This is a genomic window from Rhodococcus sp. SBT000017, from assembly GCF_003688915.1.
In the GTDB taxonomy this organism is placed as follows: domain Bacteria; phylum Actinomycetota; class Actinomycetes; order Mycobacteriales; family Mycobacteriaceae; genus Rhodococcoides.
Genome location: NZ_REFU01000001.1, coordinates 115,343 through 173,013, shown reverse-complemented (window position 1 = coordinate 173,013; position 57,671 = coordinate 115,343). Strand labels below are relative to the sequence as shown.

Sequence of the window (57,671 nt, the reverse complement as noted above, 5' to 3'; positions counted from 1 at the left end):
TCGGGCTCGCCGAAGAAGGTGTCGCCACCGTCGGCTTCGAGGTTGACCAGCGCGCGCAGAATGACGCCTGCGGTGGCCGAGGAGACGCCGCCGATGCCTTTCAGGTCGGCCTTGCCCTCGTCACTGGTGAGATGCATGATCACCGACCGCAGGTCCTTGAGATCGAGCAGGGCGAGACCTTGAGAATCAGCCCAGTGGAAGATCAAGCCGAGGGTCGATTCCTGAGTGTTGTTCAGCCCCAGCACCTTGCTGAGCAGAATCGGCCCGAAGGCGGTGATGGTGGCGCGGACCGGTACCCCGATTCCGTCGGTGCCGAGCGAGAGAAACTCCACCGGATGGCCGGCGGGTACCCAGTCCGCAATACCGGTGTCGGCTGCTCGGCTGCGGATCTTCTCGTTGTCTGCTCCAGGCTTCGACAGGCCCGACAAGTCGCCTTTGACGTCGGCCATGACCACGGGAACGCCTGCGGCGCAGAGCTGTTCGGCAATGCCCTGTAGCGTCTTCGTCTTTCCGGTTCCGGTGGCCCCGGCCACGAGACCGTGTCTGTTCAACGTGGCCAACGGAATTCGGATACGGGCGGACGGATCGGTGACGCCGTCCAGCACCACGGTTCCCAATTCCAAAGCGGCGCCCTCCGACGCGTATCCGGCGGCGATCTCGGCGGCTTTGCCGGTCGATGCCTGCGGCTGCCCCTGTTCCGCAGCCAGCGCCTCGGCTTCGGCGGCGTCGGCGGCGGCCAGGGCAACGGCGGCGACCCGTGCCGCTTCGACGGCAGCGGCTTTGGCAGCCTTCGCCTTCTCTGCCGGGCTGAGAGTGGGTGCCGGCTGCGTCGGGTCGACTGTCATGTCCGCGTCCTCCATGAACGTGTGCTGATGCTGAACTGGCTCGATCTCCACCGCAAACCCTAGTGGCATCGCAGCTCGCACTAGTGTGGTGCGAGTGCAGGACAAACTCGTGTGGATCGATTGTGAAATGACCGGCTTGGACCTGAGCAAGGACAAGCTGATCGAAATTGCGGCGCTGGTGACCGACAGTGAGCTCAACATCCTCGGGGAGGGTGTCGACATCGTCATCCACGCCGACGACGACGCGTTGGCGAACATGCCTGCCGTCGTCACCGACATGCACGCCAAATCGGGCTTGACCGACGAGGTACGTGCGTCGACGGTGACGCTGGAGGAAGCCGAGCAGCGCGTGCTGGCGTACATCAAGGAGCATGTCCCGGTGGCCGGGACCGTTCCACTCGCGGGAAACTCGATCGGGACCGATCGCGGATTCATCTCTCGCGACATGACCGCGCTCGACACCTACCTCCACTACCGAATGATCGACGTCAGCTCGATCAAGGAACTTTCCCGACGGTGGTACCCACGGATCTACTACGGGCAGCCGGCCAAGGGCCTTGCGCACCGCGCCCTGGCGGACATCAAGGAGTCGATCAAAGAGTTGCAGTACTACCGCCGGACGGCCTTCGTGGCTTCGCCGGGGCCCTCTACCAGCGACATCGCAGCAGTTGTTGCCGAACTCGACACGCAATCGGGGGCGGATTAGCAACCTCGGATTCAACCCGCTAGTATTGTCGACGCTGCTGATGCAGAGCCACAAAAGGTTCTGCGGACGCGTGCAATGGTGGGCGTAGTTCAGCTGGTAGAGCACCAGGTTGTGATCCTGGATGTCGCGGGTTCGAGTCCCGTCGCTCACCCCATACGAAGAAGGCCGGTCTCCTCGCGAGACCGGCCTTTTTTGTGCGTCCATTTCACCCGTCACGGAGCGGCCGGAGGTACTGACACACCTGCCTTGACCTCGAATTACGTTGTTGTAATTCAACTTTCAGGTTTCCTGTGGGGTTAATGTGACGTACGGTTACCAATGGCACTTTTGGGGAAGAAAAGTACCAATGTGATTCATGTGTTTTTTGCTACGTGAGTTCAGCGTGCCCCGAAGCGTCACCGAACATGTTCTTACGTCCTGCGCGCACCCATCCGACGGTGCGCGGAAGACGCAGACGAGGAGGCTTTTCGTGGGTCGCAGAATGCACAGAGTCATAGCGGGTTCGATCTTGTCGGCAGCACTGTGCATCGGCACAACCGGCTTGCTCAGCCCGGCGGTGGCCACCGCTCAACCCACGATCGATCTCCCCCAGATCCCGATACCGCAGCCCGACGCGCAGCAACGGGCCGCTATTCTCGCCGCCGTTCTGGACGCCACCGGCGTCCTCATCAACCAGGTCGCAGCCATCGTCCTCGACAGCGACGTGCTCACGGCACCCGACGCAGCCGACGTACCGTCCACCGCGGACCTGCCCGAGATCGAACTACCGATCGCGCCTCCGACCGTGGGTCTGGGCGGGGCAGTGCTCCCCATCGACGCAGGCAAGTACCGCATCAGCTCGGGCTACGGCGGACGCAACAACCCCACCGGCAACGGATCGCAGTTCCACCAAGGCGTCGACTTCGCTGCGGACAGCGGTACCCCCATCCACGCGGTGACCGGCGGAACCGTCGTTCAGGCCGGAGACGCAGGCGACGGCTACGGCAAGCTCGTCCGGGTCAAGAGTGGCAACACCGAGACCTACTACGGCCACCAGTCCAGCATCGCCGTCGCAGTCGGCGACGAAGTGGCACCGGGCGACGTCCTGGGCGCAGTCGGCAACACCGGAAATTCGACCGGACCGCACCTGCACTTCGAGGTACGCAACAACGGTTCGAGTATCGAACCGGTGGCGTACCTGAAGACCCTGGGCATCGATCCCTCGCTGTACCAGACTCGCGACCGAAGCTAGATCGGCCGAACCGAGTCCGCTCAGACCGTCGTGGCGTTCCCGGCTTTCCACTCGTCCCACGGGACGTTCCAGTCACCGAGGCCGTCGGTACCCGACAGCGTTCCACCGACGGTGTTCTTCACGACGACGATGTCGCCGCGCTTGGTGTTGTCGTAGACCCACTTCGCGTTGGTAGGACTCAGGTTCAGGCACCCGTGCGAGGCATTGGAATAGCCCTGCTGTCCCACCGACCACGGTGCGGAGTGGAAGAAGATGCCGCTGTAGGACATCCGCGTGGCCCAGTCGACCGGAGTGCGGTATCCGCTCGACGAATTCACCGGCACACCGTAGGTCGAGGAATCCATCACCAGATGCTCGAAGCGGTCGCCGATGATGTAGACGCCGTTGTCGGTGGGGGTGCTGTCCTTGCCCATGGACGTCGGCATGGTGATCACGTCCTGGCCGTTGACGTTGAACGTCACCTGCTTGGTGTTGTCGTCGGCGGTGGCGATGACGGCGTCACCGATTGTGAACGACGTCGTGGCGTTCTCCTGGCCGAAGATGTCGTCACCGAGATCGCGCCCGTACACGTTCACCGCCACATCCACCTCGGTCCCCGGTGCCCAGTAGTTCTGCGGACGCCAGCGAACCTCGGAGTTGTTGACCCAGTAGAACGCGCCCTCGACGGCAGGCGTCGTGGTGACGGTGATGGCGTTCTGCGCGGCAACCTTGTCGGTGATCGGTTCGTCGAACTGAACCGCGACCGGCTGACCGATTCCGACGACTGCGCCGGGGTTCGGCAGAACGTAGGGCTTGGTGAAGTTGCCGGGTTGGCTGGTGGTGAAGCTCGATACCGTGCTCGACGCTCCCCCGAGTCCGTATGCGTCGGCCTGGACGCGGTACTCGCGGTCGTAGCCGAGCGGTTCGGTGTTGGTCCACGACAATCCGTCGGGCGAAATCGCTCCCGAGACCGGCTCGCCCTCCGGGTTGAGCATCGTCACCGAGGACAACTTGCCGTCGGCGACCGAGACGGTCACCGGGTCGGCCGGCGAGAATCCGACGGCACCGTCGAGGACGCTCGAGGTCAGCTTCGGCTTCATCAGCTCGGTCATCGGATTGGAATCGATCGGCACCGACGGTTCGGAGATGTCCGATGCAGGACTACATCCCGACAGGACTGCCACCGAAGCAACCACTCCCACCGCGGCGAGTACGAATCCGCGATACACCCTCATGAACCACACCACTTCCCACTTCGAGCCCGACTCGGACGATTGTGCCAGCGGAAAATCGGACACTCCACTCGACAGCCCGTTCGATGAGTAACGTTCGAGTACCAATCGCATACCGGGAAGTTCGTGTTACCTCTCGTCCGCTTTCCACGAGCTGCCGGGCGGGACATCACCGCCCCTTGCGCAGCACGGTGAGGACAACGTCATATCCGGCTAACTGACGTGTAATGACGGCGCACCCTGGGCCGGGCACTGTGGAATCCATGGTCACCACGGTGAAGACACTCTGCGCGTACTGCGGCGTGGGATGCGGCATGGTGCTCGAGATCGGCGGCCCGCCCACGTCCTCCGATGCCGCTCCGACCAGGCCTGTCGTCACCAAATCGGTCGGCGACAAGTCTCACCCGGCCAACTTCGGCCGGCTGTGCACCAAGGGAACCACCACCGCGGACATGCTCGCCGGTCCCGGACGGCTCGAGAAGGCCCAGATTCGGCACCGCCGCGGCGAGCACCCGGAGAGCACGGACACCTCGGCGGCGATCAACGACACCGCCCGGCGACTGCGAACCATCATCGACGAACACGGCCCCGATGCGCTCGCGCTGTACGTGTCGGGCCAGATGTCGATCGAGGCTCAGTACCTGTCGAACAAATTGGCCAAGGGGTTCATCGGCACCAACCAGATCGAATCCAACTCCCGACTCTGCATGGCGAGCGCAGGAACCGGATACAAGCAATCACTGGGAGCCGACGGCCCACCCGGGTCCTATGAGGACTTCGACCACGCCGACGTGTTCTTCGTCATCGGCTCCAACATGGCCGACTGTCACCCCATTCTGTTCCTGCGGATGATGGACCGCGTCAAGGCAGGCGCGAAGCTGATCGTCGTCGACCCGCGGCGCACCGCCACCGCGGACAAGGCCCACCTACATCTGAAACTCGAGCCGGGTTCGGACCTGGCGCTGCTCAACGGTCTGCTGGCGCTCATCGTGGAAAACGGCGACATCGACCCGGAGTTCATCGCGGAGTTCACCGACGGGTGGGACGCGATGCCGGAATTCCTCGACGACTACACCCCGGAGAAGGTCTGCGCCGCAACCGGTCTCGCCGAGCAAGACCTGCGAGCCGCTGCCGCGATGATCGGCGGCGCAGAGAACTGGATGAGCTGCTGGACGATGGGCCTGAACCAGTCGACGCACGGAACCTGGAACACCAACGCGCTGTGCAACCTCCATCTGGCGACCGGTGCCATCTGCAAGACCGGCAGCGGCCCGTTCTCCCTGACCGGTCAACCGAACGCCATGGGCGGACGGGAAATGGGGTACATGGGCCCCGGGCTGCCGGGACAGCGAGCAGTGGTCAACGAGGCCGACCGCGAATTCGTCGAGGATCGATGGGGCGTTCCGCGCGGAACGCTGCGCACCGACGTCGGCGGTGGAACCATCGAGATGTTCTCCAAGCTCGCTGCCGGTGAGATCAAGGCCTGCTGGATCATCTGCACCAATCCGGTTGCCTCGGTGGCCAACAGAACGACGGTGATCGACGGTCTCGAGCGCGCCGAGTTGGTGATCACTCAGGATGCGTTCGCAGATACCGAAACCAACGACTACGCCGATGTGATGCTGCCCGCCGCGTTGTGGACGGAGGCGCACGGAGTGATGGTCAATTCCGAACGCAACCTCACGCTGTTCCAACCGGCGCTCGAGGCACCGGGCGGTGCGCTGCCGGACTGGAAGATCATCGCCGACATGGCGTGCGCGCTGGGGTATGCCGACGGCTTCACCTATGCGAGCGCCGAGGAGGTGTTCGAGGAGATCAAACAGTTCTGGAATCCGAACACCGGCTACGACATTCGCGGAGTCACCTACGAACGCCTGCGCGAGAGTCCCATCCAGTGGCCGTGTCCGCCCGAGGTGACAACCACCCGGCACCCGATCCGCTACCTCAACGACGGAGTCAGTCAACGACAACGGGTGTCCGAGGACGGTTCGATCCCCGCACTGTCCTTCCCCACCCCGAGCGGTCGGGCCCAGTTCTTCGCCAGGCCCAGCATGGTGCCTGCGGAGATGCCCGACGACGACTACCCGTTTCTGCTCAACACCGGACGCCTGCCACACCAGTGGCACACCATGACCAAGACCGGCAAGGTCGCCAAACTGAACAAACTCGATTCCGGCCCGTTCGTCGAGGTGCACCCACTCGACGCCGACCGGCTCGGTGTGATCGACGGCGACAGCGTCGAGGTCGCGTCCCGCCGAGGCCGAGCCGTCCTCCCTGCTGTCGTCAGCGATCGAGTGCTTCCGGGAAGCTGCTTCGCGCCCTTCCACTGGAACGACGAATTCGGTGAGTATCTCGCCATCAATGCCGTCACCAACGACGCCATCGATCCGTATTCTCAACAACCCGAATTCAAGGCGTGTGCGGTCACACTCACCAGAGTTGCTGCAGCTCAATCACTCTCACCCGAGAGCGGCGAGCATTCCGAAGACCCGGTCGATGCACTCGCCACGATCGTCGGCCGGCCTGCGCGTCCTTCGGAACCACTGACCACCATCGAGCAGCGTTACATCGCAGGCCTTCTCGAAGGTCTGGGCAGTGAGGCCGGCCGCAGCGCCGCCGGAACGCCCACACTGCCGTCGCAGACTCCCCTGTCCCCCGAAACCCACGCATGGCTCGACGGCGTTCTCGCGGGCCTGTTCTCGCGTAGACCCGACACCGACGGTGCGACCTCCGGCGTACCGGCCGATACCGCTGATCCGGGCCGACGCCCGGTGCTGCTGCTGTGGGCCTCGCAGACCGGCACCGCCGAGGACTACGCCCAGTCCTGCCTGGCCCACCTGCAGGGAGCCGGCCTGACGATCGCCGAACACTCGATGGATACGTTCACCGTCGATCGTGTGCCCACCGAGGCCGATGTGCTGATAGTCAGCAGTACCACCGGTGACGGCGAAGCGCCCGACAACGGTGCGACGTTCTGGGACAGCCTCGTAGCCGAGTCCGCGCCGAAGCTTTCGGGAATCCGTTATGCCGTACTCGCTTTCGGCGACTCGAGCTATGCGGACTTCTGCGGCCACGGACGCAGGATCGACGAGCGTCTCACCGAGTTGGGTGCCGGGCGACTGCTGGAGCGGGTCGACTGCGAGCCCGACTACGAGAGCGAGGCGGCAGCGTGGCTCGATGCGGTGGCCGATCTGCTTCGGCGCGATGACGACACCGCCGCCGACGAAACACGGGTGGAGTCCGCGCGCACCGTTCCGCAGACCCGAGCGGAGCCGGAGCGATACAGCAAGAAGTCACCGCTGGTGACGACCCTCGTACGCAATCGGGTACTGACCGCTCGCGGGTCCGTCAAGGACGTCCGCCAGTTCGGGTTCCATCTGCCCGACGGGACCCTCGAGTACGAGGTCGGCGACGCGCTCGGAGTGTGGCCGCGCAACAGCGATGGCTACGTCGACGAATGGCTCGCCGCCACCGGCCTGGACAGCGATGCGGCCGTCGATCTCGCTGGATTCGGCTCGATGCCGCTGCGCACGGCGCTGAGCCGGCACCTCGAAATCGCCCGTGCAACACCGGATCTACTGAAGTTCGTCCACCGACGAACCGCTGACGACGACCTGGAGGCGATGCTGCATCCCGACAACAAGCATGCGCTGTCCGACTGGATGTGGGGTCGTCAGTCGATCGATGTGCTTGCTGCCCATCCGGTTCGGGCCTCGGTGGACGACTGGCTGGGAGTTCTCAAACCGTTGCAGCCGCGGCTGTACTCGATTTCGTCGAGTCCGAAGGAGAATCCCAACGAGGTACAGGTGACCGTCTCGGCGGTGCGGTACAACGTGCACGGCGTTCCGCGGCGCGGTGTGTGCTCGACCTACCTGGCCGACCATGCGTCGAACCACGATGTGGGGATATTCGTGCAGAAAACCTCGCACTTCAAGCCGCCGGACGATCCCACCACCCCGATGATCATGGTGGGCCCGGGTACCGGTGTGGCCCCGTTCCGCGCCTTCCTGCACGAGCGTCGCGCACTCGGGCACACCGGCCACAACTGGCTGTTCTTCGGTGAACAGCACGCCGACACGGACTTCTACTATCGCGACGAACTGACGGCGATGCTGAGCGACGGTTCGCTGAACCGCCTGGACGTCGCCTTCTCGCGCGATCAGAAGGACAAGGTCTACGTCCAGGATCGGATGCGTGAGCACGGGGCCGAACTGTGGAACTGGATTCACCGCGGTGCCCACTTCTACGTGTGCGGCGATGCGTCCAGGATGGCCAAGGACGTCGACGCCGCACTGAAGGGCGTGGTGGCACAACACGGCAAGCTCGCCCCGAGCAGCGCCGAGGCCTACGTCAAAGCCCTTGCCGCAGAGAAGCGCTACGTACGCGACGTCTACTGAGTCGGTGGAACCGTGCGGGTCAGGAACTCGACCTGGTCTGCCACCACCTGCTCGAACGCCTCACCCAGGTAGATCTCGAAATGACCGGCGTCGTAGGTCTTGATCTCTCCGTGCGGTGCCGTCCGTGCGTAGCGCAGAGTGGCCTTCGCCGGGGCGACCGAGTCCGTCTCGCAGACGACGAACAGGATGGGGCAGCGAACGTCCTTTGCCCGACGCCCGGGCCGGTGCCGCACGATATGCAGCGCGACTCTGGCTGCGACTCGGTTGTGGAACGTCTCGTCGGCGTCCGGCGCGAGCGCCAGGTAACCGTCGTAGCTGTCGGGCGAGGTCATCAGTGCGGTCGTTCCAGGTCGTCCGGCCGTGTTCACCATCAGCGGCGGTCGACCGACCACCGATCCGGCCAGATCACCCAGCGCCCGGCCGGACAGCTTCAGCGATGTCCAGGTGTTCGACGCGAGTCCCGAGGCGATCCCATCGGTGAACGGGCACTGCGAAATCACTGCAGCGACCTGCTGATCTCGGGCGGCGGCGACGATGACGTGACCGCCGCCGAACGACGAGCCCCACAACACGATTCGGGAGTTGTCCACGTCCGCACGCGAGCGGGCATGGGCGATGGCCGAGGCCCAGTCCTGCAGCTGCGATCCGATGTCGAGCAGCTGCCGTGGCTCGCCGCCGCTCGCCCCGAAGTAGCGATAGTCGAACACCAGGCAGGCGTACCCGGCGGCGCGGAAGCGCTCCGCATAGGCGTCGAGCCGCATTTCCCGAGTTCCGCCGAGACCATGCCCCATGACGATCACCGGAGCGGGGCCGCTACCGGCCGGAAGATAGAGCCACGCCACGCAGGCGTCTCCGTGAGAATCGAACGTGACATCGATGCGATCTGGGATCGAGCCCCCGGCTGCGAGTTCATGCGCAGACAATAGCTCACCAGGCCGGGAGCGCCGGCCCTATCGGTCGATCAACGGCCGGAGTGCTCGGCGGCGTAGGCGTCGACGCGTCCGTAGGCGATCTTGGGCGTCCAGTCGCGCCGCACCAAACCGAAGTTCTGCTCGGTGTCGGCGGTGTCGGCACCGGCGTCGCGCAGGCTGTACACGTAGGCCGGTCCGAGCCAGTCGTTGCCGAGGACAGCATCGAGGACTATCCCGATGCTGTCCGATTGCACCTGCTCGCTGACACTGTTGGGGGCTGTCCCGGTGGGCGCTCCGAACTCGGTGATCCAGATCTGTTTGCCACGGTCGCCGCCGGCGATCATGGTGTCCCGCATCGACCACATCTTCATGGCGGTGTTCCACGACGCCGTGTCCGGGTCGTTGGGTAGGTACGGCCACGTGTACGGGTGAACGTTGAAGGCGTCGAAGTACTTGTTGGCTCCTTGCGCGTACATCTTCGACAGGAAGGTCGTACCGGCGATGTTGCCGTCCTTGTCCTCGGCTGGTGCCATCCCGCCGGCGAGCACGGTGGAATCGGGTTGCACTTGCTTGATCACGGTGTAGGTCGCCCGAAGCAGCGCCGAGTACGCCGCCACATCGGGAACGGGCTTGAAGAACGTCACGATGTTCGGCTCGTTCCACACTTCCCAGATCTTGATTCGGCTCTGGTACCGCTGAACCACGGTCTTGGCGAACGCAGCGAAGGTGGAGGGGTTCGCAGGACGGGAATGCGAATCATTGACGGCAGCAGCGACTCGTGCCCATCTCGGGGTGTACGCGATGATGCCGTGCACGCACATCCCATGGGCCACAACGGCATCGATCACCCGATCCGTTCGGCTCCAATCGAACCTGCCCCGGGTCGACTCGATGGCAGACCAATCGATGTCGAGACGAACCGCGAAAGATCCGGCGTCACGGGCGAGCGTGAGTTCCCGATCGAGATCCGCAGCAGACAGAGCACCTATGGTTGCTCCGGGTGATACTCCGATCCGGACCGCGTCCGATTGCTGCGCACAAGGGGGGCTGCCGACCGACGCCTGTTGCTCCCGCAGGACAGATGCAGAAGCGGGCACCGCCCCGGCAGAGAGCGACAACAACACGACCGCCAGTGCCGCAATCACTCGCCGCGGTGAACTCCGTTTCATCGGCAGATGCTAGCAACTGCCTTGATTCAGAAATCGGGTACGGGCAAAACTCTATTGTTGCTTACTTTGTCTCACTCCTCGCTGCGCAACATCCCCGGAAATCCGAATAGCGGAATCCACCGACTCGAGCGTCGGTATGACAACTCTTCCTGTACTACCATCTGGACAATGACGACAGGATTTCCCGGTTTCGACGACCGCCTGAACGATGTGCTCGCCCGACAGGCGGACAGATCAGGTCAGTCTCCCGAGGCATACATTCGGCGAGCTGTTGTCGATCGAATCGTGCGGGAACTGTCCGAGGATCCCGATTCCGAGGTCGGTGCGCTGCTCAGAGCTTTGGAGGACAGTACCGAGAACGGTGTCGGCACAGACGAGGCCACCAGAGAGTTCGGCACTCCGATCGACGACCCGGATCGGCTTGCTGCAGTGGCTCGAACAGGGCTGATGGACACCGGCTCCGACGCCGCATACGACCGAGTCGTCACCATGGTTGCCGACGCCCTCAGTGCCCCTTCGGCTGCGTTCTCGCTCCTCGACGACAGGCGTCAGTACTTCAAGAGCGCCGTCGGGCTTCCGTCGGAACTCGATGGCGCGCAGGAGGTTCCTCTCGAAGGTTCGATCTGCCGCTACGTGATCGACACCGGTCGGCCGCTGGTGGTCGAGGACGTGCGACTGCACGACGTGCTCAAGGACCATCCCTCGGTACAGGCGAACATGTTGGTCTCCTACCTCAGCGTTCCACTCACCGACGACGACGGTCATTCGGTTGGCACTGTGTGCGTGTGGGATCAGCGACCACGGCAATGGACGACCGGTCACGTTCAGATTCTTCAGGACCTTGCCTGGATCATTCGCGAGCGGATACTCGGATAAACAGCGCGAATCAATATTCGTTCCTTGATCGGGACTCTCAACAAACTCTCGGTCTTTTTTGCGTGACTCGATTGTTAGCACGCACCTGTGTGGGTATGAATTGATTGGGATATCTTTACCGAATCCGAATCCGAATCCGAATCCGAATCCGAATCGATCCGAGCCCCCCCGGAAGTGGTTGTGCCCCAAATATTGGAACCAGCGCGAATTCGGCCTCGTCCGGTGACAACCGATTCGTCTGCCGTACCGCGAGCTATTGCCGACCGACTCCGAGTCGATCCATGGCACACCGGGGTCACTGTTGCACTGGATTCGCTCGCTGCCATCGTCGCCGTGGTCGGAGCATTGCTGTGGCACGCAGGCAGTCTCACCGATTCAGGGCTGCTTCCCTGGCTGTTCGTACCGTTGCTGATCGGCGTCCTCGCCGGCAAATCCATGTACCGACGAAGCCTCCGGCGCAACTTTCTCGACGAGATCGGGCCGGCAGAAACAGCCGTCGCCTTCGCGTCACTGGCTCTGCTCGTCACGATGTTCCTGTCCGACACCGTCTATCGACCCAGCGCCATCGTGCTGAGACTGTGGCTGCTGAGCGCCGTCACGATAGCCCTCGCCCGTCTCGCCCGGGTCGTGCTTCAGCGCGTCATGCGTGCCAAGTACGGATGTGCCGCACCGACCATCGTCGTCGGTAACGATCCCATCGCCCATCAACTCGCCGCGCGGATGCGCCAGTTCCCCGAGTACGGACTCGTACCTATCGGATATGTGGGCGAGGCACCGGTCGCCGACATCCCTTCGAGCAGCGAGGTGTCCAGCTTGCCTCACCTCGGACTCCCGAGCGATTTCGAAACAGTTGCGCGGAGGACCGGTGCCGAGGAGTTGATCGTCGCGTTCGCACCGACCGAGGACCGAGAGTTGATCGCCGCCATCAGGATTGCGCATCGACTCGATATGCGAGTGTGGGTCGTACCCAGGTTGTACGACGCAGTCGGGGTCAACACCCGCGTCGAGCACATCGGCGGACTGCCGTTGATGGTGCTACCGCATGTGGACCCCAAGGGATGGCAGTTCGCTGTCAAAGGACTTCTGGATCGGGTTCTGACCGCGTTCGGGCTGCTGCTGCTCTCCCCCGTCTTCCTGACCTTGATGGTGCTCGTGCGCCTGAGCTCACCTGGCCCGATCTTCTTCAAACAGGAGAGAATCGGCCGCGACGGATTGCCGTTCGATTGTCTGAAGTTCCGGTCCATGCGGCCTCCACGTGCGTCCGACGCCGAGTTCGAGCGAAAGGCAGGGGACGCACCCGGCGGTGTCGAGGGTGTCGACCGACGAACGCGCATCGGAAAGATCATGCGACAGACCTCGATGGACGAACTTCCGCAGCTGCTCAACGTACTTCGCGGCGACATGAGTTTGGTCGGTCCGCGCCCGGAACGACCCGAATACGTCGACCTGTTCGAGATGCAGATCCGTCGGTACGGGGAGCGGCACCGAGTCAAGGCGGGCGTGACGGGATGGGCTCAGGTTCACGGCCTCCGCGGCCAGACGTCCATCGCGGACCGCGCCGAGTGGGACAACTACTACATCGAGAACTGGTCGGTGTGGCTCGATGTCAAGATCCTGTTCCTCACCGTTCTGGCCGTGCTGAAACGCGCCGAGGACTGATCGTGGTCCATGCCGAACACGACCACGTTCGGATCACCCCGTGATCACGTACGTTGCGCTCGCTTTCGGCGCAGCGGTCGTCCTCGCGCTCGGCTGCGCGGTCGCCTCGGCCATCTACCGTCGGCCGCAACGTGGAGTGTTGCTGTTGGCGGGATTGGTTCCACTGCACGGCCTTCTGGTTCTGATTCCCCTCCCCGGGGTGGTGTCCGGCTGGAAGGAAGGCCTGGTCGTCTTCACGGTTCTGTGCGCGTGGTTGCGCCGACCCCGACACGTTCATGGCTCGACGCCTCGGGTGTTCATGCCGTGGTGGCCCGCGGCCGTCGTCTTCGTCGTGTTCGGCAGCGTGTCTGCGTTCGCCACGTTCGGGATCGTCGGCGTGTTCGGCATCAAGGTGACCTTCTTCTACATCCTGCTGGTGGTCGTCATGTGGCTTGCACCGTTCGACGCCATGGACCGCGACCACCTCGTCTCCGTTCTCATGGGGATGGGTGTGTTCACCTCGGCGGTGGGCATCGCACAACTCCTGGCCGGACCGGCCGCATTGGTGTCGTTGGGGTACGAATACGGCACACAGGTCCGAACCTCGGGTGGACTGCTCCGCACGTTCAGCACGTTCAACCTGCCGTTCCCGTTCGGGCTGTATGTGATGTTGGCCTTGCTCGTGGGCGGTGCGGTCGCACTCGCCGATCCGCGCCGGCGGCGAAACATGCTGTTCCTGTGGGCTACTCCGATGATGGTGGTCGCCATGTCGAGTTCGATCGTGCGCGGAGCCATTCTGGGGCTCGCAGTGGGGGCGATCTACCTGATCGCGGTCCGCTTCCGCTATCTCGCCGCACCCCTGGCGGTGGCCGCGGTCGCGGTGGCCGCGGCTGTTCCGTTCGTCCCCAACATCACATCGGTGTTCTTCTCGTCGAGCAGCCTCGGTCAGCGCGGTGACGGATGGGCCAACATCATCGCCAGCATCCTGATTCATCCGTTCGGGACGGGGCTGGGATCGAGTGGGTCTGCGGCAGACCGCATTTCCACCGCCGAGGGTGTCGCGTTCACGCGATCGGGGCTCTCGACCAACTACCAGCCCGACAACTACTACGTGAAGGCACTGCTCGAACTCGGACCGATCGGCCTGTGGGCGGTGGTCGCCTTGCTCGTGACGTCGCTGCTGTGGTGCACCCGCCTGTCCCGGGCGCTACCGGGCAACGACGGTGCGCTGGCACTCGGTGTCGGTGCCTCGATCGTCGCAGCCATGTTCGCCAGTCTCGTCTCGACGTATTTCGAGATATTTCCGATCGATGTCTATTTCTGGCTCTTGTTAGGAGTGGTGGGATGCGCAGCAGCGCAACACGAATCGTTTTCGGGGCGCTCGCCCTCCGGCCGGGCGGAAGCGGAGTACAAACCTACATTCGCGAGCTCCTGAACGAATTACCGCACTGCCTACCCGATGCCGATCTCGCCGCGTCGGTGCAGCGCGACGCCGTCGGTGAGCTCCCGCCCTCGGTCACGGCCATGGAGCGGCCTGTCACCAGCGGTGCAGCTCGTGCGTTGCTCGGGGCCCTTCCTGTCGGTCGTTGCGATGTGGTGCACGGTCTGGACGTGGACCTGCCGTTCCTGACCAAGGCCTTCACAGTCGCGACGGTGCACGACCTTTCGGTCATCGACATGCCGTCGGCCTCGAGTCGATTTCGCGCGCTCGGTGAACAGAGACTGGTACGGCGCGCACTGCGCCGCGCAGATCTGCTCATTGCGGTCTCGCAGTTCACCGCCGATCGAATCAAGGCGGTCAGCGGGCGCGACGCCACAGTGGTCGGTTTGGCACCCGCAGCGTGGGCCACCGTCCCCACCGACAACCGGGTGGACGTCGTTCGATCCAAATACGACTTGCCGGACCGTTTCGTCATGCAGGTCGGAACGGTTGAGCCTCGCAAGAACGTTCAGCTGGTGGCCGACGCAGCGGAGAGTCTCGGAATGCCGTGTCTGCTGGCCGGGGCGGGCTCGACCGGTCCCCTCGCTCCCCGCAATTCCCGAGGGCTCGGGTATGTCGATGTCGAGGATCTGCCTGCCCTCTACGCTGCCGCGACAGTCACTGCATACGCCTCTCGGTACGAGGGCTACGGGCTCCCGCCCGTCGAGGCGATGGCCTCGGGCGGTGCGGTCGTCGCCAGTGCCGTCGGTGCCCTCCCCGACGTCGTCCGCGACGGTGCCGTTCTCGTCGAGTCGGAGAACGTCGACGACTGGGTACAGGCGATGAAACCCATCGCTTTCGACGAGGCTGCCCGCGCAGCTCTCGTCGACGCGGCGGCCGTTGCCACCAGCGAGATCAGCTGGCGTCGAACGGCGGAGCTCACCGCCAACGCGTATCGAGCCGCGGGCATGGTCTGATGGCCGAGGAGTTTGCGCTCGACGGCACCGAGCAGCCCCCGGACTACCGCGCCATCGCAGCGGATCCGAAAGCCGCAGCCAAAGCGACGATTGCCGTTCTGATCAGCAGAGTGATCATCGCGACGCTGGGGTGGGTGGGCAGCGTCGTCGTCGCGAGGTCCCTCGGACCGGACGAGTGGGGCCAGTTCAGCTTCGTCTTCGCGCTGCTCGGCTTGATGTCCGTCGTGACCGATCTGGGGGTCGGACGCGTCGTGCTCGCGAAATTGATGGACGACGATCCCGAGGAAATCGGTCGAACGGCGTCGTCGTTTCTCGCTCTGCGTACCGTCCTCGGGTTGGTGGGGTACGTGCTGGCCGTCGCATACGTTCTGTTGCTGCAGTATCCGAGCGAAGTGGTCCTCGCGACGGTGGTGGGCGGACTGGTGGTCGTGTTCGCAACGCCGGGTCACGCATTGAGCGTGCTCTTCCAGAGTCGCCACCGTCTGGTACTCGTGGCCGTTGCCGAAAGCGCCGGACAAGCAATCCAATTGGCGTTGACCGTGCTGGCGGCCGTGCTGGCCCCCACCCTGCTGATCTTCGTTCTCCCGGCCGTGGCCAACGAAGTGTTCAAGTTGGTGACCAAGGGTTTCGGCATCGGCAACCGTTCCATGGGCCTGCGACCGTCGCGCCACATCGAAATTCATCGCTGGGGGCCCTATCTGAGGGAGGCCGTGCCTCTCGCGATCGGCTTCGCACTCACCATCGCCATGCTCAAGATCGACATGCTGATGCTGAGCCTGCTCGACACGTTCGAGGCCGTGGGACTGTATTCCATCGGGTACAAATTCTCGGACATGATCGACACGTTCGTCTTGGCGGCGGTGGCACCGATCAGCACCCTACTCGTCGCGTCGTGGCCCCACGACACCACCGCATTTCGCGCACGCTCACGTTCGGCCGCACTGCTGTTCGCACTCTTCGGCGCAATGGCTGTCGCGGCGTTCGTACCGTCGGCCGAGCCGCTGATCGGCCTGCTGTACGGCGAACGGTTCGTCGACGGAGCTCACGCAGCCCGTCTGCTCGTCATCGGTGCGGCGCTGATGTCGTTGGTGATGCTGGGAATTTTTCTGCTCGCGTCGGCCGGAATGCAGCGACACTACCCCGTGGTGGCACTGGTCGGTCTGGCCCTGAACGTCGGGTTGAACCTGTTCCTGATCCCGCGGATGTCGTACGACGGGGCTGCCATCTCCACCGTCGTGACGATCGGCGTCACTCTCGTCCTGCTGTGGATCGTGATCTCTCGAAGCATGCCCATATCGAGACTGCTTCCAGTGCAGTCCATTTCGGTGACAGTCGTGGTCACCGCAGGCACTACGGTCGGCGGCTGGTTCCTGGTGCAACACCATCCCGGCCTGTGGCTGCTCGTCTCGGTCGCGGCAGCGCTGCTGGTCGCGAGCGTGCTCTACGTGTTCGTCGCCATCGGACTCGTCGAGTCACCAGTGCCGGGTTCGGCCGAGAAAGGACGTCACCGTGCGCGTTCCGAATGACCACCGGCACAACGGACACATCGCCCGATTCGTACCGTGCGCTGCGGAGTCGCAGTCGGGTTTCGTCGATGCAGCAGACCGTCGTGCTTGTTCTTCGAATGTTGTTGATGTGCAGTTCCATTCACGGGCGGCACGGCTAAGCGGACGGCACTCGGGCCCGGCTATCATCGAGCCTGTCGGCTCCACGAATCTCCGAAGCGGTACGTCCGCTCGCATCGACGACGGAAGGGTACGCGGTTGATGTCCGTCCACGATGCCGTACACCGGGGTGACGTCCCCCCACCTATCGATCTGGCGGGACACATGCGTGAACTCGGCCGGGCACTGCTGCCCGCCGTGATCATTGCTGCGCTGGTCGGCGCAGGCGTGTTCTACCTCAGAAGCGAACTCACCGACAAGCAGTACGCCGCGTCGGTCGTGGCCGAGATCGAACCGGTCCAAAGCCTCGTTCCCGGTGACGCGTTCATCGAGCAGATGCGCGCACCGTTCGTCGAGTTGGCGACCGACCGCAGTGTGCTCGATGAGGTCCTCGCGCAGGTCGACTCCGGACTGAACGCTGCCGAGCTGGCGTCGAGCGTCGAACTCTCCCCCGGCACCTCGCCCGCACTGCTGACCGTCACGGTGACGACCCGTTCTCCCGAGCTCGCCGCAGATCTCGCTCGAACGATGGTGTCGACCATGGCAAGTACCAGCACTGCCAACGCGATCCGCGACTCTCGAGAGCGAACGGACGAAGCGCAGTCCTCGATCGACGCGCAACAGGCGCGAGTGGACGCTCTCCCCGCCGACGACCCGAGCCGGGCCGCGGCCGTGTCCGAACTGGCCGAACTACGCACCCGCCTGAGCGAAGTCGAGGCTGCTGCGGGAGGAGATCGACTGGTCGTGCTGTCGAACCCCGAGCAGAGCACAACGCCGGTGTCGCCGAAACCGGTCTCGGAGGCACTCGTCGCCGCGCTCGCTGCTCTCATCGTCGCGGCCGAACTGATCGTGTTGCTGCGAGGACGTCTCGGACGCAGGCCCTCTCGCTCCTGGGCCCGTCGGGTGTCTCGCAAATACGGAGCGCACTTCGACCCGACGGCGGGCGACACGGTGCCGCCCGCCGTAGCTGCGCGGATCGCAGCACTCGAGCGCGGCGATCGACCCGCTTCGAGGGGGCTCGACACGCAGCACCCAAGGGCGACAGCGTGATCGTCCTGTTGGTCGGCGAGGGTGCCGTGTCGGAGTCGACTCACGATCAGAATCGGACAACCGAACATCGCCGCGCCACCGCAGAATTCGGGTTGTCGGAGCAGTGGTGGCAGCACACAGAGGTGGGCGACGTCGAGACCGTGGTGGTGCTGGTGTCGAGACGTGGACGGGACAAGAAGGCAGCAACCGCCGCACTGCGGCGGCTCGACGACTTCGACATTCCCGTGCACCTGGTCCTGCAGACAAAGGACTCGACTCGACGGGTGGAACAGACCACTCAAACGATCGCGCCGGAAGGCCGAAGCCATGCCAGCTGACAGAATTGCCGTCGTACACGAGAGATTCACCGAGATCGCCGGATCCGAGCACGTCATCGAACAGCTCGCGTTGCATTGGCCTGCGGCCGAGGTGTTCGCGCCGATCTCTCGGCCCTCCGGGGTTCCGGCAGGAATCAGCCGCGAGGTGCACACGTCGAGCCTGAATCGGGTGTACGACGCGTTGGGGCAGCGGTCCTACGCGCCCGTCCTTCCGATGATGCCGCTGGCCTTTCGGCGCATGCCCCTCAGCGGTTTCGATGCAGTCGTCGTGAGCCATCACGCCTTTGCGACGCAAGCGGTGTTCGCCACCGACTCCCCGGTGATCGCATACGTGCACAGCCCGGCACGGTGGGCCTGGGACCCCGAACTACGCGCAGGCGAAGGGGGCGGTAGAGCCGGAGCAGCGATACTGACGGCACTGTCGGCCGTTGCCCGTCGATGCGAGATCGCTGCCGCACCGAAACTGACCACCGTGGTGGCCAATTCGACTGCAGTTGCACGTCGCATCGAGGACTGGTGGGGCCGAGACGACGCCCTGGTGGTCCATCCTCCCGTCGACACCGAGGGATTCACACCGGATCCGTCTGTCGAGAGAGAGAACTTCTTCCTGCTCGCGGGACGCCTGGTCCCCTACAAGCGTCCGGACATCGCGGTGCGCGCGGCCGCCGAGGCCGACGTTCCCCTCGTGGTGGCCGGAGACGGCCGGGCGATGGACGCCTGCCGGAAACTGGCCGGACCCAAAACGACCTTCCTGGGACGAGTTTCACACGAGAAGCTTCTCGAGCTTCATCGAACGACACGTGCTCTGCTGATGCCGGGAGTGGAGGACTTCGGCATCGTCCCCGTCGAGTCCATGGCAACCGGAACACCCGTCATCGCCTTGGGCGACGGCGGTGCCATGGACTCGGTGGTACCCGGAAAGACCGGGGTGCACGTGGCTCCGGGCTCCGACGCCGAAGTGATCGCCGGATTTGCCGAGGCCATGCGCTCCTTCGACCCCGGAGACTACGACCGCGCTGCCATTCGCGCGTGGGCGGAGGGCTTTTCACGGGCAAATTTCCGCAGTCGAATGCAGGAGGTAGTCGATGCCGTCCGCTGAGCGTCGATACCGCGCAACTGCGCTGGATCGTGTCTTCGCCGATACCCGAATAGTCACCGCAGTCGGCCCCGTTCGTGGTCTCGATGTCGGACGCACGAGACGAACGCTCACGGCCGCCGAACAGGTCGATACCGAGGCACACCTCGCCGTGGAACCGCGGTCGGACGCACGGCAGTGGCGCTACCGAACCGACATCGCAGGTGACAACGTCTCCGCGAGCACCGATCCCACGGACGACCTGGGCAAGATGCTCACCGACATTCGATCCCGAGACGGGAAACGCAGTCCTCTCGAGGTGGTCGTGTTCGATGACCATCTCGCGATCGACTACTCGCATGGAATCGGGGACGGCCAGATCGGCGTCATGATGTTGGCGGCATTCTGCGACGATGCCGACGGGGCACTGGTCCCCGGGCTCGCGGTAGGACTACCGGCGAGCGCAACATGGAAAGCGTTGTGGCGACACTATTCTCGAAACCCGAAGACCTTGGCGGACTTCTGGAAGCTGCGCGGTCGCCACCGAACCGAGGCCGACAGCGAGTCAGCTCCCCGTCGCAGAATCGAGAACTGGGAAGCCGCGAAAGTCAGCCGAGCCGGATACATGAGCTCAGCCCGTGTGGACGAACTCAAGCACTGGACGGCCGAGCACATGCCAGGAGCGACCGCCGCGTCGATCTCGATCGCGCTGTGGAGTGCGGCTCTTCGGGCCGAGGGCGTCGACGTCGCCGAGCACATCATGGTCTTGTTCAACAGTCGACGCTATCTCGATTCGGCGCAACAGAATTCGCACGGGAACTTTGCCGTCGGCATTCCACTTCGCCTCCCTTCGGGCACGACGCCCGCCGGTATCGCTGGAGCAATGCGTGAGGTGATCGAATCGGGATGGCCCATAGCGGTATTGGGAATGTCACTGCTGCGCGATGCTGCGTCGCGAGTTCGGCCTTCTGCTCCCTCGCAGAACAATTCTGTCGTCGAGGTTCCCGAAACATTGAGGCTGGCCGTCAGCGACCTCGGGCGACTGCGCGTCTTCGACCACCTCGATTGGGCCGACGACGGGCGACCCCCACAGCTGGCAGCATCACTCGAGCCCGACGGCCCGGACGGCTGCACGATGCTCATTGCCGAGATTGCAGGTGGGCGGACGTACACGGCATCGTTCTGCAGCAAGATGATCGACGTCGATGTGGTGGACGCAGCACTGCGGCGCATGTGCGATGACCCCGTCGCGCTACTCCGAGATGCATTCTGACGTAGGAATACCGATGTCGAATCACCCTCACAGAACAGACGGAGCTCGATCATGACCTCTGGATCGACAGTGCTGTTCCTCGCCCACACCGGGCAGGTCTCCGGTGCCGAGAAGGTGCTACTGGATCTGATAGACGAGGCCGAGCGCCGCGGCTATGACACTGTGATCGCTTGTCCCACCGGCCCTCTGGCCGATCGAGTACCCGCGACGACGCGACACATCGCCATCGGCGAGCTCGGGCTCGGCGGTGAACGAGGAGCCGCCCGAGGCGTCGCGGCGGCACGCATGCTGGCGAGGTGGGTCACCGCAGCCCGCGCGGTACGTACGATTGCCCGTGCACCGGGCACCACTACCGTCGTCAACTCACTCTTCGCGCTCCCGGTCGCACGGTTGGCCCGTCCCGCGCGCGGTGCGTCGTGGCTCGTCCACGACACCATGACCTCTGCCAAGCAGCGCGTGGTGGTGCGGTTCGCGCGGCCCGCCGTTCGCGTCGCGGTGTCGGTGTCGGAAGCAACGGCCGTTCCCCTCCGCGCGGCCGGCCTTCCGGTGGTGGTGTCCCACAACGGAGTGCCGTGGCCGGTGCCCCGCTTCGGCGGCGAACTCCACACCCCGCCGGTAATCGGTATGTTGGCTCTGCTGACACCGTGGAAGGGCCACCGAGTTCTGCTCGACGCCGTGGCCACTCTTCCCGAGATCCGTGTCGAACTCGCCGGCGGCAGCTTCCCTGGTGATCATGAGTATGTCGCAGAACTCCACGAGCGAGCGTCTCGAACGGACCTCGCGGGTCGTGTCGAGTTCCTCGGGCACACCGACGCGAAATCTGCGCTACAGAGGTGGGACGTGGTCGTTTCCGCAAGCACGTCGCCGGAGGCGGGTCCGTTGTCGGTTCTCGAAGCGATGTCACACGGGCTGCCGGTGATCGGAACCGACCACGGCGGCACCCACGAGTTCCTCGTCGACGGTGCCGGGATACTGGTCGAGCCCGGCAACGCCTCAGCCCTCGCTGCGGCCATTTCGACGGTTGTGGCCGATTCGGATCGGCGGCGGACCCTCGGGGATGCCGCGAGGCACCGAGTCGCCGTCCGCCACGACATCACCGAGACACTTCCCGCACTGTTGCACCGTCTCATCAGCTGACCGACGTGCCGAGCGAGCGGGTCGCCGGCCAGGAAAAATGAACGAACTCGAACCCCGGCGCAGACGGCTGTGTTTCAATCGGGGCCCGATTGGAACGATGGGGGCTGACATGACTCGCGCCATGACGAGATCCAACGAGCATTATCAATGGTGTATCGGCGTGATGACCAGCCTCGCGTTGACCACCGCGGTCAAACGCATCGTCTCCGCTGCCGCCCTGGCCATGGCCGTGGTCGTGACCTTCGAGCTCGCCTTCGGCTACGGAGCCACGACGACGATCCCGTCGATCGTGCAGTGGACGTGCATGATCGCCGCGTACATCATGGGCGCGTTCTGGTGGTTCGGTCCGTGGCCGACGCTCGGACAGGCGTTCGCCTTCGTCGTCATCGCGAACTTCGCAATTTTCGGTGCCACCATCACGGCAGATTTCGCGCCCGAGGTCACGCTCGGCAAGTGCGCGTTCCTCATCCCGATCGGCATGCTTGCCGGCTTCTTCTTCGACAAGTGGCGGTTGGCCACGCACGTCGCTCTCTGCCTGCTCGGCACCACCGTCGTCGCGGTCTATATCGTCGTCGAGCGGGGTGTGGACACGTTCGTGGCGGTGGTGCTGTGGGCTCCGATCGTCGTCTCCTTCACCGGCTTCGCCCTGCTGCTGCAGGCAACCACCCAATCCATGCGTCTGGAGTTCGAGTAACCGACATGCGAACCTTCGCCCTCCCCCACACCGGAACAGCAGTCTCGAGCATCGTGCTGGGGTTCATGCGCATCAGCGATCTGGACGACAACCAGATCAGGAGACTGGTGGACACCGCCCTCGACGTGGGCGTCACGGTGTTCGACCATGCCGATATCTACGGCGGTGCCCCGCACACGTGCGAGAAGCGATTCGGAGATGCGGTCACCCTGACTTCGTCGCAGCGCGAGCACGTCAGTATTCAGAGCAAGGTCGGCATTCGCGAGGGCTGGTTCGACTTCTCCGAGGATCACATCGTCACCACGGTCGAGGCGTCACTCGCGGCCCTCGGCGTCGACCACCTGGACACCCTTCTACTGCACCGACCGGACACCCTCGTCGAGCCGGAAGAGGTTGCAGCAGCATTCGACCACCTGCACGCGTCGGGCAAGGTCCTCGGCTTCGGCGTCTCCAATCACACACCCGGCCAGATCGAGTTGCTGAAAACTGCTGTGAATCAACCCATTCTGTTCGATCAAGTACAGCTGAGCATCGTGCACTCGCCGTTGATCGCGGCGGGCCTGACCGCCAACATGGGCGCCGAGGATCAGTCGATCGACCGCGACAACGGTTTGCTGGACTACGCGCGAACGCGCGGCATCACCCTGCAGGCGTGGTCACCGTTCCAGAGCGGGACATCCTCCGGTGTGTTCGTGGGCGACCGCGAGAACTATCCCGATCTGAACGTGGCATTGGACGAGATCGCCCACGTACACGGCTCGACCCCGTCGGCGGTGGCAACGGCCTGGATCACCAGGCACCCGGCCGATATTCAGGTTGTGCTCGGAACCACGAATCCCGAGCGAATCGTCGAAGCCGCCGGCGGTTCGGACCTACGCCTGACCAGGCAGGAGTGGTACCGCCTGTTCCGGGCGGCAGGCCACACATTGCCCTGAACGACGCTCAGCGGCGTCACATCTGCCGTTACCTTTTCGTTACCGACTAGCTATCGGTCCGTGATGGTCAGGCCTCGGTTCGGTGACGTTGCGCTGTCAGGATTGCCGCACGGCATGCACCGGAACCTGTAGCCCTCGGGTTCCACCCCGTGCACGTCGGTCGTTAGGCCATCCGAACTGAGAGGTTCGCACCGTGACTGTCACCGACCACTTCGATTCTCGCCTCGCACCCGTCGAACGCGGCAATGCTCGTTACTCCATCGGCACCGAGTTCTACTCCCCTCGCCTGACTGTCGTCCGAGCGACGGGCGATCTCGATCTGCGGGCACGCACCGATCTGTTGCAAGCGCTCGACGACGCCTTGCGCGGCGAAACGGTTGTGCTGCTGGACTTGTCGGCGGTCACCTTCATGTACTCGGGGTCCGCATGCGTGATCGTCGACGCTGCCACGCGCAGTGTGGGCCGGCTTGAGATCTACGCTCCGACGCGGCCCGCGCGCATCGTTCTCGACGCATTGGGCGCAGTGACCATCGGAGCGGATCCGCGCGCTGCATGATCGGTTGAGGTTTGCGGTACGCCCGATTCGGCAAACCCCAGGAGGACAGCGACTCCGGACGGCACGTGCGCCGTGAGTCGTCTCCACTGAATCGAAGCGGCTCGTTCGACTTGCCGCGTGGAGCATTTCACGCACACCGAGGCAAGGATCGACAATGTCCGACCAGTTCAGCAAATCCGACCCGACCACCGCGTTTCCGATGCCCGATCGGGCCGAGCAAGGACGCCTCGAGCACCCAGGACTGACCCGCGACATGGTCACCTCTCCCGATCACGGTGAGGATTCCTACCGTGGATCTGGTCGATTGCACGGCCGCAAAGCTCTGATCACCGGAGGCGACTCGGGCATCGGCCGCGCTGTTGCACTTGCATTTGCGCGCGAGGGTGCCGACGTCGTCATCGCACACCTCGAGTCCTAAGGTCCTGACGCGCAGACCACCGTCGACCTCATAGAGGGAGCAGGCCGCGCAGGCAGAGCCATCGCCTGCGATCTCACCGACGAGTCGCAGTGCGTGCAACTGGTCGACACCGCGTCCGAGGTCCTCGACGGACTCGACATCGTCGTCAACAACGCCGCGTTTCAGATGGCACAGATAGGCGGCATCGCCGACATCACCACCGAGCAGTTCGATCGGGTGCTCAAGACCAACCTGTACGCCTTGTTCTGGATTTCGAAACGCGCTGCCGAGATCATGGACGCAGGCTCGACGATCATCAACACCACCTCGATTCAGGCATCGAACCCTTCTCCGGAACTGATGGACTACGCCACGACCAAGGCGGGAATCGTGGCCTTCACCAAGGGCCTTGCCGGCGATCTTGCAGGGCGCGGAATTCGCGTCAATGCTGTTGCGCCCGGACCGATATGGACACCGCTCATTCCCGCGACGATGCCTGCGGAGAAGTACGAGAAGTTCGGCGAGACCGTCCCGCTGGGACGACCGGGCCAACCCGCGGAATTGGCACCGGCATATGTCTTCCTGGCATCGAACGAATCGAGCTACATCACCGGCGAGACCATCGCGGTCACCGGCGGCACGCCCTTCAACTGATCTCGTCGGCGTCCTCGGATCCGCGCCACGCGAGCAGCACACCGTTTCCCTCCGGTCGTCGACACGGCAGGAACAGCGCGACGGCAAGCGCACAAGTCATAGCGGCTCCGACGGTGACGAACGACGCGAGCTGAAAGCCTTCCAGGCACGCAGCTTTCATCGCGTGGATCAGGTCGGCCTTCTGCGTCGCGAAGACCGGGTTGGTGGGCGCTTTCACGATCTCGATGACGCTGACGACCGTTTCGCGAGCGAACGCCTTTTGGTAGGGCTCCATGATCGCGTCGGGTATCGCGTCGATCTTCGGACTCACCTGTGTGGTGTAGATCGACGCGACGATCGATCCGAGCACGGCAACTCCGAGCGTTCCGCCGACCTCTCGGGTGGTGTCGTTCACCGCGGAGCCCGCACCTGCTTCGTCGAGCGTCACCGAGGACATGATCGACTCGGTGGCAGGACCCTGCACGATCGCCAAGCCGAGGCCCATCAGAACCATCGAGACGAGAACCGGCCCCAGATAAGGCGTTTCGACCTCCACCTGACCTGCGATGAACATGCCGATGCTCATTACCACCAATCCGAAGACGATCACGGCCGTGGTTCCGATGCGTTGCGCGATGATCGTCGCCAGCGGCGCACCGATTGCGATGGATATCGCGAAGGGTAGCGAGTGAACGCCGAATTGCAGTGGGGTCAACTCCATCACACCCTGGAAGTACTGGGTGATCATGAACAGGAAGCCGAACATACTGAAGTACGCCACGGCAATGGCCAAGGCGGGCAGTGAGAATCGCCGGTTTCGAAACAGGTTCAAGTCCAGTACCGGAGACGGTGTTCGCAATTCCCACCAGACGAAAGCGACGACGGCTGCCGATCCTGCCGCGTAGGCTCCGATGCTCGTTGCAGACAACCAACCGTTGTGTGGCGCTTCGATGATCGCCCAGACCAGTATTGTGATGCCGGCCAACGACAACGCGATGCCCAGGGGGTCGTACTTGCCGACGTGCTCTGCCTTCGACTCCGGTACGCAGGCCAGCGCGGCCACCAGAACGAGCAGGGCGACAGGAACGTTGATCCAGAACACCGAGTGCCACGAGAAATGCTCGAGAAGGAATCCACCGGCCGTCGGGCCGATCGCGATGGCGAACCCGGCCATGGCCGTCCAGGCCGCGATGGCCAGCGCTCGCTCCTTGGCGTCGGTGAAGATGTTGATGATCAGGGCAAGGGTCGCCGGAAACACTGCGGCCGCACACACTCCCATGGCCGCACGGGCCGCGATCACCTGTCCCAGATCGGCGGCGACAGCGCCGCCGACCGACATCACCGCGATACCCGCCAGTCCGAAAATCATGACCTTCTTGCGGCCGTAGCGATCGCCGAGGTGACCGAACGCCAACAGCAATCCCGCGAACGTCAGCGTGTAGGCGTCGACCACCCACTGCAGTCCGCTCATGTCGGCACGCAACTGCAGTCCCATCGAGGGCAGTGCGACGTTGACGACGGTGTTGTCCAACACGACGAGCAGCTCGGCTGCGCAGATCACGATCAGCGCGAGGTATCGCCGACGGAACTGCGGGACGTCCACCGAGTGACGGGAGGTGGTGGGTAGCGACATGAGAATCCCTTCGACTATGACGATCGGCATAGTGCCTGAAGGGAAGTTAGCTGTTACTGACAGTTATAGCAATATCGAGTACCTCCACGAGGTCGGTGTCAGCGGCCCGCCGAAGCCTCCAGGACCGCCTCGAGCAGGGCCGACAACTCCCCCTCCGTCCGATCCAGGGCCGTAGTCGAGCGTTGCGCCTTGGACATGATCAGCGCACCTTCGATGGCCGCTATCGCAAAGGTGGCCAACGCGTGAGCCCGCTCGCGGGCGACGCCGCGCTGCCACAGGGACGCGGCGATCGTGTCCTCCCAAGAGGAGAACGACTCGCCCGCCGCCGTCACGGCACCGGGAGCATTGAGCCCCTCGAGCGCAGCGGGAGCGACCGGACACCCCGCTACGAAGCCAGTGGCCAGCAGTTCGCTGCGAAAGCCCTCGATGATTGCCCGGACGGTGGCCGCGGGTCCCGCCGCGGTCAGGCCGGCCGAGATCATCGTGCCCATGGCGGCTCCCGCAGTTCGCGTCGCTTCTTCCACCAACTGCGGCTTGCCGCGAGGAAAGTGGTGATAGATCGAGCCGCGCGGCGCGCCCGCAAGATCGATGACGTCGGCCAGCGAGGTCGCGTCAACGCCGCGTCGACGAAACAGCTGCGCAGCGCTGCGCAGCATGTCGTCCCGAGCACTGCTTCGATTCGCCATCCGAACCCCTCCCGTGGACGCCACAATGATTGACGTGACGTCTCGTTACACCTACAGTCGTTCTGTAGCTATGTTGTCCATCATAGCTGGAACCGCAGTCCCGGAACCGGAGCAACGCATGTCCCCTGACACCGACGTGATCGATCTGAGCAGCCCGCTCACCCTCGCCTGCGGGCAGATCTTGCCGAATCGTGTGATGAAGGCAGCGCTCAGCGAAGGACTGTCCACCGCCGAGCACGGCCCGGACTCCCGCCTCGAAACGCTGTACCGCCAGTGGGGCGCAGGCGGCTACGGCCTGGTGGTGACCGGCAACGTGATGGTCGACCGGTCCCATCTCGGAGAACCGGGCAATGTCGTCATCGAGGACGGTCGCGACCGCGATGCGCTCGCCCGTTGGGCGAAAGCGACGTCCGACGGCGGTGCCCCCATCTGGATGCAGCTCAATCATCCCGGTCGACAGGCCAACCCGCTCGTCACCCGCACCAAGCCCGTTGCACCGTCCGCCATCGCTCCCAACATCCCGGGGATTCCAGCACCTCGGGCGTTGAGCGAGAACGATATTCACGACATCATCGGCCGATTCGCCACCGCAGCGGCCGTGGCCGAGACGGCCGGTTTCGACGGCGTCCAGATCCACGGGGCGCACGGCTACCTGGTGTCGCAGTTCCTCTCGCCGCTGTCCAATCGGCGCGAGGACGCCTGGGGCGGCGACCTCGACGGACGGATGCGATTCGTACTCGAAGTCGTCCGCGCGATCAGAGCAGCGGTGTCTCCGAGTTTCGCAGTGGGAATCAAACTGAATTCGGCGGACTTCCAGCGCGGCGGGTTCAGCGAGGAAGAATCACGCATCACCGTCGAGCATCTCGTTCGGGAATCCATAGATCTGATCGAAATCAGCGGTGGCAGTTACGAATCACCCGCGATGATGGGCACCGCGAGCACCCGCGATCGCGAGGCGTACTTTCTGGAGTACGCGCGGACGGTGCGCGACGCGGCAGGAACCGTGCCGCTGGCGGTCACCGGCGGCTTCCGTACCCGTTCGGTGATGAATGCGGCAGTGCAGTCGGGTGAGTGCGACATGGTCGGCCTCGGCCGTCCGACTGCCCTCGCCCCGGCCGTCGCGAATTCCCTGGTCGACGGCACACTGGATCGCGTCGAATCGCCGCGCGTGGCTCTGCGTGTCCCGTCGAAGTCCAGCGCGTTCAAGCAGATCAACGGCGCTCTCGACCTGCAATGGCACACCGATCAGTTGCAGCTCATCGGCGCTGGGCATCAACCGAATTCGAGCCGTCCGGCATGGAAGACAGCGGCCACGATGATGCAGCGCAACGGCTGGGACGCGTTCCGCAACCGCCGCAGTTCTGCTCGGGTGGACACATCTGCTGCCGTGACGAAGTTTCGCCGCGAACGCTGGATCGGCAAACACATCGCGAATCCGGTCGTCAACGGGCTCACCTCGATCGGCGTCCGAACTTCCCTCGTCACCGATATCGAGACCGTCGGCCGCAAATCCGGCCTACGCCGACAGGTTCCGGTGTCGGTAGTGTTCGACGACACCGGAGCCTGGCTGATCTCCCAGCATGGAACCCGATCCGGCTGGGGAGCCAATATCACCGACGAGCCCCGAATCCGAATTCGGGTGGGCAGCCGATGGCGCACCGGCACAGCGACGTTCGTGCCCGACGACGACGTCGCCCGCCGTGCGCGATCCTTCTCCGACAATCCGGTGCTCGGACGCCTCATCGGCGCAGGCTTCCGTGCGTTGCAGACCGACCCGGTGTCGGTGCGAGTCGAGTACGACGATTGACCAGTTCTTCGCAATCGACTTAGGTTTGGTTTACTTAAGTTGTGAAGACACTCCCCCACTTGTCCGTCGCCCTCGGTGCGGTCCTTGTTGCATCCCTGGTCTCGTCCTGCGGTGTCGACACCGAACCGGCGACGACGGACTCGGCGACCCATTCGGTCACCACGCAGTTCGGCACCGTCGAGGTACCGGATCGAATCGAGTCGGTCGTCGTGATCGACGGACGACGTGACCTGGACATCGCCCTGGCATTCGACTTGCCCATCGTCGGGATTCCGGTGGAAACCGAGGCTCCGCCGGAAATCCCCGGCCCGCTGACCGAGCCCACCAGGATACTGCTGGCAGACGGAGTGCCCGAGCTGTATCCGCGAAACACCGTCGACCTCGAAGCCGTCGCACGCGTCGATCCCGACCTGATCATCGGCCGCGACGAGGTGATCGAAGAAATCTACGACCAGTTGAGTTCGATCGCGCCGGTGTTGCCGGTGGGCTCCACCGGCACCGGTGTCAGCTGGCAGCAGGACGTGACGACGATCGGCGAGGCACTGAATCAGCAGGACGAGGCCCGAGCAATCATCGACGAATACTCCACTCGCGTAGACGAACTCACGACGCAGTACGCCGATGCGATCGCCGATACCGCAGTCCTGCCGATCAGCACTTCGGAGGAAGGTGGTATCTCGATAGGACGTGACCGGGTGACGTCCATCGCGCTCGAGGATGTGGGAGCCCGCTTCGGCTCCGCCTGGACCGCTGCCACTCCGGAGATCGAATACGGACCGGAGAACGTCACAGCCGCATCCGACGCAGTGGCGATGATTGCCGCAATCACGTCGGAACAGGATCTGCAGGCGATGAACGCCAACCCGCTCTGGACCGGATTGCCGGCCGTGCGCAGCGACCGCATCGTCCGGACGGACAAGTTCACCAACGACGGAGGTCCACTGACCGCGCTGTGGACCCTCGGCTTGGTGCAGAAGCTCTACGACCGCAGTTGATCGCATACCTTGCGTGGGGCGGAGTCTCACTCGACGGCAGCGATGCGGAGTCGCATACTCCTTTGATGGAACCGACACCCACGGGCACGCTGCGCAGCACCGACACCGGCTTCGCTCTCGAGCTGACCAGGACCATCGCCGCTTCGCGCGAGGACGTGTGGGCCAGCCTCACGGAATCGCCCCGAACCGCGCTGTGGTTCGGGCCTTGGGAGCGCATCTCGGAGAGCACCGTTCGTGTCACGATGCGCTTCGAGGAGGGCGAGCCCGCGTCGGATATGGCGATCGAAGCGTGCGAACCGCCCAGCCGACTGGCCGTGCGAACGATCGACGAGATGCAGTGGCCGCTCGAGGTTCGGCTCGACGAGAGGGACGGCTCGACTGTTGTCGTACTAGTGCACAGTTGCGAGAGCACGGACGGTCTGGGCGACATCGGCCCCGGCTGGGAGTACTACCTGGACATGCTCATCGCATCCAGAGACGGCACCCTGCTGCCGAGTTTCGATCACTACTACCCGTCGCAGCAGGAGTACTACCTATCGCTCCGCCCGCAGTGAATCAATGGTTGCGTAAAGCGTCGATCAGCTCCTTCTTGTTCAGTGTCGAGTAGCCCTCGAGGCCCAGTTCTCTGGCCCGGTCGGTCAGTTCATCGACCGTCCAGTCCTCGTAGGATCCGGATTCTCCGCCCTTTCTACCGACCTGATCTCGCCCCTTCTTCGCTGCGGCGTTCGAGATGCGGGCGGCCTTCTCCTTCGAGTTGCCTTCCTCGCGGAGCTTCTCGTACAACCCCTGGTCCTTCAGCTGAGCCTGGTCATCGGTCGTGGTCTTCTTCGCCGGCATAGAAACTTCCTTTCACTGAATCGACATCGAAGCGCTACCCGCTCTGCACGGCAACGAATCATGCCCAGCAGCCCAGATCGGTGGTGTGCATCGAGTTCCATCGGGTATGCGAACGGGATGCAATTGGATCGACGGCAGTCCGAAGGCCGAGCCACCCGTGCAGAGGAAGACACGGCCGAAGCCACCGGTACACCGCTCTCCGTGGGAGTGGTCAGCGACGACGGTTTCGCGTCGACGGTCGCGTCTGCCGTCGTCGCGAAGCTGCCCGACCACGCGATGATCGACGGCAAGCGGCGCGAAATACGCGTATCAGGGGCGTCGGTTCCACTCCCGCCCACAGCGACGGGTGCGGCCCCGCTGGGCCAGTGGCTTGCATCTGTGAAGGCAGACGCCAATTACGACATCGTGTTGTGTGTCTCGGAGGTACCTCGCCGCCAGGGTTCCCGCCCGGTGATCGCCGAGACCCGGGACGGTACGACCGGAGCGCTGTACGTGCCCTCCTTCGGAACCCTCGCGGTCCGACGACGCGCTGTAGCGGCTGCGTTGGCCGTACTGCACGAGTTGATCGAAGCAGACGATTCGTCTCGGCTTCCGAGGAGGTACTTCAAGTCCCGCTGGGCGTCCAGTGACTCCGGCGAGGGTGACGAGGTGCTGCTGACGTCGAGCATCTTCGGCCGAATCAGGTTGGTGTCGGGGATGATTCGGTGCAATCGGCCGTGGCGATTGGTACCGACGCTGTCGAGCGCGCTTGCTGCGGCCAGCGCGGCGTCGGCCTTCGGCGTGTTCTATGCGAGCATCTGGCAGATGGCAGCGTCGATGAGTCTGGGGCGCTTGACCATGATCGGGGTCACCGCAGTGATCGCCATGACGGTGTGGGTCATCTTTCCCAACGGCCTGTGGGAGAAGCGGACGTTCCGAAGCTCCACGATCGATCGCTGGATGTACAACGCGGCCACCTTGGGCACCGTTCTGACCGGTGCGCTGTGCATGTATGCGTTGCTGTTCGCCGTTGTACTGGCGTCGGCAGTGGTCGTCATTTCACCGGAGTTTCTGGCAGCGCAGATCGGTCGTACCGCGTCCAGCGGCGACTATTTCTCTCTTGCTTGGCTTGCCGCATCGCTCGGTACGGTTGCCGGCGCAGTCGGCTCCTCGGTCGCAGATCGTGAGGACATACTCGATGCCACATACGGCCACCGCGAGCTGATTCGTCGACAGTCGGCGACCACGTCGTCGTCGTGAGGCCCCTCGATCCCTCCGCGTTGTGAGCTAAAACAAGGAAAACTGGGTACCTTCGGGATATGCCATACCTGGATCGCGTTGCAGACGTGTTCGTGCTGAACCTCGGAACTCGGGGCGTCGACGACAGCGAAAACCGCATGGGCCCGAACTGGGTTGCCGAGATCAATGCACTGCTCGACGAGGTGGAGTCGTCCTCCGGCCCGGCTGCGCTGGTGACGACTGCGACGGGCAAATATTTCTCCACCGGCGTCGATCTGTCATGGGGTGCCGACAACCTCGACCAGATCAACCGGTTCATCGGCTCGGTGCAGGAGATGCTGGTGCGCTTCCTGACATTCCCGATGCAGACCGTCGCCGCCATGCAGGGACACACCTACGGCGGTGCCGCATTCTTCGTGATGGCTCACGACCACCGCATCATGCGGTCCGATCGTGGCTTCCTGTGCTTCCCCGGCGTCAACATCGGCGCGACCTACAGCCCGGGAACCGTCGACATGGTGCGAGCGAGGTTGGCTCCACATGCGTTTCACGAGGCGCTGACGACCGGCCGCCGCTACGGCGGTGGCGACGCCATGACGCTCGGCCTGGTCGACGCGGTGTCGACAGCAGATGGATTGAGCGACGACGCCCTGGCCCGTGCGAGTGCACTGGTGGGAACGCGAGGCGATGTTCTACGGGAGATCAAGCGAACGATGTACGCGAGTGAGGTCCGTTCGCTCCTGACGCCGGTAGCCGGCGTCGACGAGATGGAATGGGCCTCGAACTAGCCCTGGGTGTGCCCCGACAGCGCTACCACTTGGCGACGAGGGGTGCGACTTCGGTACCGAGCAGTTCGATTCCGCGAAGCAGATCACTGTGAGCCAACCGCGGATTGGTCATCTGCAGCGACAGTCGATCGACGCCGCCCAGCTGTTCGCCGACTCGCAGGATCTTGTCGGCCACCGTCTGCGGATCGCCCATGAAGAACGCACCATTGGGGCCGGCTGTGGCGTCGAACTGCTGCCGGCTCGGTCGGGCGAATCCGCGTTCGCGCGAGATCTTCGTGAACATCTCGTTCCAGCCGGGATAGATGGTGTCTGCCGCGGCCTGCGTGGTGTCGGCGACGAAGCCGAACACATGCAGCCCTACCTTCAACTGCTCCGGCGGATGACCCGCTTGCGCTCCTGCGCGCCGGTACAGGTCTACGAGTGGAGCGAACTGGCGTGGTTCCCCTCCGATGATGGCGATCATCAACGGCAACCCCAGAAGCCCTGCACGAGCGAAGGATTCGGGTGTTCCACCGACGCCGACCCAGATGGGCAACGGATCCTGCAATGGGCGCGGATAGATGCCCTGACGGTTCAGCGCCGGGCGGTGCTTGCCGGACCAGGTGACCTCGACGTTGTCGCGGATCTGCAGCAGCAGATCCAGCTTCTCGGCGAAGAGTGAGTCGTAGTCGGCCAAGTCCAGGCCGAACAGCGGGAACGACTCGGTGAAGGAGCCGCGGCCGACGACCAAATCGATCCGGCCTTTCGAGATCAGATCGAGGGTGGCGAACTCCTGGAACACACGTACCGGATCGTCGGCGCTGAGCACCTTGACTGCGCTTCCGAGTCGGATGTTCTCGGTTCGCGCGGCGGCGGCAGCCAGAATGATCGATGGGGCCGAGTCGTAGTACTCACTGCGATGGTGCTCGCCGATGCCGAACGAGTAGAGCCCGACCTGATCCGCGAGGGCGATCTCCTCCAGCAGATGACCCATGCGCTCCTCCGGAGCGATCACCCGGCCATCGGTCGGGTCGGTCACGGATGAGACGAAACTGTCTACGCCCAGATGCATGATTGGACCTCTCGATTCGGGATGTACGACAGCAACAGCATCAGTGAAGATTCAATTATTCCGAGGGCCGTGCGACGAGTCGGTCGATCCACCCGATCGCCTCGGGGTAGACAGCGGCGTTCGCAGCCGTATGGTCGAATGCAGGAACGAGTTCGGTTCCGAAGTCGAACTCGCGCACGGTGATATCCGCGGCACCGGCGGCGCGCCATCGCTGCGCCAGGAGCCTGCTCTGCTCGATTCCGACGGAACTGTCGTGGACTCCCTGCGCGATCATCACGGGCACGACCGGCGCGGTGAACCCGACGGTGTTCGCCGCCGTCAGCGAACCCAGCACGGGGCCGGTCATGAGTGCGCTCAAAGACGTGCCGTCGGCCGTCAAATCCTCCGACCGCAGCTTCCCGTACTCGAACGCATCGAACGTGCAGAAATCCAATACCGCATCGAGAACCGCCCGTCCGCGGTCGTTGAAGAGTGCGCGAATCTCGCCGGCCCGGTCGGGGTGCGCGCCGATCAGGCCGTCGATCGTGTACAGCATCGTCGCGGCGGTCCCGGTGCCGTCCTGCCCTTCGACGCGCAGTACGGGATCGGTCGGTGCGGCACCGACGAAGGCACCGACCACCGACAGGTCGGGCGCGTACGTGGTGGCGAGCTCTGCAGCGGCGGCCGAGGCGACGCCACCGGCTGAATATCCGTAGACCACGACGGGCGCGTCGGTCTCGCCTGCCGCGGCCCGGGCCGAGTCCAGCACCGCACGTGCGCCGGCAACCCGGCCCAGGAACTCGTACTCGCCGGGAGTTCCGAGTCCTTGATAGTCCGTCGTGACCACCTGGTATCCCTGTGCCAGGAGCGGCAGCAGCGCCGGGATCGTGGTTGCCATTCCCTGCACGGACGAGCCCGAGCAGCGGTCGGCGATCCCGTAACTGCCTGGCGCGTAGGCGATCACGGGCCGGGGACCAGGACCGGTCCACGCACTGGTCGGTGTGATCAGCAGCCCCGACGCCGCGACTACACGATCACGGGGATCGGCCGACCGGTACAGAATGCGCTCGGTGTGCGATCCCAGAACGTCGAGCTGCGGCACGGGTTCTCGGCGCACGATGGCCCCGAGTGCGTATGCATCGAGGTCGGCGACGGGAGCGTCGTAGAAGTCGACGCCAGCGGGGTCCGCCGAGACGGGTGCGGGCGACAGGACGCAGGACACGGCCAGCACGAGCAGGGCGAAGGTGACGGAAGGAAGTCTCATCTCGCGGGCAATTATGCGGCCCCGAGGGCAGATTCGCATTCCGGACTCCGCCGTGGCAGTGCCGCGACCTCACCGCTCATCGACTCCTCGGCCAACGACCATCCGCCGGCTGCTGTCGACTTCAGGGCGCTACCAAGCAGATCGGCCCAAGAGACGTCGCTGGATTGACTGTCACTGTCGCGACGGGACCGCCGGCCGAGGTTTGGTACGCCATGAGTGAGTGCTCGCCGGCTGTGAGGGGCGTCCACAGGGTGACTTTGTGGCCGAGAATGGCGGGCACACTGAAGTAGGGATCGAACTGCCACACGAATTCCTCGATCGGCATGATCGAGTTCCGGTCCAGAGCCCCGATGTCGGTTCGCGGTTCGTTCATTCGCTCGGTCCGTGCGACCGCGATGTACGTGCATCCGACGCCGTAGGGTGTGGTCGGTCCGAAGCTCAGCCCGGGCAGGATATCGAGGTCTACAACCTCGGCCGACGCGGTCGGCCCCGAGACCAGCGCAACACCGAAACAGGTCGCCGCCACGGCGAGGGCGCGGGCGATCAGAGTAGGTTTCATTCCCGTTGGTCGGTTGTGTGCACTGCTGCGTTACACGCCGAACGGGTCGGTGTGATTACCGTCGACGGTGGATCACTGCACGACCGTGACCTCATCTGTCGAGGCTCACCGCCAACTTCGAGAGGGTCTTGGCAACAGCCATCGGCATGGAGGGCCTCGGCTGCCCGTCATTCGACCGGCCAAGATTGACGACCGCGTTGCCGGGTGCCGAAATTGTCCGGCCTGTACTGTCGCCGACCGTGATGAGTAGAGCTGGAACGACCACAATTCAGTGTTTCCGGTGCACGAGTTCCCTGTGGAATGCGAGGATTTGACGGTGAATTTTCCGAGCGGGAAAAGGTGGGTTTTCTTCTGGTCGGCGCTGGCGTTGCTGTGGGCCGTTGTGTCGGTGTCTCGAACTCAGGGCGGTGAGTTTCCGGTCTGGTCCTGGGTGGCTACTTGCCTGTTTGCTGCGACCGCAATCCTGACCGGGCTTCGCACATTTCGCCGCAGAAGCGACAACGAGCATGGACTCATGAATCCGTAGGGAGTATCACTGCTGCATCGAGGGGCGGTTATTTCGATACCCTCGTCGACCATGGTCCCGGCATAGTCGTTCTTCGAGTCGCCTGAGTGGCGGGTTATCGGCGTCTCGCGCAGAGTGCTGGGCGTTGCAGGGCGGACATGACAAATTATTCGAAAAACATTTCGGTTCAACCGAATTGAGACATAGAGAAGTTGTCGCCCGACGGTGATGGCCTGTTGCTCGAGTTCGACGATTCGTCGTTGAAGAGTGTCGATGTCGGTCGGTGCATCCGTTGTCGGGTATCCAATTCGGTGCAGCTCGAGTTTCGCCGCACCCGACTTCACTTCACCGTGCGCGAGAGTTCCCACCCTCGCTTGATCAGGACATACGCGGTGATCCATCCCAGCAGCGCGCAGATCAGTGGAATTCCGATGATGAAGTAGCTCGGCGTCTCCATGAAGTTGAGCGGGTTCGAGCTGCCACCATCGACAAGCGCATACGTCGATCTCGACGGCGCACTGGAGAAGAGTGCAATCACCAGGGTGGCAACAAGGCCGACGCCGAAGCCGAAGACACCGAGTAGAACCTTCATACTGCGCACTGCTTCGATCTCCCTTGGATTGTGTCCGGACTTTAACTTCCGGTTCTCCGAGAGTCTGCACGTTCGGCAGATCCGCGGCATCGGAAAGCCGATCACCGGCGTGTTCGAGCCGGTTACCTGAGCTCGCTCGACTGCGGATCTGCGCGGTAAATTCGCTCCACTGGCCTATGGCCGTCTGACATGGTCCACTCTGCCGGACGCCTGTCGACCAGCGTCCAGCCGGTGCGTTCGTACAGTTCGATTGCCTTGTTGGAATGCTCGATGACGTCGAGCATCGACGCACCTGCTATCCGCGCCTGCCGTAACAGCGAATCTCCGACGAGTGAGCCCCGGTGTTCCGGTCGTACGAAGAGTCGGGACACCCAGAGTGCACCGAGCCGGTCGACAACGACGACGTGTCCGACGATGCGGTGCTCGTACTCGGCGACCCACGCAGCTGTCATGTTCTCGGGCGTCAACCACTCCGCCGGATCGTTCGGCCAACGATGCGGATAGTCATCGGATTCGTGGACCTAGCTCAGCGCCTCGATACACCCTGGAAGATCAGCCGCAGTTCTCGGTCGGACGAACACCATCAAGTGAGTATCCCGCACCCACTGACGTCAATGCCGGGGTCGGTGCCGAATGTCGGCTCCCGATCTGCGACTGGAATGGATGCCGACCCGACCCTGAGTATCCCAGAACGCGCTGCCGAACGGCGAGTAGACACCGACTTCTCACCACAGGCAGACGCTCACGCCGTTGCTTACAGCGCGATGTCCCGACGCCGACCAGCGTGCGACGAGCTTCGGTGCACTCACAGGTCGTCGCGCCTCGACGCCTCCGTGGTCGACGAGAAGGCACTCGAATCATTGCCTTTCACGCTCGAACCAGGCGGCCGACCTGAATCGACTTCCAGGAGAGAACGGTTGAGGGTGCGCATAGCCAGCGTGACGAAGGCCAGTGTTCCAGCGATAACGAGGATGTCATCGACAGTGATGGCGAAAATGACGGCGGCTGCAGCCGAAGATCCTGCCAACGCAACGGAGATGGTGTGCAAGCGTTGATGCCCGGGCCGACGGGCATAGAGATCTCCTATGACGTACGCACCGATCATGAGTACTGCACTTGCCGTCCCGGCCAATACAGACGCGCCGATCATGGCTGCTCGCTCTGTACAGGAGTACCCCAAGGCATGACGAGAACCGGCGTCAAAACTGCTCCTCCAAAAATCGGACGGCGTCGGGCACTTCGATTGTCCGGCAGATCCATGGGGGTCGACTCCGACTTCTCAGTGGGATGGATCACAAGACCTACGGTTTCCCAATCCGTCGGTTGTATGCGGAACGAGCTCCGAGTCCGACCAGCTCACGCTGCTCACAGGCGGTCACGGTAGTTCCATCTCTCACCGAAGGCAAAGAAATGCACTTACCTCGACGCACCGCCTGTGCCGACCCGTCGTCATTCGCTTTCGGCCTCCTCGGCCCCGAGATCACCGTCGTCTACGAAGACCAGCACACCGGTAGAGAGCGCGATTGCCCAACGATGCGGATGCGCCCAGGTGCGGCCCAGCCCTTTTCCGAGGCCCGAAAATTCCGCGTAGTCCTCGACAATTGTCCCAGCGACGAAGACATCACCTCGACGCACTTGGACGGTGTCACCAATTTCTAGTCCAATTTTTGTGTTACCGCGCGTATCAGGCATGTGGGTATTGAAGCAGATCGACCTTCGCACCGCCAAGGAAGACCGCTCGGCGAACCCTCTTCAGCCAACCCGAGTCGCCGACGACGAGATCTGCAGTACGGGACAGTCAGTATCGCCACCTATCACTCATCGGGTAGCCGCGTACCTCAGAGGAGACGCCGAAGCAGATCGGATTTCAGGCCGGATGTGGTCCCACGAGTCGAGATGCGGCGCAACCGCGCTCGAGACTCGTCGACAGGCAGGCCGAAGCACTCGGGACTGCCCCGAGTTCAGTTGACTGTCGGGTTTGAGTGATTCAGGCCGCGTGTGCGGTCTGGTTGATTGTCTCAAACTCGATGGGGGTGAGTTTGCCGAGTCGTCGTTGGCGGCGCTTTCTGTGGTACGTCTTCTCGATCCACGTCACGATTGCCAGCCGCAGTTGCTCGCGCGTCGACCAGCATTGTCGGTCGAGGACGTTCTTCTGCGGAAGGGCGAAGAAAGATTCCATCGCGGCGTTGTCTCCACATGCCCCTACGCGTCCCATTGATCCTTGTAATCCGTTGCAGGACAGTTCATGTACGAACTTTCGCGATCGGAATGGATAATGGTCCCGACCGGGTCTCGTTGTGCGACTGCATTTCGTAGGGCGGCAACCGCGAGCGAGGCCTTCATCCGGGAGTCGATCGAGTAACCGACGATCTTGTTCGAGTAGACATCCTTGATGGCGCAGAGATAGAGCTTGCCCTCGGCGGTGCGATGCTCGGTGATGTCTGTCAGCCAGATCTGGTTGCGTTCCTGTGCGGCGAATTGGCGGTCGACGAGGTCGTCGTGGACAGGCGGGCCGGCTTTCCTGTTCAGCCCGCGCTTTTTCGAGAACACCTACCAGATTCGTTCCTGTGAGCACAACCGCGCGACCCTGTTCTCGCTGGCAGTGACGCCGCGATCGGGTAGCTCGTCTGCGATGAAGCGGTAGCCGAATGCTGGGTCGTCGGTGTGGATGTCGCGGGCGATATTGATCGGATGCGCGTCGTCCCAATCACGTTGCGTTACTGGCTGTTTCTTCCATTTGTAGAATGCTTGGGTGGAGAATCCGAGAACCCGGCAGGTCACTGTGACGGGGACTCCGTCGGCAGCAAGGTCGAGGACCAGCGGTGGGGGCACCTCCCGCTTGCCGGGGGAAGATCATTTTGGGTTGACGTCCCGGGAGAGGTAGGCAACTGCGCGGCGCATGAACTCGGCTTCTTGCTCGAGGAGTTTGATCCGCTTTCGGGCTTCTCGGAGCTCCGCGGATTCGTCCGAGCTGGAGGTTGCGGTGCTGGCGCGGTCGTCTCGGTCAGCGATCTTGAGCCAGCGGTGTAGGCAGCCTTCGGAGATTCCGAAGTCCTTCGCGGTCTGGCGCAGGGGGCCTCGCCTTTGCGTGCGACGGCGATGACGTCGCGGCGGAACTCCTCGGGAAATGCTTTCGGCATGGGGAACATCCTTCCACCGTGAGGAGCGATCCTCACAGATCAGATGTCAACCGAACCAGGGGCAGTCCCGGTGCGTGTACCGCGCCTGGTATGTGGATTCGGTTCCACTCGAACTGGCGTCGTACATCGACGACCAATACGCCGCTGTCGAGGAGGCGGACGGCCTCTGGTGCCGAGATCGCCGGTGGACGCCTGAGGTATTGTCGAAAGCTCATGCGCCACTGGATCCGGGTCGTACGATCATCAATACGACGACGCTCACCCACAGGACGTTGAACAGTCCGGTGGTCATCCCGATTCGTCGCAGCCGCACGCCACCGTCCGGCGATTCGAGGGTCTCACCCTGCATCGGCGAGATCACCAGTGCCAGAAGGCCTCCCGCCAGAATGGTCAGCACCAGGGCGGCACTGATCCAGACTTCGCCCATTCGTCCTTGGACGGCAGCAAGGAGGAGGCCGACCACGGGGACCGTCATGGCCAGTAGGCCGTAGACACGGGTGATGCGGTGCAGCATGTGAGCAACATCCAGGCTTCGGCCGGTCGGGGCGGCGATGCTCGGTGCGTACCGGGGAAAGAGACTGGTGACCACCGCGATGGGGCCGACGAAGAGGATGCCTGCCACCACGTGGATGGTCAGTAACAGCGATTCCATAACCTTCAGCCTAACTGATGGTCGCCGCGGGTGCTCTAGTCGGTAGCCGACATCACCTGCATCATGTGGATTCGAAGCGCCTCGGTCAGCTCCGGATGTCGTTCTGCGAACTCCCCGTCCAGACGGCCGAGGGCTCGAGCTGCGTGTGCCAGCAGTGCGTGTCCCGGCTCGGTGATCTGCAATGTGGACGCCGCCCCTGGTTGGGCGGTGCCGTCGTCGACGAGGTTCTTGTCGACCAATGCCGCGACTGCTGTGTGTGTGCTCTGTACAGTGATGCGCGAGCGTCGCGCGAGTTCGCTGAACGAGATACCCGGATTCTTCTGTATGTGTCCGAGTAGCCCGTACTTTCGGGTAGTCAGGTCCAACTGTTCGAGCGCGTCGGCGAGCATGGACTCCCAGGTCCGTCCGACGGCCAGGAGCGCGATCGTGGGGCTGAACGGAATCGAATCGGACATGCGACCAAGGTACCGCCGACCCCTGAGGCGGCGGTTGGATGCCCATCCAAATCTAAGTCGGCCAAGAATCCAAAAACTGAAATGATTCACGAACGCCATTTCCCTTAAATGTTCGGTCACCATTCGCCACGAGTCCTGGCGGCTGGACATTGCGATCAACGCCGCGGTGGTGGTTAGGGGGCTTCGCCGGAGAGTGCGGCGCAGGTCTCGCGCGTTGAACCCCGAGTGGTTCGGGCCGCAGACACGGCCTGAACCACTCTGGCGTGTCCCCGGTGAACGGTGCCATCTTGTTTTAGAGTCTTGTTGCCCATGAGCTGGGCGGGTAGGACGATGGAGACCCTGGCTGGACCGAAACGGAACTCTGCCGAGGACATCGTGCGCAAACTGCGCCGGGCCGACGAGCTCACCGCAGCGGGCAAGACGCAGGAGGAGATCGCGGCAGAACTCGAAATGTCGGCAGTGACGTTGTACAGCTGGCGTCGCCAATACGGCGGCATGGACACCGACGCCGCGAAAGAACTCATGGAGCTTCGCGAGCAGACAGGCGAATCAAACGCCTGCTCGCCGACGCCGAGCTGGAGAAGGACGCGTTGCGGGAAGTGACTGGAAAATTTTGAGCCCAGCTGACAAGCGCCGCGCCGTCGACATACTCGTGAAAACAATGAGCATGTCGAAACGTTTGGCGTGCAAAGCAGTTGGGCTCGCCCGATCCACACCCCCGAGACGGGTGAACAATTCCTCCGCAAGTCGGTACTGTCCTTCGTTGATGCGCGACCCATCCGCAACGCGCTCATCTCCGGACTTGAACGGTGTGAAACGTGAGAGCACGTCCGCCACCACGTCGGCGGTGTCGGGAGGTATCAATGGCGGCACCGACGTGAGGGCACCGTGCACGGCCGACATGTAGCCCAAGCAAGCGATGGGAAATCTGCTCCAGTCGCTCTCCCCCACCGCTACGGCCGTGGCGGCAAACACGAAGTTGTCGAACAGATCTCGGTGCACCGGCGGTAAGCGACGCATCGCGTTCGCGTCGGCCAACGAGACACCGTCGTAGATGAATTGTTCGAGGACTCGACCCTCTACTTCTTGCAACCACATATGAAAACCCGCGAACTAGGAGGACCGCCAGACGAAGCCGACGGGAGCGGGGTCACCGAACGCCAGTAAAAACGCCCCGCCATTTCTCCACAAGCACGGCCCGAGTCGTCGTGGTCAGCTCGCCCTCGTCAGTTGCCGCGCTGCTGCCTTGGTGGTGGCAGGCGAATCAAAGTCCGGGCGCGGGCGGGTTCACTCCGTCGCACTCGCACGTGGAGGGATCGGTGGGAGTAGTCCGAATGGGCTGTAGGTCCACCTGGGTGAGTCGCCCTTGCACGGTTCACTTGCGTTCGATTGCGAGGTTCAAAAAGATGAGTAAGTGATGACTCGAGCATCCACAGACGTCCATCAGCTTCCCTGCGGTGCGAATCCGGCACACAACTCGCAGGTCAGCGGCATGACTGCCGAAACTTGACTCCCTGTATTCGCGATTAAGAGTCAAGTCTCCGAAACGCCCTAAGCCACTTACGAATCCGCAGGTCACAGACTTGCTCATTTCTGCGACGCTTACGGATGCCCAGACATACCCGGACAACAAAAAGTGCCCCTGAGCAGCAATTATGCTGTTCAGGGGCACTCGTTGTGCGCCATCAGGGATTCGAACCCCGGACCCGCTGTACAAGAGATGACAATTCAAGTGGATACACTCACGTCCACCATCGGCCCGCTGAGCTGGATGTTCGGCGAATCGAGTGACCATCGGCATCCGTGTGAATCCACCCGAGTTCGCCCCAAAGTGATGAGTAAACGATGACCACCTACGGCTGCATTTCGGTCCACCGGCGTCCCGTACAGTCCGCCATCGTCTAAACGGACTGCCATGGACAATAGACTCCACCAAGCTTCATAGTGATGAGCTCCCTCGAAGTGCTTGGAACCCCCAGCATGGGGCCAAGGATACGCTGCGGACACGCCTCACAGAATAGAACTTGTCCGCGCGACGGCCTTGAACACGGACAGCGTTGCGTTTGATTCGGCGCCTGCGCCCATAGCCTCCGTTCACGAAACATCACGGCTGAAAAGGTACGCCAGATCATCATCGTCGACGATCTTCAAGAAACATCGTTTGGACGGTTCTGTATCTGCTTTGCCGGCGCAAGATGGCATGCGCGGTGCAGTCCAGTCAGCACTATCGCATTCCACGCCGGACCACGCCCTGACTCGGACGACAACCAATCGAAGAACTCTCTCTACGTGCGTCCGTTTCCCTACCGACAGAGATGAGCAAAAATGACGAAGTCATACATCTCCGCGGGGCGACCGGATAGGTCTGCGTTCGAGATTGAACGGAGCTGATTCGTCTGGACGATCTGCACAGCGACATAGGCGACCGGACGCCCAATGTCGCCCGTCGTCATGAAGGACTCAACTCCTTCTCGATACCTATATACCTATCTACCTACCTATCTACCGTCCGCAGTTCACCGGCACACGGGTAAAAATCCTAAAACAGATACTGGCGCAACGCCTTCAAGTGATGCAGGTCGTACGGTCGCATCACGGCACCGGGTTTTTGCGCAGTTCGGCTACCCAGGTAGGGCAACCAGATCTGCTCCACCACAACTTTACAGCGTTGAACGCTCGTTGCGTGTGGTACGGGTCCGGGGCACCGTTCGATTCGGTGCTTCAGGCTTTGGCAGCGTGCAGCGTTCTTGTAGTATTCGTCATTTTCCCCGCACTGGATGCAATTGTCGGTTGGCACGTAACCCCAAACCGGACCGGTCAGCAGGAAACAACGAAGGGAGCTCTCATGATCAGTCAATCATGGTACGCCATCAAGAACGTCTGCCATAGCTTGACAGGATGGATCCTGACCCAGACCAGACGCAACGATAGATCTCATACAACCCAAGAAGCCCTCCGCCTTGCAGGCTGTCGGCTTTGTGTTGAAGCCCCCTGAGAACTGCAAACCGGTGCGTGCCCTTTCGGAAGCGACCGCTAGCGGCTATGCAAGCCAAAACGGAATGTGCACGCCCATCTACCGAGACGTTGAGTGCTGCGGTAAAAAGCCTTGGATAGCTTTAGGTTCGAGCCGCACTATCCTGCGCATCCCATCCAGAGAGGTCCGGGTTCACCGAAAACAATTGCCGTCAGTGCGTTCTCGACGTCCTAACGTCGATCTTTCCAATCGTTCTCCCAGGCGATCACCAAGGTAATTCCGGCGCTGACAGCGCGACCAGCTTTCGCTTCGCGCCTCCGCCGTGTCGAAATTTAATGACCATGGTTATTCCAAGGTGAATGCCATATCCCAAATGCAGCGGTTACCCGCGTAATCGACCATTGGCACCGCGAACCTCGGCCCCAGACTCGGCGCCAGGCTGAATTCTTCGCTGACAGCGGTCCGTTGCTCCTCACGCCTCGCCGCCAGTTGCCGCAGCTGCTCAGACCTAAGCGGTATTTCCGTTGCGGTGACGATCACCACCTCACCGTTAGTCAGGACGAAACCGTCCACGACAGCACTGCGCGTCGCTCCTCGGTGGTGCCCGTCGAGGTGAAGCGCTGGACCTTGTCCTGAAGCGAGGAGCAGCCGGATCTCAATCGCATCCGTCTTCATGTCGCCGTGGTCGATCCATCGAACCCCTTTCGGATTAGTGTCGTCGCCAGGGACCACCGGCAAGTCCTCTAACGGAACAAATATGGACAACATGTGTGTCCACCCTTTATAGAACGGTTCAGGGCGTGACCAAGTGTCGAGCCTCTTACTGTCGGGACTAGGAAGGGTCACGAACTTCGCCTTTGGATGATCGGGGTTCACAAGATGATGAATCCACTCGCCACTCTGATGAAAGCTGTACTTGATCACGCCAGCGCTGCTTCGGATGCATGCGTAGACGTCGTGAGAATTTTTGCTGCCCCAAACTCGCCAGACGCTTGATCGAACTCCGGGCTTGCCCACGGCCACTCTTAGAGGTTTGTCCGGGTTGGCCTTACGCAGCGTGTGCTCCTCACGCAGACCGTTATTGTTGTAAAGCCTGAGCCGGGCTGTTTGAGTTTCCTCATCCACCTTGACGTGTATTGAGTCGTCCGCAATCATTTTTCTCCTCACGGCCACAAGTTCCGCTGCTCTTTGCAGCATTGAGTTCTAATGTCGATAGAATCGGCAGTTAACGCACCGTCAAAGCATACTGACGTGGGTGTGGCAGGTCCCCGATAGTCGGACCTACGCACACCCACCGGTAGACGTCTGCGAGATTGGCAGGTCCCCGATACTCGGGGACCTGCCAGAAGGACCACATGCGCTGCCGAGAACGGTGTGGCTGCAAGCGGTGAAAGAAGTGTCCGAATCTTGGACACACTCGAATCACTCCCCCGCTGTCAGCGCAAGCCGGGACGCATGTACGACATCCGAGTCCTGTGCGCCTACAACAGGATTGCCACACAGATAAATCGCGAATATGATGCGAATCGGTGGTGGCAACGCTAGCTTCGCCGGACGAGTCGGCTTGCGACGTCGAGGTCGTCGCCGAGGCGGTCTGCAGCCGAGTCGTCACGATCAATCCTTGTGTCTGCGATGACATGACAGAAAATAGTCGATCACACAACCGCCCACCATATTCTCCTTGGCTTAGTCAAGGGACAAGTACGGGCCTATAGCTTTAGCGATGGCGTCTGTTTCTCCGATTCGAGCCTCCGGTATGACACCCCAGTCGGTACCGCCTTCCGGGAGAGTACCGGCGACGTGAAAATGTGCATGCGCGATCGTTTGGTGGGCTGGTACTCCGTTGTTTTGCCAGACGGCGATTCCTGGTCGGCGATAGGCGTCGTTAATCGCTTGTGCGGCTGCTCGGACACCGAGCGAAAGAGCTGCAGTCTCCTCGTCTGTGAGGTCAAGAAGTGTCTCGCGGTGAACTGTGGGCACTACAAGTAAGTGAGGGAGGCCGCGTTGCTCTCGCGTCACCAGGACTGCGACTTGGCGGTTGCGCGCAGCGATCGTGAATGGCCTTCTGCCCGCGAGGTAGTCACAGAACGCACAGCTCGAATTGGAGGGTACCTCGATAGCCGTACTCATGACGGCTTAAGTGAACTTAGGAAGGCTTGGAGCTCAAGGCGATCGAGGCGTTCGTACTCCGCTGGTTGCACAATGATTCGTAGCTCGTCACAGATCTTTTTGTGACGGGATGCGAACATGAACGACAGTACTGTGAAACGAATCGAATCCTGTGTCGGAACGATGCTTGAAAGCCTAGACATTCCGCCACCGATGACAGGCATGCTGACCGGTCGGCCGTTCGAGTGCTGATAGATGCTAGCCCACAAAGAATTCAAGCTGGTCCATAAGCCGTCAGGGGTGCCGTGAGCATTGTTGTTGGTGTCCATCGTTGTGTATGCAACGAAGAACAACTTATGCGTAGAACGGTCCACCACTGCGACAGTTCCGAGAGCGTAGCGCTCGGTCTTCCCGTCTTTCGGGACCGACTCGATTGGATGGCCAGCTCCCTGAAGGGCTCTGACTAGATCGTCGTCCAGTTCGTCGATCCTGTTGTTGTACAGACGATCAAGTGCGATTCCTTGGACGCTGGTTCTTTCGATAATGTCGGGAATGGCAGTGTCGAATGTGTCGCAGGTGCCAATCACAAGGTGGCTGTCCTGTGCGAACAGGTCACCTTTGACGATGCAAATCCGGGTTCTGGGGATGTCGTAGGACTCTTCGATCGGACGTGGCCATGATCGGTAGAAGGCGAGAGGGAGTCCCGCGAGCACAACAACTGCCACCGTAGGTGCCCACCAGCTATGCGAGGCGAGTCCCCACACCCAGTCTGCCAATTGCCCGACCACGGAAGCAAGACCAGTCCACGCAAAGAAGAACGTTGCGGTCTGTCTAAGGAAACGGGCGGTCAGAAGGTCGTGCCGCAGCGCCGCGCTCATAGTCCGAGCGAGCTATAGACGGGCGCACCGTACTGGTGTGGACCCTTTTTGGGAGCGTCGAGATACACCGGGACGTACTTATCAAGAGCGTGCATGATGATACGAGGTTGAAAGGACACGGAGACTGTGTAATGGCCGCTGTCGAGAAGGGGCTGCGGGATGACGGTCTCGTCGACCGTGCGGCTACCGTTGAGGTTCGCGATAACTATGGGTAGATCGAACTCCCGCGCGATCTTAACTTCGTGGGCGAGAAAGGACGTTGCGTCACTGCCCTTTCGTCGTCCAACCGGGCTACCCAAGAGGACAATCTGCTTGGCGTTGCTCATTCGCTGCCGGAGGTTCCGACGTATCGTCTCGGGAAGACTGGTGTCGCGAGAGACATACAAGGCGTGCGCATCGTAGAAGTCGAAATCGATGTTGTCGCTTGAGTGCCAGGCTTGCATAAGCCGATAGCTCCGAATGTCCTCACTGGCGAAAGCGACGTAGGTCTTGTTGCGGTAGCTCATGGGCATTCTTCCTAATTGTCGAATTTCGTAGCTGGTGTCAGTCAGACGCTACCGGGCGTGTCCGACACTACGGTCGACTCGCGCTGGAGGTCGCCTGGGACCGCACTCTCAGCACCCAACTTCATCCTTGTTTGGGGCGAGGGGTTGGCGGCCAGTCTCGGTTGTTGCGGTCATACAACGGTTTGAGGCCCTTGTGCGCTAAGACGCTGCCATGGAGTTGGTCGTTGCTCCACCAAATTTCGGCGAGGCGCTCGTACTGTGTTTCGGTGAGAGTGTTGAGAGAGGCCATTCTTTCTGTCGCCGCACCAGCATCAACGTAATTTCGCACGTCGGCAAGGGCTTGTAAGAGACCGTTCACAAGAGAGTCGCCCAGGTGAGGAAGGCTGGCGATCCAGGTACTGATACTTGCAGCTATATTTCTCGCGGTGTCTTGGCGGCCGTTGGACCATTGATAACGACTCGGGAAACCGACGGGATCTGCACCCATTCTGATTACTAAGTAGGGGACACCGCGTCCAAGTGCCCACCCAGTTTCTTGGTGGCACCAGAAGCTGTCGTTCACCTCTGGGTGTATCAGCAACACGAACGCCTCCATAGTGCGGAGCCCTTGCTCGATTTGCTCCTGCCAAGGAACTGTCGGCGTCATAGTGTCGTGGGCGACGAAGCCGTGTATACCGGTGATGGCAAGTTCCTCGGCCACTCCACCGACGAACGGCTTGTGCTCGGCGGAGTGTGAGATAAAGACGCGTACGTAGCCACGATTCCAGTTGCCGACCTCACTGTCAGACCCATTGATCATTTCGTCGAGCTCGTGATTATCGGCTCCCAAGACCAGTTTGTAGATCTCAGTCAGGACGTCTTCAGTCAACGCCGCAACAAGGCCGTCCAGCGGCGGCGACCCCCAGCTTTCCATGGTCGGTAAGCCAAACTCTGACAGCAGCAGATTCGTCGTCGGCAAATCCCACTCGTTGCTTTCGGTCAGTTCTTGCAGTATCTGGGACTTTAAACGAAACTTGTCTGACGGAGTCATGGGCACAAAGCAAACGGTAGCGCGTCACCGGCAGTTCGCTCCACCCTGGCGTTGCTAGGGTTCGTGGCCAATTTCGGTACAGCACAGATACATCAGTGGACTTAACAAAACGTCGTCTAGTGCACGGCTGCAATACACCACACCCCCAGAGGGGGTCGCGCGACCTGGATGAGAAGGTACGCGCCCTACTACAGGCCGGTGTTGGCGACGGTTTCCCCTACGAGTGGTGCACGTACACGGCTGTAGACCACGCCGGAATCCAGGCTGGTGTGTCCTGTCTGCCGGTGAAGACAAATCCGTCGGCGCCGCTACGGGTGCCATGTATTACGAAACCGGCATGGAGAGAGTGCCCACCCAGCTTTGGCGGGCGCGCAGCGGGTGGTCTTATGGATTTGATGGCGCTCATCGAAAATGCTCAACTTCGCTCAGCGAAAGTGCTCACCCGGTAGCGGTGATCACTGTAGCGGTTGACGGGTCCCGGTGACGGCTTTGCGGAGCTTCTCCGATCGTGCGTTGTGATCGCGGAGCCGGTAGGAATCACCGGACATATCGAGGACTACCGATCGATGCAGGAGACGGTCGAGCATGGCTGCTGCGACGGTGTCGTCACCGAGAACCGTTCCCCACGATCCGACACCACGATTGCTGGTGATCACGATCGATGTCTTCATATACCGTTGCGAGACAACCTGAAACAACGCCGAAGCCGCCTCTCCCGGCAACGGAAGATACCCGAGTTCGTCGATCACCAACAGTGTCGGCCCGGCGTAGAACCGCATCGTCGTCGCCCATCTGCCTTCGATCGCAGCCCGGTGACATCGAGCGGCGAGATCGGCGGCGGTGGTGAAATACGTCCGATACCCGGCATGCGCAGCAGCCCGCGCCAACCCGACCGACAGATGCGTCTTCCCGACCCCCGGCGGGCCGATGAGCAGCACATTGGTAGCGGTCTCCAAATATCTGCAGGTCGCGAGCTCGTCGATCAGCTTCTTGTCGACCCCGGCGGCGTTGTCGAAATCGAAGTCCTCGAGCGATGCCGGGGTCGGCAGGCACGCGAACCGCAACCTGCCTGCCAACCGCCGCGCTTCGGTGGCAGCAACCTCGATCGAGAGCAACCGCTCCAGCGCCGCCGTCATCGACAGCTCCTCCGCCGCGGCCTGGTCGAGGACCGCCGGCAGTGCTTCGGCGGCGTCGGCGAGTTTGAGGACCCCGAGATGGCCACGCAAACGTTGGTAAAGGCTCGCTGCTTCCGCGGTGTTCGGTGCGGGAAGTCGATCGGCAGCGGCACCTCCTTTCGGTGTTTCACTCATGCGAGAGTGTTCCTTCCCCGTGCAGCCCGCTCGTAGGCCGAGAGGTCGATGACATCCGATGATGCTGCCGCGGAATCGGTTTCAGCTGCTCCTGTCGAGTAGTTCGTACTATGGAAACTGCTGCCACGCAATACTTCTGCCGCCCTGAGCGCATCAGGCCCGGGTGGTATCCGTTCTTTGCGGCGGTGCGGTTTGCCGGTGTTCGCGGTCGCCATCGCGGCCCGTTCGAGTGCGACGACATGACCGCTGTCGCGGACGATCATGCCGAGACCGTCGGCGGCGACCGCATGCCTGGCGACAGTGATGCCGGAGGCGGTGACGATGTCGAGATGACTACCGCCGACGGGGCGGGTGACGGTGACCTGCGCGGACGCCAACTCCGGCGGGACGGAGTACTGGTTGCCGCGGTAGGACACCAACGCTTGCCGCGACGCCGTCCGACTGTCGCCGAGAATCACCGGATACGCCGTCGCCGGCGGTTCCTGCAGGGGTTCGGCCGCTGCGAGGTCGGCGACAGTGCTGGTTCCGTCCGGGGTGTGGCGGGTGCGACTGTCGGAGATGGCGGCACAGAAGTTGTCGAGATGCGCTTGGGCCTGCTCGACGCTCATGTCCGGTAACGACCGCCACCAGCGTTGTGCTGCAGTGTGATTCGCTTTCTCGACGACACCTTTGCGGTTCCCTCTCCGCGGTGGGCAGATCGCGACCGAGACCCCGTAGTACTTCGCGACGCCGGCGAAGCTGGCGGTCACCGCACCGGACTCGGGGTGGCAGACAGTGGCCATCCGGTCGAAACGCCAGACTCGGGTGGTGCCGCCGAGAGCGCGGACAACGCGGTCGAGATTGTCGACCAGATGTGGTTGATCCATCGACGGGGTCAGTACCGCCCGCCATTTCCCCGAGTGTGCGAGGGAGCCGACCCACAGGTGTGCTGTTCTGCCCCAACCCCATTCAGTCGGCGGGTTCGGTAGATCGACGTAGTCCCATTGGGTTTCTTCGCCCGGTGGGTGGTCGATGATGGCGTTGGCTCGGTCGGTTGCGGTCCTGCAGGCCAGGCAGATCGGGCGTAGTTTCTGCTGCCGGATCTTGCGGGTCATCGTCGGATAGGACAGTGCGAAGCCCAGGGCCAACAGTTCGTCGAACAGGGCGACCGCCCACAGGTGCGGGTCCTCGGTGAATCGGTAGCGGATGTAGTCGATGAAGTCCTCGAACGGGTCCGTCGTGGACTTTCGTCGCACACCTGGGGTGGTGGTTCCGTTGATGTAGTTGCGGACGGTGCGGCGGTTGCGGCCGGTATGGCGGGCGATGTCCGAGATCGACATGCCTCGTTTGTGCAGTGCGGATATCTCCATGTCCTCTTCCCATGTAAGCATGAGATCGCGGGTCTCCTTCGGGGCGCTGGTGTGTGGTCAGAGACCATCAGCATCGGAGGAGGCCCGCCCTCATTGGCGGAGCCACACGGGTGAGCACTTTCAGAGATCAGATCTGGGCACTTTCACTGAGCGCCGTCAGATTCCTGCTCCGGTCAGCGCAGTACAGCCGAGATAGCCGTTCTCCACGACCGAGCGAAACAGGGATGCGCGTACTGGGTACTCCCCCACGACACATGTGTTCGTCGAACGATCGCCTTCCGGAGCAGCCGGATGACCGACTGATGGATACCGACGTCGAACGCTGCCACGACCTGAGCACATCGAACGTGCGCGCAGGGTGGGCAGGTCTCATGAGCCGGTGAGTACGGCAGGGCCCTTCGCTCCTCCCCCTACCCTCCACTACCCGCTTTGCCGGTTCGTGCGACAAGTGCGACGAAAGCCATCACCGTTCGGAGGGATCAACGGTCAAAGAGATGAGTAAGTAATGAGTTAAGCGACCACGCGAGTCCGCTTTGCACTCCATCATCCAAGCTGACGCACGATATCAGTGGTCAGCGGCTGAACCACCGGACTTGACTCCCAGTATCGGCGATTGGGAGTCAAGTCTCCGAAACGCCCTCCGCCGCTTGAAAACCTGCAGGTCAGGGAGTTGTCGATTTTCGCGAAGCTTGCGGTCGCCTACACGCACCCGGACAACAAAAAGTGCCCCTGACCAGCAATCATGCTGTTCAGGGGCACTCGGTGTGCGCCATCAGGGATTCGAACCCCGGACCCGCTGTACAAGAGATAACAATTCAAGTGGATGCACTCGCGTCCATCATTGACCCACTGAGCTGGGTGTTCGGCGACTCGAGTGACCACCTGTATCCGTCCGTGTCCATGCGAGTTCGCCCCAAAGTGATGAGTAAGAGATGACCTCCGGTGACCCATTCCCAGTCCACCGGCGTCCCGTCAGATCCTGCAACGTCTAAACGGACCGCCGTGGACATTCGACTCCACCACGTTTCAAAGTGATGAGCTCCCTCGACGTTCTTGGCACCCCCAAAATCGGGACGACGATCCGCTCCCAGATACGTCACAGCGAACAAAACTTGCCCATGCAGTGCCCACTGCCGTGGACTGCGATCCGTAGCTAGACCAATACAGATGACCGCCGTTCACGAAATATCACGGCCGAAACGGTAGGCCGGATCGTCGTCGACGATCTTCGCGAACATCGTTCGGAGCGGTTGAATGTTCTGCTCGGCCCGCGCAAGATGGCATGCGCGGTGCAGTTCAGTCAGCTCGATCGCATCCCACGCCGTACCACGCCCCGACTCGGACAACAACTGATCGAAGAACTCTCTTTGCGTGCGGCCGTTTCCCTCCCGGAAGGGATGGGCAAAATTCACGAAGTCGTACATCTCCGCGAGACGGCCGGGTAGGTCTGCGTTCGAGATCGAACGAAGCTGCTTCGTCTCGGCGATCTGCTCAGCGATGTAGGCAACCGGCCGCCCAATGTCGCCCGGCGTCATGAAGGACTCATTTTCTTTCTCGATACCTACCGTCCGCAGTTCACCGGCCCACAGGTACACATCTTGAAACAGATACTTATGCAACGCCTTCAAGTGATCAAGGTCGTACGTTCGCATCACGGCGATGGGGTTGTTCCGCAGTTCGGCTACCCGCACTTCAACGAGATCGTTCTCGGCAGCGGCCAATGCTTCCCTCGTTGTCGCTCCCACGCGGTTACGCAGCACAGAAGAGCCCGGAATGAAATACCCGGCCCAATTAAGGTCGTAATCGCCGGTATCCCATGGGGGTGCGTCATCCACCGCGAGGCCATCCTGATCAGGAAAGGTTGTACCGGCTGCGCACCCGATGCCCGAGCTCGGCTATGTCGATCTCGCCGCGAACATAGGCATCCTGGTCCGCACGGGTCGCGTCGGTACTGCGGGCACCCTCGAGAGCGCTGTTGGTGCGGGCGGCATCGATCGCCCGCGCACGATCACCCGACGGTCGTCGTATCGACATCCGACACCTCCTTGAGTCCGTTCCTATTCTACTGCCTGGCGCTTCGCGATTCCTGGACGAGCACAAGGGCGCAGGCAGCGTCACAGCCGCAGCATGGTCCTGAGCATTCGTTCGCCTCCATGACGATGGACGTTACGGCTCAGCTTGCAGCAAACCTAGCCAGAGCGCGGACGCCTCTGCGCTTGAACCTCTCTGATTACGGCGACAGACGCCATGGCCAGGAGAATGACAAGGCCCGCGAACACCACTGTAATGACGACGAGCGAGGGGTTGGTGTCCGTGTCGAGTAACGGACGGTCGGACCAAGTGACCTGCTCGTCGATCGACTGACGCGCCGTCACGTCCGCTGACGGCACCACCTCGATCGTGCCGTCCTCATCAAGAATTCGTGTCCACCTAACGTCCGACGACACAACGTACCCAGGTGTCGGAGGATTTCCCGCCACTGTCACATTTTCTCTCGGAAGCCAATTAGTCTGCCCGAACCCCAGCACCAACAGGACCACAACGCCTGTCAGAGCGACTATCAAAGAAAGCGCTACAGATGCCGCAGCAGCGGCCTTCACCCGCTGATTCCCAGTCAGCCTCGCAATAGAACCACAGACCACTAATACCAAAAGAAATGCGAAATTACCGATAAGATACGCGGCTGGCATTGTTGCCAGCGTCAGAACTAAGACGACGATTGCCGGGAGAAATAAATATCCCGATGTCGCGCCTGGACGGATATCTAGTTTCTTTTTGTTTCTGTTGCTGACATTGGCTGCCCAGGAAATGAACCACCAAAGAGCTACTGTTGACCAAACGGGGAGGAGCGTTGCCAGAACAAGGGCTGTCACGTCGAGGTCCTGGACGAGTGCTCGCATTGTCTCAGTGTTTCCCCGAGAAACAACAAGGATTCTGGAACCCGCGTAGACGACAGGGAGCAATCCGAGCAGCCAGGCAAAGTTGGCTAAGGTCGGCCTATCTTGATCGTTGGTTGTCGACGCCTGGGTCATTGTGGATCGGTCCCCATTCACGGTTGGTTTTCGCGGGATCTTTGGTCGATGCCGTTAAGCGGACTGCACGCTGCGCCTTGATCACGGCCGGCAGCCAAGAGTGGAAAACCCTGCAAAGGCCGATTGGAGCTTATACTCTGCCTCTATGGCAATTAAATCCACGCTTCATTAACACCGGTTGGGCGGTACCGGCGGTCCAGGCGATGGCACGAAGAGCCTCGCAAGGTCACCACGTATTCCGACATCATCGAAACGAAGCCGGGCGTCATCCCGCATGTCAACGAAATGATCCGAAACCGGTCGATTCTCCAAAACGGCGTCAATAATTGCATTGACAGCTTGGTGGCCAAGATCGAATGCAAATCTGGCCACCGACTCCGAGGCACCGAAGGACGACGGCCCGCCATGAATTGCGCAATTGCGTTGTCGACGGAGACGGCTCAAGAGAATCGCGAAATCCGTGACAACGTCTTGCAGAAATTTCTCCGCTGCTGTTCCTGAAGAGAAGGCGATGTTCATCTCGCGAAGCATCCTCCCCAACGGGTGATCGACGAACAAATCAGCCAACTGCGGCAAATAGTTGATCGCCTTTTGACGGTTAGTCTCTTCCCTCGCCGGCCACACGTGCCTAGTCAACTCCTCGCGAATCCGCCGCAGTTGACGTTCCGCGGAATGACCATGGCCTGGTCTGGGGTCGGGCACGTCGTGCAGTGCCTGCTGGACTACGTGACCGAGGGCATCTACTGCATGGATCCGTGCGTATCGATGGGCGAGGAATGTACTGGCGAAGTCGAACCATTGATCTTGCCCGCCGTTGCTCCAAGCATTGGCGTGCTCGATCGCTCGCACCGAGGCCATCACTCTGACCACAGGGTCGTCCTTCCGGGCCCGGTTTAGGTCCGCTCGCATCGACAGCGCACTTCTGAGCATGGGCGAAGAGTCCGGAGCGATGGTGTGCGAGAGCGACGACATCGACATCAACATCAAGGATGTCCCCATGTCGTCGTTCGCTTTCATATAGTGGCTGCGGGAGTAGTCATGCCCCCACCCCTGGTAGCGGTTCCCGTTCTTGACAAGGATGGAGCTGTGGAACATCTTCCAACCGTCGTCGATCGGATGGTTGGCTTCGATGATGTCACGCACCAGATTTCGAGCGGCTTCTTCTGCTCTGTCTGTCGCGAACAGTCCGAGGTCGACTCGGGCATACGTTACCGTCGTGCTGTCCTCGACGTCTGGCACCTCTTCACGGTCGAAACCGAACCGGTACTCCATCGGTTTGATCATTTCGACGGGAACCACAGAGAAATTCGCGTTGTGTTCCCACCACGGCGACGCCCCCACGTGCGCGGCAAGCCATGTCCCCCAATAGAAGGTGACCTGCCCATATGCCAACTCCTGCTCCGGCAAGCATGCGTTGTCGAACCTTAACCAGACAACGCAATGAGCCATCTCGGCAGGTGCGACTAACACCCGTCGACACAAAGCAACGCGTTCATCGGCGGACAAGCCGGAATCTGCGTCGTGGTCGAAGCTGTGGACATCCACGCTCGGTTGATCTCCCAACTGTGCTTGCGCACGCGCGACCGTGAACGCATTATCGCCTAAGATCGAACCCAGTTTGCGTCCGAAACTGTGGCTTCCGCATGGCAGGTTTCGCCTGTCTGCGACCGCCCACACGACGTCGCGGAGGAAACCAAAAGTCGAGGCGGACGTGCTTATGTCCTTCGCTGCCGCGACTAGATCGTCCCAAGCAGCTTCAAACGCCGAATCACTTTCCAGCACGGACCAGAGCGCTTGGGCGGAAACACGGAGCATCTCTTTCGCCGAAAGAATGTCCGCAAGCGACGATTTTCTGACTGTGATCGGACCAGGGATTTCGGACAGTGGACCCGCTTAGAATAGGGATCTACTGAAATGAGCCAGTCCAGCATGAGCAGATCGCGCCGATCGTTCAGTCCCGAGTTCAAGGACGAACTGTGCCGAGAGGTCATCGACTTCTCCAAGCCGATCAGCGAAGTCGCCAAGGCCTACAACGTCGGTGACGACAGTCTGCGCCGATGGTTGGTGAAGTACCGTGACACCCACGGCGGCGGCCCGGACACCGAACTCACCCTCACCGAACGAGCACGCCTCGCCCAGCTCGAACGTGAGAATCGAGAACTTCGAGCCGAGGCAGCCTTCCTGAGAAAAGCACCCTCGTACTTTGCGCGGGAGCCACGGTAGTGGCGAAGTACGAGTTCATCGATTCCTATGTCGCGGACGATTCCGCGGTAGTACCGATCACCGACCGCTGCCGCTGGCTCGAGGTCTCCACCTCCGGTTTCTACCACTGGAAAAGCCGGCCGCAATCAGCAACGGAGATTCGCAGAGATACTCTTGCGCAACACATTCGGGTGTTCTTCGATCTATCGCACGGCACGTACGGATACCGCCGTATCCACGCAGATCTTCGTGCAGCCGGCATCGAGTGCTCACCGGAACTGGTCCGGTCGATCATGCGCGACGAGGACCTCGCGCCGTGCCAACCGCGCCCGTTCCGGGTCACTACCGACTCCGACTCCGGCAGTGAGCCGGCAGTGCCGGATCTGCTCGTGCGCGACTTCTCCGCTGATCGGCCCGGGATCAAGTTCGTCGGCGACATCACCTACATTCACACCTGGCAGGGGTTCATGTACCTCGCGACGGTCATCGACTGCTACTCCCGCAAAGTCGTGGGCTGGTCGATTGCGGACCATATGCGCACCGAACTCGTCGCGGCGGCGTTGACGAATGCGGCATCCACGACCCTGATCGAGCCGGGAGCGATTTTCCACTCCGATCGCGGCAGTGTCTACACCTCGCGGGCCTACCGGGCTCTGGTGAGCTCGCTGGGGATGCGGTCGTCGATGGGGCGGACCGGGGTGTGTTGGGACAACAGTATGGCGGAAAGTTTCTTCGCGGCCCTCAAGAACGAGTGCGTCTATCGGACGATCTATTCCACGAAAGACAAAGCGCGACAGGACATCATCAGATACATCGAGGGGTTCTACAATCCACGACGCCGGCATTCGGCAATCGGGTACCGATCCCCGAACGACGTCCACTACAGTTATCGGCAGCCCGCGATCGCGGCCTGAGATTAATCATCTCCATTGTCCGAAATCCTCGCGGCAGATCACGCGGATTGGTGGTGACCATCAGGTCCGCGCGCATTTCGGTGCTAGCCCGGGC

At 62.3% G+C, this 57,671-nt stretch carries 49 protein-coding genes, 1 tRNA gene and 4 pseudogenes (1 of these 54 cut by a window edge); 25 read left to right on the top strand and 29 right to left on the bottom strand.

Features of this window, described 5'->3' with window-relative positions; translation table 11 throughout:
* Positions 1–845: the start of a helicase HerA-like domain-containing protein gene (locus AYK61_RS00620; protein WP_121872305.1), read on the bottom strand. The gene continues 880 nt to the left of window position 1, outside the view; 845 of the gene's 1,725 nt are visible here — the first part of the coding sequence; its start codon is at positions 843–845; the stop codon falls past the left edge of the window.
* A gap of 94 nt (positions 846–939) precedes the next feature.
* Between AYK61_RS00620 and orn the strand changes: the two genes are divergently transcribed.
* From orn to AYK61_RS00605, 3 genes are all read left to right on the top strand, one after another.
* Positions 940–1,551, top strand: coding sequence for an oligoribonuclease (gene orn, locus AYK61_RS00615; protein WP_121872304.1), 612 nt, complete (start codon positions 940–942; stop codon positions 1,549–1,551).
* 78 nt (positions 1,552–1,629) lie between these two features.
* A tRNA-His gene (locus AYK61_RS00610) sits at positions 1,630–1,705 on the top strand.
* 354 nt (positions 1,706–2,059) lie between these two features.
* Positions 2,060–2,782: a M23 family metallopeptidase gene (locus tag AYK61_RS00605; RefSeq protein ID WP_259467883.1), complete on the top strand. Its 723-nt coding sequence runs from the start codon at positions 2,060–2,062 to the stop codon at positions 2,780–2,782.
* A gap of 20 nt (positions 2,783–2,802) precedes the next feature.
* On the opposite strand, the gene AYK61_RS00600 is transcribed toward AYK61_RS00605, so the two are convergent.
* Complete coding sequence (locus AYK61_RS00600) at positions 2,803–3,996, bottom strand: Ig-like domain-containing protein (protein ID WP_121872303.1); 1,194 nt, start codon at positions 3,994–3,996, stop codon at positions 2,803–2,805.
* A gap of 260 nt (positions 3,997–4,256) precedes the next feature.
* Between AYK61_RS00600 and AYK61_RS00595 the strand changes: the two genes are divergently transcribed.
* Complete coding sequence (locus AYK61_RS00595) at positions 4,257–8,390, top strand: bifunctional nitrate reductase/sulfite reductase flavoprotein subunit alpha (protein ID WP_121872302.1); 4,134 nt, start codon at positions 4,257–4,259, stop codon at positions 8,388–8,390.
* Here AYK61_RS00595 and AYK61_RS00590 read toward each other — a convergent pair.
* Together AYK61_RS00590 and AYK61_RS00585 are read right to left on the bottom strand one after the other, a co-directional pair.
* Positions 8,384–9,280 (bottom strand): alpha/beta hydrolase, encoded by an 897-nt coding sequence (locus tag AYK61_RS00590; RefSeq protein ID WP_121872301.1) that lies wholly within the window; start codon positions 9,278–9,280, stop codon positions 8,384–8,386. The genes AYK61_RS00595 and AYK61_RS00590 overlap by 7 nt on opposite strands.
* A 71-nt stretch (positions 9,281–9,351) precedes the next feature.
* On the bottom strand, positions 9,352–10,470 hold the full coding sequence (locus AYK61_RS00585) for an endo-1,4-beta-xylanase (RefSeq protein ID WP_121869428.1): 1,119 nt from the start codon (positions 10,468–10,470) through the stop codon (positions 9,352–9,354).
* A 168-nt stretch (positions 10,471–10,638) separates the two neighbouring features.
* On the opposite strand from AYK61_RS00585, the gene AYK61_RS00580 reads away from it, so the two are divergent.
* The 14 genes and pseudogenes from AYK61_RS00580 (at position 10,639) to AYK61_RS00515 (ending at position 25,133) form a co-directional block, all read left to right on the top strand.
* The gene (locus tag AYK61_RS00580; RefSeq protein ID WP_121869427.1) at positions 10,639–11,346 is read left to right on the top strand and encodes a GAF domain-containing protein; all 708 of its coding nucleotides are present in this window, start codon (positions 10,639–10,641) and stop codon (positions 11,344–11,346) included.
* 222 nt (positions 11,347–11,568) lie between these two features.
* Positions 11,569–13,005 (top strand): sugar transferase, encoded by a 1,437-nt coding sequence (locus AYK61_RS00575; RefSeq protein WP_237669020.1) that lies wholly within the window; start codon positions 11,569–11,571, stop codon positions 13,003–13,005.
* A 40-nt stretch (positions 13,006–13,045) separates the two neighbouring features.
* The gene (locus tag AYK61_RS00570; RefSeq protein WP_121869426.1) at positions 13,046–14,419 is read left to right on the top strand and encodes an O-antigen ligase; all 1,374 of its coding nucleotides are present in this window, start codon (positions 13,046–13,048) and stop codon (positions 14,417–14,419) included.
* Positions 14,329–15,381, top strand: a complete 1,053-nt coding sequence (locus AYK61_RS00565) for a glycosyltransferase family 1 protein (protein WP_121869425.1) — start codon at positions 14,329–14,331, stop codon at positions 15,379–15,381. The genes AYK61_RS00570 and AYK61_RS00565 overlap by 91 nt, the downstream gene beginning before the upstream one ends.
* Positions 15,381–16,907 carry a flippase gene (locus AYK61_RS00560; protein WP_121869424.1) on the top strand — a complete coding sequence of 509 codons (1,527 nt, stop codon included), beginning with the start codon at positions 15,381–15,383 and terminating at the stop codon, positions 16,905–16,907. Before AYK61_RS00565 ends, AYK61_RS00560 begins: the two co-directional genes overlap by 1 nt.
* A gap of 240 nt (positions 16,908–17,147) precedes the next feature.
* Entirely contained in the window at positions 17,148–18,095 is a 948-nt protein-coding gene (locus AYK61_RS00555; protein WP_147458286.1) for a hypothetical protein, read from the top strand.
* Positions 18,092–18,412: a hypothetical protein gene (locus AYK61_RS00550; RefSeq protein ID WP_121869422.1), complete on the top strand. Its 321-nt coding sequence runs from the start codon at positions 18,092–18,094 to the stop codon at positions 18,410–18,412. The genes AYK61_RS00555 and AYK61_RS00550 overlap by 4 nt, the downstream gene beginning before the upstream one ends.
* Positions 18,402–19,511, top strand: a complete 1,110-nt coding sequence (locus tag AYK61_RS00545) for a glycosyltransferase (protein ID WP_121869421.1) — start codon at positions 18,402–18,404, stop codon at positions 19,509–19,511. The genes AYK61_RS00550 and AYK61_RS00545 overlap by 11 nt, the downstream gene beginning before the upstream one ends.
* Entirely contained in the window at positions 19,498–20,760 is a 1,263-nt protein-coding gene (locus tag AYK61_RS00540; protein ID WP_237669018.1) for a hypothetical protein, read from the top strand. Before AYK61_RS00545 ends, AYK61_RS00540 begins: the two co-directional genes overlap by 14 nt.
* A gap of 51 nt (positions 20,761–20,811) precedes the next feature.
* Positions 20,812–21,897 (top strand): glycosyltransferase family 4 protein, encoded by a 1,086-nt coding sequence (locus AYK61_RS00535; RefSeq protein WP_121869420.1) that lies wholly within the window; start codon positions 20,812–20,814, stop codon positions 21,895–21,897.
* Between the two features lie 121 nt (positions 21,898–22,018).
* The gene (locus tag AYK61_RS00530; RefSeq protein WP_237669233.1) at positions 22,019–22,591 is read left to right on the top strand and encodes a giguanylate cyclase; all 573 of its coding nucleotides are present in this window, start codon (positions 22,019–22,021) and stop codon (positions 22,589–22,591) included.
* A gap of 5 nt (positions 22,592–22,596) precedes the next feature.
* A complete protein-coding gene (locus tag AYK61_RS00525; RefSeq protein WP_121869418.1) occupies positions 22,597–23,526 on the top strand; it encodes an aldo/keto reductase family oxidoreductase in 930 nt (309 codons plus the stop codon).
* 193 nt (positions 23,527–23,719) lie between these two features.
* Complete coding sequence (locus AYK61_RS00520) at positions 23,720–24,082, top strand: STAS domain-containing protein (RefSeq protein ID WP_121869417.1); 363 nt, start codon at positions 23,720–23,722, stop codon at positions 24,080–24,082.
* 154 nt (positions 24,083–24,236) lie between these two features.
* A pseudogene (locus AYK61_RS00515) lies at positions 24,237–25,133 on the top strand (SDR family oxidoreductase).
* Here AYK61_RS00515 and AYK61_RS00510 read toward each other — a convergent pair.
* Together AYK61_RS00510 and AYK61_RS28150 are read right to left on the bottom strand one after the other, a co-directional pair.
* Positions 25,126–26,745 (bottom strand): MFS transporter, encoded by a 1,620-nt coding sequence (locus AYK61_RS00510; RefSeq protein ID WP_121869416.1) that lies wholly within the window; start codon positions 26,743–26,745, stop codon positions 25,126–25,128. The pseudogene AYK61_RS00515 and the gene AYK61_RS00510 overlap by 8 nt on opposite strands.
* Before the next feature lie 98 nt (positions 26,746–26,843).
* A complete protein-coding gene (locus AYK61_RS28150) occupies positions 26,844–27,431 on the bottom strand; it encodes a TetR/AcrR family transcriptional regulator (RefSeq protein ID WP_272913860.1) in 588 nt (195 codons plus the stop codon).
* Positions 27,432–27,549: 118 nt separating this feature from the next.
* Here AYK61_RS28150 and AYK61_RS00500 point away from each other — a divergent pair, with 118 nt between their 5' ends.
* The 3 genes from AYK61_RS00500 to AYK61_RS00490 all read left to right on the top strand — a co-directional run bounded on the left by AYK61_RS00500 (position 27,550) and on the right by AYK61_RS00490 (position 30,787).
* Positions 27,550–29,238 carry a nitroreductase family deazaflavin-dependent oxidoreductase gene (locus tag AYK61_RS00500; RefSeq protein WP_121872298.1) on the top strand — a complete coding sequence of 563 codons (1,689 nt, stop codon included), beginning with the start codon at positions 27,550–27,552 and terminating at the stop codon, positions 29,236–29,238.
* Positions 29,239–29,297: 59 nt separating this feature from the next.
* On the top strand, positions 29,298–30,233 hold the full coding sequence (locus tag AYK61_RS00495) for an ABC transporter substrate-binding protein (RefSeq protein WP_259467881.1): 936 nt from the start codon (positions 29,298–29,300) through the stop codon (positions 30,231–30,233).
* A gap of 65 nt (positions 30,234–30,298) precedes the next feature.
* Positions 30,299–30,787, top strand: coding sequence for an SRPBCC domain-containing protein (locus AYK61_RS00490; RefSeq protein WP_121869413.1), 489 nt, complete (start codon positions 30,299–30,301; stop codon positions 30,785–30,787).
* A gap of 1 nt (position 30,788) precedes the next feature.
* On the opposite strand, the gene AYK61_RS00485 is transcribed toward AYK61_RS00490, so the two are convergent.
* Complete coding sequence (locus tag AYK61_RS00485) at positions 30,789–31,070, bottom strand: Rho termination factor N-terminal domain-containing protein (RefSeq protein ID WP_121869412.1); 282 nt, start codon at positions 31,068–31,070, stop codon at positions 30,789–30,791.
* Positions 31,071–31,271: 201 nt separating this feature from the next.
* Between AYK61_RS00485 and AYK61_RS00480 the strand changes: the two genes are divergently transcribed.
* Positions 31,272–32,309 (top strand): hypothetical protein, encoded by a 1,038-nt coding sequence (locus AYK61_RS00480; protein WP_259467880.1) that lies wholly within the window; start codon positions 31,272–31,274, stop codon positions 32,307–32,309.
* A gap of 59 nt (positions 32,310–32,368) precedes the next feature.
* Positions 32,369–33,076 carry an enoyl-CoA hydratase-related protein gene (locus AYK61_RS00475; protein ID WP_183130112.1) on the top strand — a complete coding sequence of 236 codons (708 nt, stop codon included), beginning with the start codon at positions 32,369–32,371 and terminating at the stop codon, positions 33,074–33,076.
* A gap of 22 nt (positions 33,077–33,098) precedes the next feature.
* Here the strand turns inward: AYK61_RS00475 and AYK61_RS00470 are convergent, their stop codons facing one another.
* The 11 genes and pseudogenes from AYK61_RS00470 to AYK61_RS00420 all read right to left on the bottom strand — a co-directional run bounded on the left by AYK61_RS00470 (position 33,099) and on the right by AYK61_RS00420 (position 41,273).
* Positions 33,099–34,127, bottom strand: coding sequence for an LLM class flavin-dependent oxidoreductase (locus tag AYK61_RS00470; RefSeq protein WP_121869410.1), 1,029 nt, complete (start codon positions 34,125–34,127; stop codon positions 33,099–33,101).
* A 55-nt stretch (positions 34,128–34,182) separates the two neighbouring features.
* Positions 34,183–35,370, bottom strand: a complete 1,188-nt coding sequence (locus tag AYK61_RS00465) for a lipase family protein (RefSeq protein WP_183130111.1) — start codon at positions 35,368–35,370, stop codon at positions 34,183–34,185.
* 121 nt (positions 35,371–35,491) lie between these two features.
* Entirely contained in the window at positions 35,492–35,929 is a 438-nt protein-coding gene (locus tag AYK61_RS00460) for a hypothetical protein (RefSeq protein ID WP_121869408.1), read from the bottom strand.
* Between the two features lie 845 nt (positions 35,930–36,774).
* Complete coding sequence (locus AYK61_RS00455; protein ID WP_121869407.1) at positions 36,775–37,026, bottom strand: hypothetical protein; 252 nt, start codon at positions 37,024–37,026, stop codon at positions 36,775–36,777.
* A 122-nt stretch (positions 37,027–37,148) separates the two neighbouring features.
* Positions 37,149–37,517: pseudogene (locus tag AYK61_RS00450) on the bottom strand (GNAT family N-acetyltransferase); the annotation flags it as partial.
* A 314-nt stretch (positions 37,518–37,831) separates the two neighbouring features.
* Positions 37,832–38,176, bottom strand: coding sequence for a hypothetical protein (locus AYK61_RS00445; RefSeq protein ID WP_121869406.1), 345 nt, complete (start codon positions 38,174–38,176; stop codon positions 37,832–37,834).
* A 299-nt stretch (positions 38,177–38,475) separates the two neighbouring features.
* Positions 38,476–38,718: a hypothetical protein gene (locus AYK61_RS00440; RefSeq protein ID WP_121869405.1), complete on the bottom strand. Its 243-nt coding sequence runs from the start codon at positions 38,716–38,718 to the stop codon at positions 38,476–38,478.
* 295 nt (positions 38,719–39,013) lie between these two features.
* A pseudogene (locus AYK61_RS00435) lies at positions 39,014–40,166 on the bottom strand (IS3 family transposase).
* A gap of 68 nt (positions 40,167–40,234) precedes the next feature.
* A pseudogene (locus AYK61_RS00430) lies at positions 40,235–40,381 on the bottom strand (rhodanese-like domain-containing protein); the annotation flags it as partial.
* The gene (locus AYK61_RS00425) at positions 40,378–40,818 is read right to left on the bottom strand and encodes a hypothetical protein (protein WP_121869403.1); all 441 of its coding nucleotides are present in this window, start codon (positions 40,816–40,818) and stop codon (positions 40,378–40,380) included. The pseudogene AYK61_RS00430 and the gene AYK61_RS00425, both read right to left, overlap by 4 nt.
* 35 nt (positions 40,819–40,853) lie before the next feature.
* Entirely contained in the window at positions 40,854–41,273 is a 420-nt protein-coding gene (locus tag AYK61_RS00420) for a MarR family winged helix-turn-helix transcriptional regulator (RefSeq protein ID WP_121869402.1), read from the bottom strand.
* 309 nt (positions 41,274–41,582) lie between these two features.
* On the opposite strand from AYK61_RS00420, the gene AYK61_RS00415 reads away from it, so the two are divergent.
* Positions 41,583–41,876: a transposase gene (locus AYK61_RS00415; RefSeq protein ID WP_121869401.1), complete on the top strand. Its 294-nt coding sequence runs from the start codon at positions 41,583–41,585 to the stop codon at positions 41,874–41,876.
* Positions 41,877–44,592: 2,716 nt separating this feature from the next.
* Here the strand turns inward: AYK61_RS00415 and AYK61_RS00410 are convergent.
* The 11 genes from AYK61_RS00410 to AYK61_RS00360 all read right to left on the bottom strand — a co-directional run bounded on the left by AYK61_RS00410 (position 44,593) and on the right by AYK61_RS00360 (position 56,243).
* Positions 44,593–45,402: a hypothetical protein gene (locus AYK61_RS00410; protein WP_147458285.1), complete on the bottom strand. Its 810-nt coding sequence runs from the start codon at positions 45,400–45,402 to the stop codon at positions 44,593–44,595.
* A gap of 531 nt (positions 45,403–45,933) precedes the next feature.
* On the bottom strand, positions 45,934–46,377 hold the full coding sequence (locus AYK61_RS00405) for an HIT family protein (protein ID WP_121869399.1): 444 nt from the start codon (positions 46,375–46,377) through the stop codon (positions 45,934–45,936).
* Complete coding sequence (locus tag AYK61_RS00400; RefSeq protein WP_121869398.1) at positions 46,374–47,234, bottom strand: macro domain-containing protein; 861 nt, start codon at positions 47,232–47,234, stop codon at positions 46,374–46,376. Before AYK61_RS00400 ends, AYK61_RS00405 begins: the two co-directional genes overlap by 4 nt.
* Positions 47,231–47,740 (bottom strand): TIR domain-containing protein, encoded by a 510-nt coding sequence (locus tag AYK61_RS00395; RefSeq protein WP_121869397.1) that lies wholly within the window; start codon positions 47,738–47,740, stop codon positions 47,231–47,233. Before AYK61_RS00395 ends, AYK61_RS00400 begins: the two co-directional genes overlap by 4 nt.
* A 121-nt stretch (positions 47,741–47,861) precedes the next feature.
* A complete protein-coding gene (locus AYK61_RS00390; protein ID WP_121869396.1) occupies positions 47,862–48,770 on the bottom strand; it encodes a toll/interleukin-1 receptor domain-containing protein in 909 nt (302 codons plus the stop codon).
* A gap of 455 nt (positions 48,771–49,225) precedes the next feature.
* Positions 49,226–50,080 (bottom strand): IS21-like element helper ATPase IstB, encoded by an 855-nt coding sequence (gene istB / locus AYK61_RS00385; protein ID WP_008720604.1) that lies wholly within the window; start codon positions 50,078–50,080, stop codon positions 49,226–49,228.
* Complete coding sequence (locus tag AYK61_RS00380; RefSeq protein ID WP_008720605.1) at positions 50,077–51,450, bottom strand: Mu transposase domain-containing protein; 1,374 nt, start codon at positions 51,448–51,450, stop codon at positions 50,077–50,079. Before AYK61_RS00380 ends, istB begins: the two co-directional genes overlap by 4 nt.
* 1,157 nt (positions 51,451–52,607) lie before the next feature.
* Positions 52,608–53,264 (bottom strand): Fic family protein, encoded by a 657-nt coding sequence (locus AYK61_RS00375; RefSeq protein WP_183130110.1) that lies wholly within the window; start codon positions 53,262–53,264, stop codon positions 52,608–52,610.
* Between the two features lie 16 nt (positions 53,265–53,280).
* Positions 53,281–53,463, bottom strand: a complete 183-nt coding sequence (locus AYK61_RS00370) for an antitoxin VbhA family protein (RefSeq protein WP_121869394.1) — start codon at positions 53,461–53,463, stop codon at positions 53,281–53,283.
* A gap of 155 nt (positions 53,464–53,618) precedes the next feature.
* Complete coding sequence (locus AYK61_RS27000; RefSeq protein ID WP_128645499.1) at positions 53,619–54,329, bottom strand: hypothetical protein; 711 nt, start codon at positions 54,327–54,329, stop codon at positions 53,619–53,621.
* 300 nt (positions 54,330–54,629) lie between these two features.
* Positions 54,630–56,243 (bottom strand): hypothetical protein, encoded by a 1,614-nt coding sequence (locus AYK61_RS00360; protein WP_147458284.1) that lies wholly within the window; start codon positions 56,241–56,243, stop codon positions 54,630–54,632.
* Positions 56,244–56,390: 147 nt separating this feature from the next.
* On the opposite strand from AYK61_RS00360, the gene AYK61_RS00355 reads away from it, so the two are divergent.
* Positions 56,391–57,577, top strand: a protein-coding gene (locus AYK61_RS00355) for an IS3 family transposase (RefSeq protein ID WP_121872296.1) whose coding sequence is annotated in 2 segments (ribosomal slippage) — positions 56,391–56,655 and positions 56,655–57,577 — 1,188 coding nt in all. Because the reading frame shifts where the segments join, the coding sequence is not laid out codon by codon here.
* Positions 57,578–57,671 lie beyond the last annotated feature (94 nt).

Bases quoted from the DNA above. Each gene is read 5' to 3' on its own strand.
- AYK61_RS00600 (WP_121872303.1), bottom strand. From the start codon at position 3,996: ATGAGGGTGTATCGCGGATTCGTACTCGCCGCGGTGGGAGTGGTTGCT.
- AYK61_RS00595 (WP_121872302.1), top strand. From the start codon at position 4,257: ATGGTCACCACGGTGAAGACACTCTGCGCGTACTGCGGCGTGGGATGC.
- AYK61_RS00585 (WP_121869428.1), bottom strand. From the start codon at position 10,470: ATGAAACGGAGTTCACCGCGGCGAGTGATTGCGGCACTGGCGGTCGTG.
- AYK61_RS00580 (WP_121869427.1), top strand. From the start codon at position 10,639: ATGACGACAGGATTTCCCGGTTTCGACGACCGCCTGAACGATGTGCTC.
- AYK61_RS00565 (WP_121869425.1), top strand. From the start codon at position 14,329: ATGCGCAGCAGCGCAACACGAATCGTTTTCGGGGCGCTCGCCCTCCGG.
- AYK61_RS00560 (WP_121869424.1), top strand. From the start codon at position 15,381: ATGGCCGAGGAGTTTGCGCTCGACGGCACCGAGCAGCCCCCGGACTAC.
- AYK61_RS00555 (WP_147458286.1), top strand. From the start codon at position 17,148: ATGTCCGTCCACGATGCCGTACACCGGGGTGACGTCCCCCCACCTATC.
- AYK61_RS00545 (WP_121869421.1), top strand. From the start codon at position 18,402: ATGCCAGCTGACAGAATTGCCGTCGTACACGAGAGATTCACCGAGATC.
- AYK61_RS00540 (WP_237669018.1), top strand. From the start codon at position 19,498: ATGCCGTCCGCTGAGCGTCGATACCGCGCAACTGCGCTGGATCGTGTC.
- AYK61_RS00535 (WP_121869420.1), top strand. From the start codon at position 20,812: ATGACCTCTGGATCGACAGTGCTGTTCCTCGCCCACACCGGGCAGGTC.
- AYK61_RS00530 (WP_237669233.1), top strand. From the start codon at position 22,019: ATGACGAGATCCAACGAGCATTATCAATGGTGTATCGGCGTGATGACC.
- AYK61_RS00525 (WP_121869418.1), top strand. From the start codon at position 22,597: ATGCGAACCTTCGCCCTCCCCCACACCGGAACAGCAGTCTCGAGCATC.
- AYK61_RS00510 (WP_121869416.1), bottom strand. From the start codon at position 26,745: ATGTCGCTACCCACCACCTCCCGTCACTCGGTGGACGTCCCGCAGTTC.
- AYK61_RS28150 (WP_272913860.1), bottom strand. From the start codon at position 27,431: ATGGCGAATCGAAGCAGTGCTCGGGACGACATGCTGCGCAGCGCTGCG.
- AYK61_RS00500 (WP_121872298.1), top strand. From the start codon at position 27,550: ATGTCCCCTGACACCGACGTGATCGATCTGAGCAGCCCGCTCACCCTC.
- AYK61_RS00490 (WP_121869413.1), top strand. From the start codon at position 30,299: ATGGAACCGACACCCACGGGCACGCTGCGCAGCACCGACACCGGCTTC.
- AYK61_RS00485 (WP_121869412.1), bottom strand. From the start codon at position 31,070: ATGCCGGCGAAGAAGACCACGACCGATGACCAGGCTCAGCTGAAGGAC.
- AYK61_RS00475 (WP_183130112.1), top strand. From the start codon at position 32,369: ATGCCATACCTGGATCGCGTTGCAGACGTGTTCGTGCTGAACCTCGGA.
- AYK61_RS00470 (WP_121869410.1), bottom strand. From the start codon at position 34,127: ATGCATCTGGGCGTAGACAGTTTCGTCTCATCCGTGACCGACCCGACC.
- AYK61_RS00465 (WP_183130111.1), bottom strand. From the start codon at position 35,370: ATGAGACTTCCTTCCGTCACCTTCGCCCTGCTCGTGCTGGCCGTGTCC.
- AYK61_RS00460 (WP_121869408.1), bottom strand. From the start codon at position 35,929: ATGAAACCTACTCTGATCGCCCGCGCCCTCGCCGTGGCGGCGACCTGT.
- AYK61_RS00455 (WP_121869407.1), bottom strand. From the start codon at position 37,026: ATGAAGGTTCTACTCGGTGTCTTCGGCTTCGGCGTCGGCCTTGTTGCC.
- AYK61_RS00445 (WP_121869406.1), bottom strand. From the start codon at position 38,176: ATGATCGGCGCGTCTGTATTGGCCGGGACGGCAAGTGCAGTACTCATG.
- AYK61_RS00440 (WP_121869405.1), bottom strand. From the start codon at position 38,718: ATGCCTGATACGCGCGGTAACACAAAAATTGGACTAGAAATTGGTGAC.
- AYK61_RS00425 (WP_121869403.1), bottom strand. From the start codon at position 40,818: ATGGAATCGCTGTTACTGACCATCCACGTGGTGGCAGGCATCCTCTTC.
- AYK61_RS00420 (WP_121869402.1), bottom strand. From the start codon at position 41,273: ATGTCCGATTCGATTCCGTTCAGCCCCACGATCGCGCTCCTGGCCGTC.
- AYK61_RS00415 (WP_121869401.1), top strand. From the start codon at position 41,583: ATGAGCTGGGCGGGTAGGACGATGGAGACCCTGGCTGGACCGAAACGG.
- AYK61_RS00410 (WP_147458285.1), bottom strand. From the start codon at position 45,402: ATGATTGCGGACGACTCAATACACGTCAAGGTGGATGAGGAAACTCAA.
- AYK61_RS00405 (WP_121869399.1), bottom strand. From the start codon at position 46,377: ATGAGTACGGCTATCGAGGTACCCTCCAATTCGAGCTGTGCGTTCTGT.
- AYK61_RS00400 (WP_121869398.1), bottom strand. From the start codon at position 47,234: ATGAGCGCGGCGCTGCGGCACGACCTTCTGACCGCCCGTTTCCTTAGA.
- AYK61_RS00395 (WP_121869397.1), bottom strand. From the start codon at position 47,740: ATGAGCTACCGCAACAAGACCTACGTCGCTTTCGCCAGTGAGGACATT.
- AYK61_RS00390 (WP_121869396.1), bottom strand. From the start codon at position 48,770: ATGACTCCGTCAGACAAGTTTCGTTTAAAGTCCCAGATACTGCAAGAA.
- istB (WP_008720604.1), bottom strand. From the start codon at position 50,080: ATGAGTGAAACACCGAAAGGAGGTGCCGCTGCCGATCGACTTCCCGCA.
- AYK61_RS00380 (WP_008720605.1), bottom strand. From the start codon at position 51,450: ATGCTTACATGGGAAGAGGACATGGAGATATCCGCACTGCACAAACGA.
- AYK61_RS00370 (WP_121869394.1), bottom strand. From the start codon at position 53,463: ATGTCGATACGACGACCGTCGGGTGATCGTGCGCGGGCGATCGATGCC.
- AYK61_RS27000 (WP_128645499.1), bottom strand. From the start codon at position 54,329: ATGCGAGCACTCGTCCAGGACCTCGACGTGACAGCCCTTGTTCTGGCA.